General features: G+C 50.1%; 47 protein-coding genes and 1 riboswitch (1 of these 48 running past the window's edge). Of the genes, 24 read left to right on the top strand and 23 right to left on the bottom strand.

The genetic code is table 11. From position 1 onward, the window contains the following. On the bottom strand, positions 1-770 hold the 5' portion of the coding sequence (locus tag HMPREF3016_RS10125; protein ID WP_246828536.1) for a hypothetical protein. Its footprint begins 319 nt before the window's first position; 770 of the gene's 1,089 nt are visible here — the first part of the coding sequence; it begins with the start codon at positions 768-770; its stop codon lies off the left edge, out of view. A gap of 43 nt (positions 771-813) precedes the next feature. Then, complete coding sequence (locus HMPREF3016_RS10120; RefSeq protein WP_070741932.1) at positions 814-1,569, bottom strand: DUF6318 family protein; 756 nt, start codon at positions 1,567-1,569, stop codon at positions 814-816. 198 nt (positions 1,570-1,767) lie between these two features. Continuing rightward, positions 1,768-1,892, top strand: a riboswitch (TPP riboswitch). Positions 1,893-1,992: 100 nt separating this feature from the next. On the opposite strand from HMPREF3016_RS10120, the gene HMPREF3016_RS10115 reads away from it, so the two are divergent. Continuing rightward, positions 1,993-3,636, top strand: coding sequence for a bifunctional hydroxymethylpyrimidine kinase/phosphomethylpyrimidine kinase (locus tag HMPREF3016_RS10115; protein WP_048754079.1), 1,644 nt, complete (start codon positions 1,993-1,995; stop codon positions 3,634-3,636). Positions 3,637-3,747: 111 nt separating this feature from the next. Here HMPREF3016_RS10115 and HMPREF3016_RS10110 read toward each other — a convergent pair whose 3' ends face one another. The 5 genes from HMPREF3016_RS10110 to HMPREF3016_RS10090 all read right to left on the bottom strand — a co-directional run bounded on the left by HMPREF3016_RS10110 (position 3,748) and on the right by HMPREF3016_RS10090 (position 9,475). After that, positions 3,748-4,302: an NAD(P)H-dependent oxidoreductase gene (locus HMPREF3016_RS10110; protein WP_246822570.1), complete on the bottom strand. Its 555-nt coding sequence runs from the start codon at positions 4,300-4,302 to the stop codon at positions 3,748-3,750. 247 nt (positions 4,303-4,549) lie between these two features. Then, positions 4,550-5,098 (bottom strand): NAD(P)H-dependent oxidoreductase, encoded by a 549-nt coding sequence (locus HMPREF3016_RS10105; protein WP_048754078.1) that lies wholly within the window; start codon positions 5,096-5,098, stop codon positions 4,550-4,552. A 209-nt stretch (positions 5,099-5,307) separates the two neighbouring features. Beyond that, entirely contained in the window at positions 5,308-6,090 is a 783-nt protein-coding gene (locus HMPREF3016_RS10100) for a slipin family protein (RefSeq protein ID WP_070741929.1), read from the bottom strand. A gap of 158 nt (positions 6,091-6,248) precedes the next feature. Next, on the bottom strand, positions 6,249-7,058 hold the full coding sequence (locus tag HMPREF3016_RS10095; protein ID WP_048754077.1) for a transposase: 810 nt from the start codon (positions 7,056-7,058) through the stop codon (positions 6,249-6,251). A 5-nt stretch (positions 7,059-7,063) separates the two neighbouring features. Further along, entirely contained in the window at positions 7,064-9,475 is a 2,412-nt protein-coding gene (locus tag HMPREF3016_RS10090) for a nitric-oxide reductase large subunit (protein WP_048754076.1), read from the bottom strand. 460 nt (positions 9,476-9,935) lie between these two features. Between HMPREF3016_RS10090 and HMPREF3016_RS10085 the strand changes: the two genes are divergently transcribed. The 16 genes from HMPREF3016_RS10085 (at position 9,936) to HMPREF3016_RS10010 (ending at position 31,653) form a co-directional block, all read left to right on the top strand. Next, on the top strand, positions 9,936-10,616 hold the full coding sequence (locus HMPREF3016_RS10085) for a lysophospholipid acyltransferase family protein (protein ID WP_004004596.1): 681 nt from the start codon (positions 9,936-9,938) through the stop codon (positions 10,614-10,616). A 91-nt stretch (positions 10,617-10,707) separates the two neighbouring features. Next, entirely contained in the window at positions 10,708-12,681 is a 1,974-nt protein-coding gene (gene uvrC, locus HMPREF3016_RS10080; RefSeq protein WP_070448663.1) for an excinuclease ABC subunit UvrC, read from the top strand. A gap of 103 nt (positions 12,682-12,784) precedes the next feature. Next, a complete protein-coding gene (rapZ, locus tag HMPREF3016_RS10075) occupies positions 12,785-13,675 on the top strand; it encodes an RNase adapter RapZ (protein ID WP_048754074.1) in 891 nt (296 codons plus the stop codon). Beyond that, positions 13,675-14,745 (top strand): gluconeogenesis factor YvcK family protein, encoded by a 1,071-nt coding sequence (gene yvcK / locus HMPREF3016_RS10070; protein WP_070448665.1) that lies wholly within the window; start codon positions 13,675-13,677, stop codon positions 14,743-14,745. Before rapZ ends, yvcK begins: the two co-directional genes overlap by 1 nt. Before the next feature lie 136 nt (positions 14,746-14,881). Beyond that, a complete protein-coding gene (gene whiA / locus HMPREF3016_RS10065; protein WP_048752241.1) occupies positions 14,882-15,847 on the top strand; it encodes a DNA-binding protein WhiA in 966 nt (321 codons plus the stop codon). Between the two features lie 469 nt (positions 15,848-16,316). Continuing rightward, positions 16,317-17,321 carry a type I glyceraldehyde-3-phosphate dehydrogenase gene (gap, locus tag HMPREF3016_RS10060; RefSeq protein ID WP_070535121.1) on the top strand — a complete coding sequence of 335 codons (1,005 nt, stop codon included), beginning with the start codon at positions 16,317-16,319 and terminating at the stop codon, positions 17,319-17,321. A 270-nt stretch (positions 17,322-17,591) separates the two neighbouring features. Then, positions 17,592-18,815 carry a phosphoglycerate kinase gene (gene pgk / locus HMPREF3016_RS10055; protein ID WP_048754071.1) on the top strand — a complete coding sequence of 408 codons (1,224 nt, stop codon included), beginning with the start codon at positions 17,592-17,594 and terminating at the stop codon, positions 18,813-18,815. A gap of 117 nt (positions 18,816-18,932) precedes the next feature. Continuing rightward, positions 18,933-20,390 carry a hypothetical protein gene (locus HMPREF3016_RS10050; RefSeq protein WP_070741926.1) on the top strand — a complete coding sequence of 486 codons (1,458 nt, stop codon included), beginning with the start codon at positions 18,933-18,935 and terminating at the stop codon, positions 20,388-20,390. Between the two features lie 141 nt (positions 20,391-20,531). Then, positions 20,532-21,308: a triose-phosphate isomerase gene (gene tpiA, locus HMPREF3016_RS10045; RefSeq protein WP_070741923.1), complete on the top strand. Its 777-nt coding sequence runs from the start codon at positions 20,532-20,534 to the stop codon at positions 21,306-21,308. Between the two features lie 83 nt (positions 21,309-21,391). After that, the gene (locus HMPREF3016_RS10040) at positions 21,392-21,784 is read left to right on the top strand and encodes a DUF6176 family protein (protein WP_204371158.1); all 393 of its coding nucleotides are present in this window, start codon (positions 21,392-21,394) and stop codon (positions 21,782-21,784) included. A 289-nt stretch (positions 21,785-22,073) separates the two neighbouring features. Then, positions 22,074-23,699, top strand: coding sequence for a BCCT family transporter (locus HMPREF3016_RS10035; protein WP_070535111.1), 1,626 nt, complete (start codon positions 22,074-22,076; stop codon positions 23,697-23,699). 144 nt (positions 23,700-23,843) lie between these two features. Beyond that, positions 23,844-24,254 (top strand): hypothetical protein, encoded by a 411-nt coding sequence (locus HMPREF3016_RS10030; RefSeq protein WP_070741921.1) that lies wholly within the window; start codon positions 23,844-23,846, stop codon positions 24,252-24,254. Positions 24,255-24,376: 122 nt separating this feature from the next. Beyond that, a complete protein-coding gene (gene secG / locus HMPREF3016_RS10025) occupies positions 24,377-24,634 on the top strand; it encodes a preprotein translocase subunit SecG (protein WP_172461380.1) in 258 nt (85 codons plus the stop codon). Positions 24,635-24,881: 247 nt separating this feature from the next. Next, positions 24,882-26,261: an SWIM zinc finger family protein gene (locus tag HMPREF3016_RS10020; protein ID WP_070627788.1), complete on the top strand. Its 1,380-nt coding sequence runs from the start codon at positions 24,882-24,884 to the stop codon at positions 26,259-26,261. Between the two features lie 66 nt (positions 26,262-26,327). Next, a complete protein-coding gene (locus HMPREF3016_RS10015; RefSeq protein WP_070741918.1) occupies positions 26,328-28,982 on the top strand; it encodes a DUF6493 family protein in 2,655 nt (884 codons plus the stop codon). A gap of 22 nt (positions 28,983-29,004) precedes the next feature. Further along, positions 29,005-31,653 carry a DUF6493 family protein gene (locus HMPREF3016_RS10010; protein WP_070741916.1) on the top strand — a complete coding sequence of 883 codons (2,649 nt, stop codon included), beginning with the start codon at positions 29,005-29,007 and terminating at the stop codon, positions 31,651-31,653. A 54-nt stretch (positions 31,654-31,707) separates the two neighbouring features. Here the strand turns inward: HMPREF3016_RS10010 and HMPREF3016_RS10005 are convergent, their stop codons facing one another. The 9 genes from HMPREF3016_RS10005 to HMPREF3016_RS09965 all read right to left on the bottom strand — a co-directional run bounded on the left by HMPREF3016_RS10005 (position 31,708) and on the right by HMPREF3016_RS09965 (position 43,288). After that, complete coding sequence (locus tag HMPREF3016_RS10005; protein WP_048754064.1) at positions 31,708-32,673, bottom strand: 6-phosphogluconolactonase; 966 nt, start codon at positions 32,671-32,673, stop codon at positions 31,708-31,710. After that, complete coding sequence (locus HMPREF3016_RS10000) at positions 32,666-33,652, bottom strand: glucose-6-phosphate dehydrogenase assembly protein OpcA (protein ID WP_048754063.1); 987 nt, start codon at positions 33,650-33,652, stop codon at positions 32,666-32,668. Before HMPREF3016_RS10000 ends, HMPREF3016_RS10005 begins: the two co-directional genes overlap by 8 nt. Beyond that, the gene (gene zwf, locus HMPREF3016_RS09995) at positions 33,649-35,196 is read right to left on the bottom strand and encodes a glucose-6-phosphate dehydrogenase (RefSeq protein WP_048752215.1); all 1,548 of its coding nucleotides are present in this window, start codon (positions 35,194-35,196) and stop codon (positions 33,649-33,651) included. The genes HMPREF3016_RS10000 and zwf overlap by 4 nt, the downstream gene beginning before the upstream one ends. A gap of 212 nt (positions 35,197-35,408) precedes the next feature. Further along, positions 35,409-36,515, bottom strand: a complete 1,107-nt coding sequence (tal, locus tag HMPREF3016_RS09990; protein ID WP_013399030.1) for a transaldolase — start codon at positions 36,513-36,515, stop codon at positions 35,409-35,411. 109 nt (positions 36,516-36,624) lie between these two features. Further along, a complete protein-coding gene (tkt, locus tag HMPREF3016_RS09985; RefSeq protein WP_070741913.1) occupies positions 36,625-38,736 on the bottom strand; it encodes a transketolase in 2,112 nt (703 codons plus the stop codon). 354 nt (positions 38,737-39,090) lie between these two features. Next, positions 39,091-40,002, bottom strand: a complete 912-nt coding sequence (locus HMPREF3016_RS09980; RefSeq protein WP_070742073.1) for a heme o synthase — start codon at positions 40,000-40,002, stop codon at positions 39,091-39,093. A 300-nt stretch (positions 40,003-40,302) separates the two neighbouring features. After that, positions 40,303-41,349, bottom strand: coding sequence for a COX15/CtaA family protein (locus tag HMPREF3016_RS09975; RefSeq protein ID WP_048752210.1), 1,047 nt, complete (start codon positions 41,347-41,349; stop codon positions 40,303-40,305). Between the two features lie 95 nt (positions 41,350-41,444). Beyond that, positions 41,445-42,227 (bottom strand): ABC transporter permease, encoded by a 783-nt coding sequence (locus tag HMPREF3016_RS09970; protein ID WP_048752298.1) that lies wholly within the window; start codon positions 42,225-42,227, stop codon positions 41,445-41,447. 44 nt (positions 42,228-42,271) lie between these two features. Next, positions 42,272-43,288, bottom strand: a complete 1,017-nt coding sequence (locus HMPREF3016_RS09965) for an ABC transporter ATP-binding protein (RefSeq protein ID WP_371441548.1) — start codon at positions 43,286-43,288, stop codon at positions 42,272-42,274. A gap of 326 nt (positions 43,289-43,614) precedes the next feature. On the opposite strand from HMPREF3016_RS09965, the gene HMPREF3016_RS09960 reads away from it, so the two are divergent. The 5 genes from HMPREF3016_RS09960 to HMPREF3016_RS09940 all read left to right on the top strand — a co-directional run bounded on the left by HMPREF3016_RS09960 (position 43,615) and on the right by HMPREF3016_RS09940 (position 48,407). Beyond that, positions 43,615-44,439 carry a helix-turn-helix transcriptional regulator gene (locus tag HMPREF3016_RS09960; RefSeq protein WP_070741907.1) on the top strand — a complete coding sequence of 275 codons (825 nt, stop codon included), beginning with the start codon at positions 43,615-43,617 and terminating at the stop codon, positions 44,437-44,439. Positions 44,440-44,532: 93 nt separating this feature from the next. Next, the gene (gene sufB, locus HMPREF3016_RS09955) at positions 44,533-45,990 is read left to right on the top strand and encodes a Fe-S cluster assembly protein SufB (RefSeq protein WP_048752205.1); all 1,458 of its coding nucleotides are present in this window, start codon (positions 44,533-44,535) and stop codon (positions 45,988-45,990) included. Further along, complete coding sequence (gene sufD, locus HMPREF3016_RS09950) at positions 45,990-47,264, top strand: Fe-S cluster assembly protein SufD (RefSeq protein WP_048752203.1); 1,275 nt, start codon at positions 45,990-45,992, stop codon at positions 47,262-47,264. Before sufB ends, sufD begins: the two co-directional genes overlap by 1 nt. An 18-nt stretch (positions 47,265-47,282) precedes the next feature. Continuing rightward, on the top strand, positions 47,283-48,041 hold the full coding sequence (sufC, locus tag HMPREF3016_RS09945) for a Fe-S cluster assembly ATPase SufC (protein ID WP_004004627.1): 759 nt from the start codon (positions 47,283-47,285) through the stop codon (positions 48,039-48,041). A 36-nt stretch (positions 48,042-48,077) separates the two neighbouring features. Beyond that, on the top strand, positions 48,078-48,407 hold the full coding sequence (locus tag HMPREF3016_RS09940) for a metal-sulfur cluster assembly factor (protein WP_048752201.1): 330 nt from the start codon (positions 48,078-48,080) through the stop codon (positions 48,405-48,407). Positions 48,408-48,510: 103 nt separating this feature from the next. On the opposite strand, the gene HMPREF3016_RS09935 is transcribed toward HMPREF3016_RS09940, so the two are convergent. After that, positions 48,511-48,978 carry an HD domain-containing protein gene (locus HMPREF3016_RS09935; protein ID WP_115333565.1) on the bottom strand — a complete coding sequence of 156 codons (468 nt, stop codon included), beginning with the start codon at positions 48,976-48,978 and terminating at the stop codon, positions 48,511-48,513. 108 nt (positions 48,979-49,086) lie between these two features. Then, entirely contained in the window at positions 49,087-49,620 is a 534-nt protein-coding gene (locus HMPREF3016_RS11380) for a GNAT family N-acetyltransferase (protein WP_246828535.1), read from the bottom strand. A 774-nt stretch (positions 49,621-50,394) separates the two neighbouring features. Between HMPREF3016_RS11380 and HMPREF3016_RS09925 the strand changes: the two genes are divergently transcribed. Next, on the top strand, positions 50,395-51,207 hold the full coding sequence (locus HMPREF3016_RS09925; protein ID WP_048752198.1) for a DUF4253 domain-containing protein: 813 nt from the start codon (positions 50,395-50,397) through the stop codon (positions 51,205-51,207). Positions 51,208-51,257: 50 nt separating this feature from the next. Here HMPREF3016_RS09925 and HMPREF3016_RS09920 read toward each other — a convergent pair whose 3' ends face one another. From HMPREF3016_RS09920 to HMPREF3016_RS09910, 3 genes are read right to left on the bottom strand one after another with little or no spacing between them, the layout of a single operon-like run. After that, the gene (locus HMPREF3016_RS09920) at positions 51,258-51,905 is read right to left on the bottom strand and encodes a CbiQ family ECF transporter T component (protein ID WP_083315912.1); all 648 of its coding nucleotides are present in this window, start codon (positions 51,903-51,905) and stop codon (positions 51,258-51,260) included. Continuing rightward, a complete protein-coding gene (locus tag HMPREF3016_RS09915; protein ID WP_070741905.1) occupies positions 51,902-52,732 on the bottom strand; it encodes an energy-coupling factor ABC transporter ATP-binding protein in 831 nt (276 codons plus the stop codon). Before HMPREF3016_RS09915 ends, HMPREF3016_RS09920 begins: the two co-directional genes overlap by 4 nt. A 6-nt stretch (positions 52,733-52,738) precedes the next feature. Beyond that, positions 52,739-53,332 carry a biotin transporter BioY gene (locus HMPREF3016_RS09910; RefSeq protein WP_070741902.1) on the bottom strand — a complete coding sequence of 198 codons (594 nt, stop codon included), beginning with the start codon at positions 53,330-53,332 and terminating at the stop codon, positions 52,739-52,741. Positions 53,333-53,599: 267 nt separating this feature from the next. On the opposite strand from HMPREF3016_RS09910, the gene abc-f reads away from it, so the two are divergent. Beyond that, positions 53,600-55,198 (top strand): ribosomal protection-like ABC-F family protein, encoded by a 1,599-nt coding sequence (abc-f, locus tag HMPREF3016_RS09905; protein ID WP_070741899.1) that lies wholly within the window; start codon positions 53,600-53,602, stop codon positions 55,196-55,198. Between the two features lie 592 nt (positions 55,199-55,790). Here abc-f and HMPREF3016_RS10865 read toward each other — a convergent pair. Together HMPREF3016_RS10865 and HMPREF3016_RS09900 are read right to left on the bottom strand one after the other, a co-directional pair. Next, positions 55,791-56,504 carry a metal-dependent hydrolase gene (locus HMPREF3016_RS10865; RefSeq protein ID WP_239661859.1) on the bottom strand — a complete coding sequence of 238 codons (714 nt, stop codon included), beginning with the start codon at positions 56,502-56,504 and terminating at the stop codon, positions 55,791-55,793. Positions 56,505-56,638: 134 nt separating this feature from the next. After that, the gene (locus HMPREF3016_RS09900) at positions 56,639-57,607 is read right to left on the bottom strand and encodes an SURF1 family cytochrome oxidase biogenesis protein (RefSeq protein WP_013399045.1); all 969 of its coding nucleotides are present in this window, start codon (positions 57,605-57,607) and stop codon (positions 56,639-56,641) included. Between the last annotated feature and the right edge of the window lie 64 nt (positions 57,608-57,671).

The raw sequence follows: 57,671 nt of genomic DNA, 5'->3' as shown, positions 1-57,671 counted from the left end.
GATTCTTTGAAAGCATAGCTGGTGTCGGTGGGTTTAAAGTTACGTTTGCTCTTGTCCCAGACAGAGCCTTGCGCGGTTCCTGAATCCCGCGTTGTGTACACAGGGTCGCCAGCACCGTACTCATAGGTATAGGCAACGGGAACAGCTTCTATCGTGACTTCTTCATCGAGGATAGTAGTATCACGTGCTTCGGTTTTAACACCGGTCACATAGAAGTTTGTGTTGATCCCGGTATTGACGTGGGGCTCATGCCCGTCGAAATGTAATGCGGGTTTTGTAGTGGTAAGTTCGGCGAGTTGCTCCCGAACTTGGCGCTCTATCTTTTGGGTGCGAACTTGGGCGTTATCGGCAGTAGGTTCGTTTTCAGGTGTGTTTTGGTCTGCAGGATCGTTGGGAACGCACGCTATACCGCCGTTTCCTGACTGAACGACACCGTATTGTTTATAGTTGCCTGAATCGTCAATGGGTAGGGGAACACGGGCTACTTTACCGGGTTTCCCTTGGTAGAGACAGGGCGCATCTTTAGAAGCATTGCCATTGTAGACATCGAAGGTATTTCCTACACTACTCACGGTTGCGGGAGCGTTAGAGCCTGTATCAGCGATACCTTGCTTCGCGTCAGTATCTCGATACCCATTACTTTGTTGCGGTACCGTATGAGGTTCGTTAGGCTGTTGTGAATTGCTGGAAGACGAGGTGCCCTTAACCGTGAGTTTACCTCCGTGGATATTGCCTGAATAGTCGTTTGCAGCAGAAGAAGAGTATGACACTGTACAGAAGAAAATTACTGTTATAGCGCAAAAAACGCGTTTCTTATTTGAGCTCAACTTTTTCCATCCCAGCAAATGCCCAGTGACCAGTTGATTTGAAAACGATACCGAACTCGATAGTGTTCTTATTTTGTTCGGACAAGGGATAGGTATGGGTCTTATAGTCTTCGTTATCTAAGTAGACGACGTCGTTAGCGATAATATTTCCGATGATGAGGTAAACGTGATCGCTTGGCGATATCAGAGTGGACGGGTCAAAGGTGAGTTTTCTAGTACCACCAACTGCCCATCCTCCCTTTTGGTAGAGCCTATAGATATAGTTGGCAATCTCTTCCTCTTCTTTATAACCTTCAGACGTATAGTCAGCATACGGTTGTACGTCTCCAGTCTGTATAGCGTAATTCCGCAGGTCGTTCCAATACTGAATAAAGTGAAAAAGCGCCTCCGGTGTCTCAATCCCAATATCTTCGGGCTTTTTGGGCTTGGGGACATTCTGCGCGGGTCCTTTTTCGTCTGCAGGACGGTACTCACCTTTGGGCGCTTCAGAGCCACCAGAATAACCCTTAGTGAAGGTCGGATGCGCCTGGGCCTCAGGTGAGGTAGATTCGGTACCATGTGGGCTGGAGCTACCGTCTGTGGTGTTGGATGTTTCGGCACGAGCAGGTGCCGTATCATGTGTTTGCTCTCCGCAAGCGGTCAGGAACTCAGTAACGCAGATCCCCGATGCGAAGGCTATCAAGGCACGACGGTTGAGGATTCTTTGAGGTGCACTGTTGTGCCTAAGGGCAGGAATGCTCATCAGTGAACTTTCGTGGTTGGGTGAATATACAGCAGGCCGCGGGGGAGCGCGACCCTTTTCAACAGTACTGTTACATGTCAAGAATAAGAAATATTACTTTATAAGAGTTTGAAAATTACTAAAACTTAGAGATATGTGCACGGCAATGACACATAAAGTCCGTGAACCTATTGAGCCCAACAGCATATGCTACAGTGAAAACGCGATATGGGGTGCTCCATTTTGTAACGGATACACAACACGACGCTGTTGTCTGGAGCTGAGATATACCCATTGAACCTGCTCTAGTTAGAACTAGCGAAGGGATATCGAACCGTGGCAGAGCAGCCTTAACCTTTTTTCTGAAACACCCGATTCATCATTATCTAGATAGCGTGGTGCGTTTGCAGCGATGTCACGCCCATCCCAAGGAGACTTATAGCTATGACGCTATTAAACACATCTACGCCTCGTGTGCTTTCCATTGCCGGAACCGACCCTACAGGCGGTGCTGGAATCCAGGCTGATCTCAAGTCTATTGCTGCAAGCGGTGGTTACGGTATGTGCGCCACAACCGCGCTTGTCGCACAGAATACACAAGGGGTTCGCAGCATTTTTGCTCCACCTACCGAGTTTTTACAGGAACAGCTTGCGGCAGTTTTTGACGATGTGACTGTGGATGCCGTTAAAATTGGTATGCTCGGCGATGTTGAAACTATCACTACCGTCAAGACCTGGCTTGCAGAACATCCGGTACCAGTGGTGGTACTTGATCCGGTGATGGTTGCCTCCAGCGGCGATCGCCTGATTAGTCAAGACGCCGAGCAGGCACTGCGCGAATTGGTGGCGCAGGCAAATGTTATCACTCCGAATATTGCCGAACTCGCGGTGCTCTGTGAGAGCAACCCTGCCCAGACTTTGAAGGAGGCGCATCACCAGGCGGCTCAGCTCGCGGGGAGCACTGGCACGACCGTGATTGTTAAGGGCGGTCACCTGACGGGGGAGGACGCTGGAAACTCGGCTGTTTTCCCTAATGGAACTCATACACATGTGGCTACCACTCGCGTCCAGACAAAGAATACCCACGGTACCGGGTGCTCACTCTCATCAAGTCTTGCTACCCGCCTTGGACTTGCTCTTGTGAATGGCAATAATGAGCTGAGTGTACGAGTACTCACGAACGCGCTGGCTTGGAGCACCCGGTGGCTCAACGAGGCTATTATCGCGGGTGAGGAACTGCACGTGGGCAGCGGGCAGGGTCACGGACCGGTCGATCATCAGGCACGTGCTCGCCGTTTGGAACATGCAGCCGATACGAAACCGTGGGAGCACTTATACGCTGATAAAAATCTTACGGGCGAGAGCCCCAAGAATTTGGTGAAACCTGCGCAGCGGAAATCCCCAGAGTCGAAGGTAGCCCCGGCGGGTCCGTGGACTGCCGCCCTGTGGCAAGCTACCGGTGATATTTGGTGTGACATTCTCGATTTGCCCTTTATTCGCGGGCTGGGCGACGGCACGCTTGACGAGGATTTATTCGGCTTCTATTTAGACCAAGATGCGCAGTACCTTGCCCAGTATTCTCGCGCCTTAGCTACTCTTTCGGCACGTGCCACCTCACCGCAAGGTCAGGTGCATTGGGCTGCGGGTGCCCAGGCGGCAATTGTTGAGGAATCGCTTTTGCACGATGAATGGTTGGCGGCGCATCCCGCTATTCCTGCGGAGCAGGGGGGTATTCGGCGTGGTGCACCTTCGGCAGTGACAATGGGGTACACGAACTTTTTACGTGCTACTGCTGCTGGCGAGGATTATGTGGTGGGCGCAGCTGCGGCGCTTCCATGCTACTGGCTGTACCTTGAGATCGGTTACCGGCTCTTGGAGAAAACCCACGAGGAACATCCGTACAATGCCTGGATTTCGGTGTATGGCAGCGAAGAGTTTGCTGCAGATGTGCGCCGCTGCGTGGCGGTTGTTGAGGAAGCATTTGAGCAGGCTTCCCCCAGTCAGCGTGTTGCCGCCGCGCAGGCATATATGAGCGCATGCCTATATGAACGTGACTTTTTCGACCAGGCTCATAGAGCGTTGCGGTAAACTCACACCGTCCGGCCCCACGCGAAAAAGTAAAAAAGGCTCTTTATCCATATAAAGCGTATTTTTCACCGCTTGATTCGGATAAAGAGCCTTTTTAGCACGTAGAAGGGACTATGCCCCCAGAGCCTCCAGACGCTCAATCAGGCGCTTGCCGTGATCCTCACCGATGGCGCGAGCAACAGCGGGGTTATCGGGGTCGCCGGTTGTGCCGTAGCTGTATAGTGGCTCCTCAAGAGGCATACCGGTAAACGCTGCGGTGTTCTCAAACTCGGTCAACGTGGCAGATACGTCGCGTGGCAGCATGGTGCGGTAGACATCTTCAATAGCGCCAGCGGTTGCGGAGATCAGAAGCTTCTTACCCTGCAAAGCGGTGCCGTTTTCTCCATACGCGAAGCCGTACTCGAAAACGTCGTCAATCCACTGCTTCAGCAGAGAAGAAATTGAATACCACATCACCGGGAACTGCAGAACGATGACGTCTGCTTCCACAAGTGCCTTCTGCTCAGCAGGTACGTCAAACTTACCGTTTACACGCAGCTTGTCGAGCTCACGAATCTTGACGTTATCGCCGAACCGTGCCCGCACGGCATCAAGAATAGCCTTGTTAGCGTTAGAAGTCGTAAGGTCAGGGTGCCCCGAAATAATCAGGATATTAGACATAGTCATCCAATCTAGTAAACATCAGAATCATGAGCTTGTGAGTGCTGATTCAAGTATAAGCTCAAGTTTGCCACCTTCGTATATTAGCACGCTATTCTCTATGTCTGCCTGTGAACATTATGCCGAATCTAATACATACTGCTAACAAGCTTTTAGTTTTCCAGAAGGTGTACGATGCACAACATTACCCATAAAATGCATGATAAATACCTAATGCGATGGAGCCGAAAAAGAAAATAGCAACCGCAATATACTAAGCCCGCAAGGATTCTAACCTAGCGATGAGCTTGGTGCCATGATTCTCACCAATAGCCCGTACCGCTGCGGTATTCCCCGGATCGCTTGATGCGCCATAGCTGAAAATAGGTTCTTCTAACTCCATACCCGTGAAAGCGGCAGTATTCCCAAAATCGGCGTATGTGGTTGTGAGCTCATACGGCAAAGCATCACGGTACATATTCTCGGGAGCTCCCGCAGTCGCAGAAATCAAGAGCTTCTTACCGCGCAGCGCCGTGCCTTGCGAACCGTATACGAAGCCGTACTCGAAAACGTCATCAATCCACTGTTTCAGCAAGCCCGGCACCGAATACCAGTACACAGGGAACTGAAGCACCACGATATCTGCTTCCGCGAGTGCCTTCTGCTCGGCTGAGACATCGAATTTACCATTCACGTACAGTTTGTCGAGTTCACGCATGTTTATCGCATCGCCAAAATGGTTTTTTACGGCATCAAGAACCGTCTTATTTGCGGTGGACTCTGGCAGGTTCGGGTGACCTGAAATAACAAGAATCTTTGACATGATAAATCCAATCTGTGTGCGATAAACAGGAAAGTTAGGAATCCAATATATCGACCCTCAAGTAGAGCTGCTAGGTTCCTTGCTTATTTTCACGATTTCTACGCCCTGAGGTGAATAGGTTAAAGAAATATCCGGAACAAGCTATATTCCCCGAGTCTGTAGGAAAGAACTGTTCCGGATAATTCTGTGATATTTATCGAAGGCTGCTGTTACTTTTCTTCGTGAGAAGCACCCTTCAAAGCCCCCATAAGCGGTCCCACAATATCCAGCGGAAGCGGGAAAACAACCGTCGAATTCTGATCAGCGCCCAACTCCAAGAGAGTCTGCAAATACCGCAACTGTAACGAAGCTGGTGAACCACTGAGAATGTCAGAAGCCTCCTTAAGTTGAGATGAAGCCTCAAGCTCACCACGTGCCGAAATGATCTTGGCGCGGCGTTCACGCTCAGCCTCAGCCTCACGAGCCATTGCGCGCTGCATGGCCTCAGGAATCTCAATATCCTTGATCTCAACCAGCTCGACTTTAATACCCCACGGGCGGGTGCGTGAATCAATAATGCTCTGCAAATCCGCATTCAAATCATCACGATGCGCCAGCAAAGTATCAAGATCCACACGCCCCAGCAGTGAACGTAGTGTAGTCTGAGCGATCTGAGAAGTAGCGATCGGGTAGTTTTCGACCTCAAGTACGGCGTCTTTTGCACTAATCACACGGAAAAGTACTACCGCGTTCACGCGCGCAGGAACGTTATCTTTTGTGATAACTTCCTGCGGGGGAATGGTCAGCGTAATCACACGCATGTCCACGCGCTGCAGAGAATCGATGAGCGGAACCACCAGGTTAATGCCAGGTTTCAGCTCGGAACGTAGATGACCGAAGCGGAAAGAAATACCGCGCTGATATTCAGGGATGACCCGAAGGGTACGAATAATCAGAAAAGCGACGATTACAAGAATCGGAATAACAATCGAAAGAATGGTAAGAGAATCCATCATGTCCTCTAAAGATACGTTGGTAACGGTCAGTGGGAATGACCTGTGTAGATGCGTGCTGAGAAAAAATCTAGATGCGGTGACAATACGCACCCCGATCTCTAGGTTACCAATTCATCAACGACGGTACCTTAGAAACCGGGGCGCGCATCCTCACACTAACGAGAGACTTCTTCGAGATTCTGCTCCTGAATAACCTCTGCGGTAGTTTTATGCAGACGTGGGGTAGAAGTCCCCTCGCCGCTCCACGCCGGACGATCAGGATCAATCTGCGAAGAACGCACAGGCAAAGTTGCAGTAGAGATTATCTGCTTACGAGCATCATCGGTGCGGCGCTTACGCTCATTGCCAATACCGCCCCACTTAGCGGCAAACCTATCCATCTTAACCGCCACCGATTCATCCGCAGTAGACCCAGGAATATGTTTAGGATCTGCCACAAAGTTCTCAGGCGATTTGATGAGCTTGATGGCTAGGGGATAGGTGAGTGACAAGCAAGCCACAATAACGGCGGCTTCCACCAGCAGCTCCAAGGGAGCATGCCAGGCCAGAGCCGTAGCACCCACGATAATAGGACCGAAAAGCGCAACCGTCACGGCAAGACCGCGATGGAACTTACCCGACTCCGAGTAAGGCCACTCATCAACTTCACGCGTAAGTTCACGCCCATTAGACGAGACGGTGCAAGTGTCCTTAATAGGACAGGTATTGCACACGCTCGGCTTGGCGCGGTAGCGCATCACACGATTATCCGTATCAAACGCTACCGGCCATAGCCACTGATCCTCGGGGCAGAGCCACGCATCGTTACTCTCGTGGTAGGTGAACCCGAAAGTCCGGGATGCCACGAAACGTTGGCTTGTGCGCTTAGCAAGAATATCGAAGCCCCACCCGACGGCGACTAGCCCCAGCGCATAAACGCTGGATAGCCACACCATCAGGGATACTCCGGCAATTTGCTCAGGCATGATAGTCAGCCTCGACGATCGCTACGGTACGGACTGGTCTGTTCGGGAAGCTCGTCAGCAGCCTTAGCACCCGCAAACTCGGCAATACGCTCGTCATCCACCAACTCGTATAGCGGCGGCTCGGGGAGCTCCAGAACAGTTTCTTTGTTCTTCTGTGAGAAGTACGAAGTTATACCCAACCATGCGAGTTTGATCAGCGGGATGATACCAGCCAAGAAGATCACGTCGCCCGGTAAGCGCAGCCAATCCATAATCACAGTTGAACCATCGTGAATAAACGCGAAGGAACGGGCCTCGTAGTAGCCTTCACCCACGGACTTATACAACTGAGCGACACCCAGCGGCAGAAGCGAAATGAAGACCATCCAGATCAGCCCGATGTTCAAGGCCCAGAATGAGAACTTTAGCCCCTTCTCAGGCCATTTATTCTCAGGAATCAGGTAACGCAACGCAAACACCGCGAAGGCCAGTGCCAACATACCGTACACACCCATCATAGAGCCGTGCGCGTGGTTTGCGGTGAGTGCGGTGCCGATTTCGTAGTACGAAACAACCGGCAGGTTGATCAGGAATCCGAAGACACCTGCACCCAAGAAGTTCCAGAAGCCTACAGCAATAAGGAACATCACAGCCCAACGATGCGGGAACGGCTTGGTGCGATTGGAGTACTGGCGAGCCCCCAACTGCATGAAGCCCCACGCCTCAACAGTCAGGAAGGTCAACGGAATAACCTCTGCTGCCGAGAAGAACGCACCGAATGCCATCTGTTCCGAAGGAGTACCAGCGAAGTAGGTGTGGTGCATAGTACCAACCACACCACCGGCGGAGTAGAGCACTGCATCCATCATGATAATGGAGATAGCGATGCGCTCGCGCACCACACCCAAGAGTACGAAGACGTAGGCGACCATCACAGTGGTGAAGAGTTCGAGGAAGTCTTCAACCCACAGGTGTACCACCCAGAAGCGCCAGAACTCGGCGACTGAGAAATGGGTGCGCTGACCAGCGAGCATACCTACGGCGTAGAACATCGGAATTGCTAGACCTGAGAAGAGGAACAACCAAGGCATGGAGGTTTTCTTCCCGCTCTTGAGGCGTGAGCTAAGGGTACGCCAAACAATGACAATCCAGATGAACATACCAGCGGTGAGCAGAATCTGGAAGAAACGCGGCAGATCAAGGTACTCCCACTGCTGCGCAAAGATAGTGTTCTCGGGTATCCAGCCCTTTTGCGAGAACCATTCGTTGAGAAGCGAACCGAGCACCACAATAACCACGGCCACGAAGAGGACGACGGTGAGTAGACCTTGCTTCTTCGGCTCTTTGCGGGTAATAAGCGGGGCAATGAAGATACCACCAGCTAGGAACGCTGCAGCCGTCCAGAAGAGGGAGAGCTGTACGTGCCACGTTCGAGACACGGTGTAGGGCAGTAGCTCACCCATATTGATACCGAAGAACCCGTCTATTTCAACGCGATAGTGCTCGGTGAGAGCGCCCACCAAGGCTTGCAGGAGGAATAGAACAATAATCGTGATGAAGAAGAGTCCAGCTGCCTTCTGGGAGGGGGTGAGCTTAACTTCATCCGGCTGGCGGAAGTCAAGGACTGGGGCTTCTTCGCCATGCCAACCGATGGTGCGCGACCAACGACCATATATGGCAAACAACAAGCCGGTACCGCCAATGAGGGCGATGAGCGATAGAGCCGACCAAACCATGAGGTCTGCAGTAGGTTTATTATCAACGTTTGGTTCTGCGGGCCAGTTATTGGTGTAGGTGTAATCCTGGTTAGGACGCTCGGCGGCCGACGCCCATGCCGTCCACCCAAAGAATGCCGTCAAATCGTGCAGTTCTTCGTCGCTCTTAATAGCGTTAGGGAAAAGACCTAAGGAAGTATCACCACGGGTAAGGGTGTCCTTGTAGTGGTCTGTCATCAAGCTGAAACCCTTGGTCTGTCCTTCGGTCCAGGTAAGGGTTTTGCTGGATTCGTCGTATTTATTCTCGTGACGCCACTCGTTTTTAACGATTTCGCGCGGTTCTTGCTTGCCTTCTGAGCGGTATTTATCAACGGCGGCATCGGTGGTCTTGCGCAGGTACTCTGCGGTGAAATCCGGACCGATGTACGCACCGTGACCCAGAACGGAGCCGTACTGCTGCAAACCGCGGCTCTGATAGAGCTCCTGACCATGCTGAATCTGCTCAGCAGTTGCGATAACTTTACCGTCATTGCCGACGATCTTATCTGGGAGCGGCATAGAGAGCGCGTAGGTGCGCATCGCCAAGACGGCCATGATGGTAAAGCCCAAGAGCATCACAAACGCTACAGCCTGTACCCAGCCTTTTCCAGCGTAGGCACCGACTGCATCCGTGCGGCGGGTGATCTTGGCGATCTCCCCGCGCGTTACGGTTTTCTTAGCCATTTTGATGTGTCTCCAGTGTGCGTGGATTGATTTTTGTTAGTGCTCGCGGTAAGCATCTCCCATAATTAGGAAGCTCACAGAGGCACTTAGTTTTATTCTTGCATTACGAATACGAATTTAGAAAGTTTACAGACACGGTGTCATCATTATGAAAGAAATTACACAGGCAAAGTAAGAATAGTTCTCATATTGTGTATCGTTTGATATAATTTGATATATTAGCTGTGTATTTAGGTGAGCCTTATCTAAGAAATAAGCAAGGGTTTTGTGCTCTAATTCTGGTGGGGTACCGTAAGAATATGCATCTGCTTGAAATAATAAGAAAGTAAAGAAAACACTCCATAGGTTTTCATAATATCTTTGCTGATCCCGAGAAAGTTACTACAAGCGTCAAGCCTATAAAATCCGTATGGAATAATAAAGAACGGAGAAAACCACCAGAACCATAAGGAGTCCGGACATGCTGGCGTACAAGGCAGGGCAAAAAGTAGTAACGGGGCTACTGCGCACTGTATTCAGGGCACGGGTGACCGGGCTTGAGCATTTCCCAAAGAAGGGGCCCGTAATTGTGGCATCTAACCATCTATCCTTCCTCGACTCCATTATTATCTCCGCTATGATGCCCCGCCGAGTAGCATTCCTCGCGAAGGCGGAGTACGTAAATACACCGGGTATTCGAGGCAAGGCCATGAAGGCTTTTTTTGAGGCCGTAGACATTATCCCCGTGAACCGCTCCGACCGTTCGGAATCCCTTAAAGCACTCGATCTAGCTCTTGAAAAACTTGAAGAGGGTAAAGTCTTCGGTATCTACCCTGAAGGTACACGATCTCGTGACGGGTTTTTATACCGCGGCAAAATTGGTGTAGCCTGGCTAGCCCATATGACTGGAGCACCAGTAGTTCCTGTGGGTCTTATCGGAACCGAACGTCTGCAGAAGCCCGGCTCAAATATGATTTACCCTCACCGGTTTACCATCCGCGTGGGGGAACCCATGCATTTTGAGAAGACCGGCGAGAAAATGACCGGTAAACAGCGCCGTCAGACCACCGACCACATCATGGATGCTATCGCTCAGCTCTCGGGCCAAGCCCGGAAGGACGAATACAACGTTTCGCCCTCCGCCGAGCGTGACGCAGGGTAGCGCTTGCCAGTCTAAAAACGAGTACACTTAACCGCGCATCCTGATTATGGATGCGCGGTTATCTTGTAGTCTTACACCGTGAGGAGCGTTCGTGGCAGATCCCCAGAGCTATCGCCCAGCCTCCGGCGATATCCCAACGCACCCCGGTGTATACCGTTTTCGTGATTCCCACGGCAGAGTTATATACGTGGGTAAAGCAAAAAACCTGCGCAACCGACTGAGCAGCTATTTCGTAGCCCCAGAACGGCTGAGCCCGAAAACCTACGCTATGGTGCATACTGCCGCCAGCGTGGAATGGACGGTGGTTGGCAGCGAGCTGGAATCTCTACAGCTTGAATACACCTGGATCAAAGAATACAAACCCCGCTTTAACATAGCGTTCCGCGACGATAAATCTTATCCCTACCTTGCAGTCACAATGCGTGATAAATTCCCGCGAGCGCAGATCATGCGCGGTGATCGTAAAAAAGGTGTGCGGTACTTTGGTCCTTACTCACAAGTGTGGGCTATTCGTGAAACTTTAGATGCGCTTCTGCGCGTATTCCCGGTGCGTACCTGCTCGGAGGGAATCTTTAAACGTGCCGAAGCATCGGGACGCCCGTGTCTTTTAGGGTATATCGATAAATGCGCAGCCCCGTGTGTAGGGCGTGTGAGCCCCGAAGAACACCGTGAACTAGCAGATGGGCTATGCCGTTTCATGGCAGGGGGCGCCGAAAAATTTATTACCCAGCTTACCCGACGCATGAAAGAAGCTGCAGCCGATATGGACTTCGAACGTGCGGCTGTATTACGTGACGATATTACCGCGCTAACAAAGGCATTTGAACGTAACGCCGTGGTTTTATCGGACTCTGTTGATGCTGATCTTTTCGCCTTTGCTCAGGACGAGTTAGAGGCATCAGTGCAGGTGTTCTTCGTGCGCGGTGGGCGTATTCGAGGCCAACGTGGCTGGATCGTTGAGAAGGTTAATGACGGTGGCGAAACTGAGCTAATAGAGCAGCTTCTCGTTCAGGTTTATAGTGAAATGGCAGCAAATATTGCTAGCGCTGCAGCTTTTGACGAAGATTCCGGGTTAGACGCTACACAACATGAGATCCCCCGACAGATTTTAGTTCCTACTATGCCGGAGAATACCCAGCAGCTTCAGGAATGGCTCTCAGGTGTGCGTGGTGCCAAAGTCGATATTGCAGTACCGCAGCGCGGCGATAAAGCGGCACTGATGAAAACGGTCGCCGAGAACGCCCAACATTCCCTGACCTTGCACAAGAGCCGTCGTGCTGGGGATATTACCACCCGTTCAGCGTCGCTCGTGGAACTCCAAGAAGTCTTAGAACTACCGGACCCGCTCATGCGCATAGAATGCTACGACATTTCCCATGTGCAAGGTACTAACGTGGTGGCCTCCATGGTGGTTTTTGAAGACGGAATGCCCACCAAAAGTGCCTACCGCAAATTCTCGATCACAGGGGATGCTGCTCGTGACGACACCGCCAGTATGTATGACGTCATCACCAGGCGATTTAAACGCTATCTCGCCGAGCAGCAGCAACGTGCGGAAGCACCTTTGTCCTCGGGAGAAGTCGCGGCGGATAGCTCGGCACAAGAACCAGCTAAATTTGCGTATCCGCCTAATCTGGTCTTAGTTGATGGCGGTCCACCTCAAGTTGCAGCCGCCCAGTCCGCCTTGAGTGACCTCGGTATTGAGGATATCTACGTGGTAGGTATCGCAAAGCGCCTCGAAGAGCTGTGGTTACCCGACGATGATTTCCCAGTGATTCTGCCCCGTACCTCTGAAGCGCTATACCTTGTGCAGCGTATTCGCGATGAGGCACACCGTTTTGCTATTACGTTCCACCGCGCAAAACGAGGTAAAGCTATGGTGGCTTCTGCTTTGGATTCTGTGCCCGGATTAGGCAGTGTCAAGCGTGCAGCGCTTATTAAACATTTTGGGTCGGTTGCTAAAGTACGGAATGCCTCGATTAAAGAACTCCAACAGGTTTCAGGCGTGGGGCCTGCGCTCGCACAAAAAGTGCATGACCACCTCAACCAAAAGGAAACTGCCTGAAGTAGCACCCCGGGTATTTATGCACAGATAGCCGTCCGCCATAAGGGGTTGTCTAGTATGATGGAGAACTAGAGACAATTCGTATCAAAGGAGAAACTACATAATGAGTGGCGAATTGCTAAATAAATCGCAAAAACCCCAGATATTGGTAATTACCGGTATTTCAGGCGCAGGTCGTAGCACTGTTGCTAATGTCCTTGAGGATGAGGGCTGGTATGTGATTGATAATATTCCGCCACAAATGCTGGAATCGATCGCGGAACTCGTTACGCAGGATGGTGCCAAAGTTCCGAAGGTTGCACTGGGGATTGACGTACGAGCCCGCGCGGTTTTCGACGACTTACCAGCGGCTATTGAAACTCTTCGCAAATCCGACGTTGATTTCTCGATGCTTTTTCTAGACGCCAAAGATGAAACTATCGTGGCTCGCTATGAGGCACAGCGTCGCCCCCATCCGCTTCAAGGAGAAGGTCGCGTACTTGACGGTATACGTGCCGAACGTTCCCTCTTCGAGGGGCTTCGACTCGCCTCTGATCGCACGATTGATACCACGGGCATGAATGTGCATGAGCTTGCACGCACAGTACGCGAGATGTTTGCTGACGGACCGGATAAAAAACTCAACCTTACTGTCATGAGCTTTGGATTCAAATACGGATCACCCACAGATGCGAACTTCATGGCAGATATGCGCTTTATTCCAAACCCGCACTGGATTCCTGAATTGCGTCCGCTCACCGGACAGGATGCCCCAGTACGTGACTACGTGCTCAGTAACTCTGGGACTGAGGAATTTATCAGCAACTACCTGGAAGCTCTGCGTCCGGTTCTGGAAGGGTACCGTCGCGAAGGAAAATACTACGCCACCATTGCTATAGGATGCACCGGCGGGAAGCATCGCTCGGTCGCTGTCACGGAAGAAATCGCTCGGCGCCTGAGCGCATTTCCCGAAGTTAATGTGCACGTGTTGCATCGTGATAAGGGGCGTGAGTAATGGCACGCATCGGTCATTCACCTGACCTGCCTGTCGGCTCTGATACTCAGGGAATCCCGAAGCTGCCCGCGTTACCAACTCAGGCTTTACGGCTTCTTAAAAGTACTCACCGCGTTACCAAAGTAACAGCTTTGGGGGGCGGGCATGGACTTTACGGTTCGCTGTCCGCGCTTCGGCATGTCACAACAGATCTAACGGCTATAGTAACGGTTGCCGATGACGGGGGTTCATCGGGTCGCTTACGTAAAGAGATGGGCGTACTCCCTCCAGGAGATTTGCGTATGGCTCTCTCGGCCCTTTGCGATGATACCGATTGGGGGCGAACGTGGCGAGACGTTATGCAGCATCGTTTTAGCGCGCCTGAGGGGTATACTGACGAGTTTCCTCTTGAATATCACGCCCTTGGAAACCTGCTTATTACGACGCTCTGGCAGCTTCTTGAAGACCCCGTTGCTGGGCTTGACTGGGCGGGAGCTCTGCTCAACGCTCGTGGTCGGGTGCTTCCTATGGCATTGGATCCTATGGTTATTTATGGTACGGTGCTACGGGAACATGCTGGCGGTGGCATCGAACGGGTGCGTATTAGCGGGCAAGTTAACCTCTCAAAAGAAAAGCAAGTGCACGATATTGGGCTTACTCCCAAAGACGCGCGCCCATGTCCGGAAGCGCTAACCGCTATTGAGGAATCCGATTGGGTAATCTTAGGCCCCGGGTCGTGGCGCACCTCCGTTCTGCCGCACTTGTTGTTAGAAGCACAGCGCGATGTTATCTGCCGTACAGAAGCTATGCGCTGTGTAGTTATGAATCTTTCGGATGACGAAGAAACCGCTGGATTCACTCCAGCCGCACATTTAGCACTCTTGAAACGATACGCCCCGGATCTTCGATTGGACGCGGTTATTGCTGATGACGAAACACCCAAGTCTGTACGTAGCGAACTGGAACGAGAATCAGAATCTATGGGGGCGCGTGTGATGTGGGCACCCGTACGAGCATCAGCTGAAAACAATGTACATAATCCTCTGAAACTTGCAGCGGCGTATCACGAACTATTTTCGTTCAAGTTTTAGAGGTAAGAAGCGTGGAATTTATTTTCTATTTCTGCCACCTCAAGATACACCGTTTCTCTAAATAGAGCATGTAGCATAGCTGAGTGCATTATCAGCACATCACATCATACGAACCTCACGGTGGGAAGGAACAACAATGGCTCTTACCGCGCTCGTTAAGGATGAGCTGGCCAGATACGAAACGAGCAAAGCGTCAGTACGTAAGGCGGAGATCTCGACTATTCTGCGCTTTACTGGTGGTTTGCACATCGTTTCTGGGCGGATTGTTGTTGAGGCAGAAGTTGATTCCGAACAGACCGCGTTACGCATGCAGCAGACTATTGCTGAAATATACGGGCATGAGGCTGAGATAACGAGCGTCAGCGGTGGTGGTTTGCGCCGCGGCGGGCGTTATATAGTGCGTGTTGATGCCGGGGGAGAAGCACTTGCTCGACAAACCGGTCTTTTAGATTTGCGAGGGCGCCCGGTGCGGGGGCTGCCGCCTGCTGTTGTCAATGGCTCCATTCAGGACGCCGAAGCGGTCATGCGTGGTGCTTTTTTGGCACATGGATCGCTCACAGAGCCTGGTCGCTCATCAGCAATCGAATTTACATGCCCAGGGCCGGAAGCAGCGCTTGCTCTTGTGGGAGCGGCCCGGCGTTTGGAAATTATTGCTAAAGCGCGTGAGGTTCGCGGAGTGGATCGTGTTGTGGTCCGCGATGGCGAGACTATAGCCCGGCTTTTGGAGCGTATGGGGGCTCAGGACGCCCTCAAGGCGTGGCGTGAGCAACGTACTCGTAAGGAAGTTCGGGCGACTGCGAACCGTCTGGCAAACTTTGATGATGCAAACCTGCGTCGTTCTGCTCAGGCAGCTGTGGCCGCGGGTGCCCGTGTAGAACGTGCTTTGGAGATCCTGGGAGACGATGTTCCAGATCATCTGCGCTATGCGGGCGAACTGCGTGCCATGAATAAGCAAGCCTCTTTGGATGAGCTGGGACGTATGGCAGATCCTCCTCTGACGAAGGACGCGATCGCTGGACGTATTCGTCGTTTGCTAGTCATGGCCGATAAACGTGCAAAAGAACTGGGGATTCCTGGAACTGAACTCCCGAAGTCTTCATAAGTAATTGTCGTGTCAAGGGAGGGTTATCTGGACTCTCTACAGATAACCCGCCCTTCTGTTGCGCAAAAAATTTTTATAGGCAAGCTAATACTACTGTGATGCGGTGGCGCGTGGGGTCGTGCGCTCTTTTCATAGAAGAGAAGGATCTAACTATAAAGTCTTTAGTATATTTTGTCTTAGTTTGACATCAGTTGCGTTTGAGTAGCTACAACCATATCCCAACATACAGAGCCGCTGAATTCAACGTAAAACAACAGAAAACAAAGGGTTTTTGGTCAATTTCGTAATGTAAATCACAAAAATACCCGATAAAAACACACCCAAACGCACATAAACTAAGGTACGATTATAACAACACCGGCGGACACGCAACCAGCGTGAGACGAAAGACTCTAGAGACTCTTGCATGAGACCCATGAACAATGGCTCTAGTCCGTCAAACTCAATGCACTGACAAGGAGATACTCCAGTGACTGTACGCGTAGCTATCAACGGTTTTGGTCGCATCGGCCGCACTTTCTTCCGCGCCGCGCGCGCTGAGGCTGAGGGCTTTGAGATCGTAGCAATCAACGATCTTACCGACCCGAAGACTCTTGCCAACTTACTCAAGTATGACTCCATTATGGGTCGCCTGGGGGTCGACGTAGAGGTCAAGGATGATGTACTGGTTGTCGACGGCAAGGAAATTAAGATCCTTGCTGAGCGCAATCCCGCAGATCTTCCTTGGAAGGACCTCGGCGTAGATGTTGTGCTTGAGTCCACCGGTTTCTTCACCGAAGGTTCAAAAGCACAGGCGCACATTGATGCCGGCGCTAAGAAGGTTATTATTTCTGCACCCGGTAAGAATATTGACGGTACCTTCGTGATGGGCGTGAACGACGAGCAGTACGATCCGCAGAACCACCACATTGTCTCCAACGCATCCTGCACCACCAACTGCCTGGCTCCTTTGGCAAAGGTTCTCAACGATTCCTTTGGTATTGAAAAGGGCTTGATGACTACTATCCACGCATACACTGCTGACCAGCGTCTGCAGGATGCTCCTCACTCCGACCTGCGCCGTGCACGTGCAGCAGCCGTCAACATGGTTCCCACCTCCACCGGTGCGGCAGCAGCAGTTGGCCTCGTGCTTCCCGAGCTCAAGGGTAAACTGGACGGTTTCGCAGTTCGCGTTCCTACCATTACCGGCTCCATTACTGACCTTACCTTCACCGCATCCCGCGAGGTTACTAAGGAAGAAGTTAATGCGGCTCTGAAGGCTGCAGCCGAGGGTCCGATGAAGGGCATCATCAAGTACAGCGAGGATCCCATCGTCTCGAAGGACATTGAGGGCGAAGGAATCTCCACTATCTTCGATGCGCCGCTAACCAAGGTTATCGGCGACCAAGTGAAGGTTATCGCTTGGTACGACAATGAGTATGGTTATGTATCCCGCTTGGTAATGTTTACCAACAAGGTCGTGGCTTCTCTCTAAGCCTATCTGCGCAAGGATAGCTACTTTACGAGCTGACGAGGAGAACCCCAATTCTACAGCATGTTTTTACCGTAGAGTTGGGGTTTTCTTGTACCACGAAGTAAAGAACAAGGCGTGTATGTCTGGGATATCGGTAGAATTTGCCTAAACCACCATCCGCGCCGAACTAGGCTAAAAATGGTCATTTCAGCAGACTTACGGCTATGTGACCACCAGAATTCTGTATTATTGAAAATACACACATCCCCACTAATGTAGGAGGAATTTCCCATGGCTAAGGCACTTGCAGAGCTGCTTGATGAAGGTGTAACGGGACGTTACGTGCTGGTTCGTTCCGATCTTAACGTTCCCCTAAAAGACGGCGTGGTAACCGATGACGGTCGTGTGCGTGCATCCCTGCCTGTTATTGAAAAATTGGCTAAAGCTGGTGCTCGCGTTATCGTAACCGCACATCTTGGGCGCCCCAAGGGTCAGGTAGATCCCCAGTATTCGATTGCCCCTGCGGCTGCGCGCCTTGCCGAGCTTGCATCCGTACCTGTAAAGGTAGCGGCAGATCTTGTGGGTGAGGACGCAAAGGCGAAGGCTGCGGACCTCAAAGACGGTGAAGTCCTTGTTCTTGAGAACGTGCGTTACGATGCTCGGGAGACTTCTAAGGACGATGCAGAGCGTGGTGCATTTGCAGACGAGCTCGTTGCTCTCACCGGTAAAAATGGCGCATATGTGGATGACGCATTCGGCGCTGTTCACCGCAAGCATGCGTCAGTTTACGATGTAGCGAAGCGTCTGCCCGCGTACCTTGGCGACCTTGTTAAGAAGGAAGTCGATGTTCTCTCAAAGGCTCTTAATAATCCCGAGCGTCCCTTCGTCGTCGTCATGGGCGGTGCGAAGGTCTCTGATAAACTTGCCGTGATTGACAACTTGATTGGCAAGGCAGATTCCATTCTTATTGGTGGTGGCATGGGATATACCTTCGCCTATGCGCAGGGTTACGAAGTCGGTAATTCCCTGCTTGAAAAAGACCAAGTTGAGACTGTAAAGCGTTACCTAGAAGAAGCTCCCAAGAAGGGAACTGAAATCGTGACCGCTGTTGATGTTGTCTGGGCTGATGACTTCTCAGCAGAGGCTAACACTGAGATTCGACCCGTCGAGGATCTCACCGGCGGTAAACTCGGCGCCGAAGCAGAAGGTCTAGATATTGGACCGAAAACTCGTGAACTCTTCGCAGAGAAGATTAAGAATGCGAAGACTATTTTCTGGAATGGTCCGGTGGGCGTCTTTGAAATTGCTCCCTTTGCCGGTGGTACGAAGGCCGTTGCAGAAGCAATTGTTGAGTCTGATGCATTCTCCATCATTGGTGGTGGTGACTCTGCATCGGCTGTGCGCAACCTTGGCTTTGCTGACGAACAGTTCGGACACATCTCTACGGGTGGCGGTGCATCGCTCGAATACATTGAGGGTAAGACCCTGCCCGGTCTGGACGCTCTAGGGGCATAACTTTTATTGCGCTTTCCCTAGGAAAACGCACCCGGCTCTCAACCTCAAAGGTCGCCGGGTGCGTTCCTATATGCTCATAGATAGATAGCCATAACCCACATCGCAAGGATGCATTCCATGGGATTTTTCTCTAAATACTTTGGTTCCCGCGAAGCTACAACAGTCACAGACTATGAACGTGAAGTGCGGCACGAAAGACAGGTATTCGCCCAAAATCTAAAAGAGTCTCGGAAGGCAGACGAGGCTAAAGTCGCATCAGCTTCAGAACATCCGGATTATTTGTATGGTGCCTCTGCCGATAATTTGTCAGATTTTTGGGAAAACTCAGCAGCTGATCGGGACCACAAACTGGCTATCACCATGCTGCAAGCACAAAAATCTAGGGATATTATTCAGACGCTAGTAACTGACCTTGAAGATCACCTAAACGAGCTCCCTAGTTATCTAGAGAAAACCGTGACGGAGCTTCATCAAAAAACCACTCAAGCGCTCCTGAGCTACTACACTTATAACGCTGCGTGGGAGATAAACCCACAAAACCCAGAACTTGCCGAATATTATTTTCCGAGTTATAACGCTGCATACGATATTGTAAAAGTTGCTTACCGGTGTCTGCAGAATAATATCTGGACTACAACTAATATCTCGGGGCAACAACACGAGATGATACGTATCTTATCTGAACGTGCACAAGATACGGCGCAGATTATTCCAGAGATTATGCCAATAGTTATAGATTCCCCGGTAGTCATGGCTCCATCAGACGCATTTCTTATTTCTGTAGAAGAACGCCAAAGCATTCTGAAGACAGGACAACGTGTTGCCCAAGACGCGATAGTACGCGCCCAGCACCTTGCCCAAAAGGCTAAGTCACAACCTGAAACGGGACTCTATAATCTAGCACTCGCGTATGAATCGGGCGCCTCAGATCTTGTACTTGCCCTTGAAAACTATGCAGACTGTGCGCGGGAAAGTCAACTGCTGCATGTGGATTTTGTTACTGCTTTTCGTCAAGTGGTAAGAATTTTGCGGGAGACTTCTGGCGATGAACAGTACGTTCATATACTCGAATATCTTGCGAGATTAGAGTCTATATCGGTAAGAGCGTTGGAAGATTACTCTCTTGCTGACGATGCTGATACTGTGCTCTACCTTCTGGATCTTGTGCATTCGGATGTTCCTGAACAGACCTTTACAGAGATTTTGGGCTGTTTGCTTGAACCGTACCGGCGCTACCTCACAATGCTGCTGACTCAGTGGGATATCTATGCTCTAGGAAATTTTGCTCCGCTTATGGTAGCGACCTATGCGATGTATACCCATGCGCGTATATGTTATGAGGAAGCATTGGCTGAGAATGGAAATACCCTACAGGCCTGGACCCTCGCCCACAGCGCTCATGAAGCGATCGTGATGGCGCATCGTTATGCGTACACTGACTACCGTGAAATGTTTCAAGATTACGATGAAGAAGAACTTGATGCTCTAATATTGCAGAACATGTCGGAAAATACTCGGGAATTCTTCATACAGGAGACAGAACAAATGGCAAACGCCTGGAAACTTGATCTGTAGCTTTTCGGAGTAGGTCTGACTAGCCTAAAAATCCAGATAAAACCTAGAGCATTTAGTGTTTTTGAGTGATCAAACCATTAAAATGGAAGATAGAAATTTCCGAATCTATACCCTGATTTTTCGGGGGATTGGAGCGAAAATATGTCGCGCAAACCGCTGATCGCCGGTAACTGGAAGATGAATCTTAACCATGCTGAAGCCGTTACGCTGGTCCAGAAGCTAGCATGGACTCTTGATGATTCGAATTTTGATTTTACAAAGACTGAAGTAGCGGTATTCCCTCCCTTTACCGATATTCGCTCCGTACAGACCCTCGTTGAAGGCGACAAACTGAGCATTGAATATGGTGGTCAGGATATTTCTGTACATGAATCCGGTGCATACACCGGAGAGATCTCTGGTGCGTTTTTGCAGAAACTTGGTGCGAAATACGTTCTCGTAGGACACTCTGAGCGTCGCACTTACCATCACGAAAGTGATGAACTATGCGCTGCTAAGGTGCAGGCTGCTTACACCTATGATTTGACCCCGGTACTGTGCGTTGGTGAAGCCCTGGAAGTTCGTGAAACTGGCACTCATGTGGACTTTACCCTTGAGCAGCTTCGCGGTTCTATTGTAGGCTTGAGCGTCAAGCAAGCAGAAACTCTTGTGGTTGCGTATGAACCTGTATGGGCAATTGGCACTGGTAAGGTCGCAACTGCCGATGATGCGCAGGAAATGTCTGCGGCTATACGTGCTGAATTTGAAAAGCTCTACTCCACAGACGTTGCTCAGAAGGTTCGTATTCTCTACGGCGGATCAGTTAAGTCTTCTTCGGCGCCCTCTATTATGGGGAAGGAAGATGTGGATGGTGTGCTGGTAGGTGGCGCTTCCCTTCAGGCTGAAGAGTTTGCAGCAATTGCGCGTTTTGACGCATAGCTAAGCAGCAATTCGTATTAAAGGCGTCTAGCATACGTGTATTCGTGCGCTAGGCGCCTACCATTTTGTGTAATGTTACGAACATGAACAGAAATATTCTCATTCCATATTTAGAAAGGCTGATATTGATGCAGGTTGAGCTCACCAGATTTCGGGTGCGAAAAGGTCAAGAAGAGCGAGCTGTAGAATGGATGCATTTTCTTCGCCAGAATATGGATGCCGTTGAGCAGACTTTAGCGCCCGAGAAAATGTATGTTGAAACGATCTTTTCGGAGGTTCGTGATGGGCATATGTACTTGTACTGGTACAGCGTACAGGGGCAGGGAGCACAACCTGTAGAAGAATCAGAGCACCGGGTGGATAAGGAGCATTTAAGGTTCTGGCGCGAGGTTATTGACCCTACATTTCCGGGAGAATATCTAACGATGGAGGTTCTGATGACACTACCAGATGTTCGTAAAGTTGCCTCAGGGTAAGAGAACGTAGCTTTGGAGCACAATAGGCGGTACCTAAAATTTTTCTGTAAAAATGTGGAAAGTTAGCGATTTTCGGTATAGATCTACGGCTAATATTATTATAATAATATCTAAAATATAACAAAATGATTAAGGATTTTGAGTTATTTTGATGCAGTTAGCTGTGCTTTATTTAAATTTAATTTAATTAAATATAATTCAAATGGTTTTTGTGTGTTTAAAATGTGTGGTTTTGTGGAGTCTTCGAGATTTGTTACACTTATGCCTAAGCGTTTTAGGAGGGTGAGATATGAAATCACGCAAGTATACGTCTGTTTTTATTGGTTCATTAATTATTTCATTAATATTAGTGGCTCTGGGTTTTGTTCCGGGTTACGAGGCAGTTTCTAAAAACTGGAGGGCGCTGATCGGAACTGACTTCGGTTGGTTTTACCTCCTGCTTGTAACTCTTATAGTATTGGTCTGCGGGTTTTTTGTTTTAAGCCCTATGGGGCAAATTAAGCTTGGAGAGCCTGACTCAAAGCCCGAGTATTCCACTGGTTCGTGGATTGCCATGCTTTTCTCGGCTGGTATGGGTATCGGTCTAGTTTTCTATGGTGCTGCCGAGCCGCTTTCACACTTTGCTAACAAAACTCCGCATGCTGCACCGGAGTCACAGCAAGCAATGGCGGATTCCTTCCAATTTACGTTCTTCCACTGGGGTATACACGCCTGGGCTGTGTACGGTATTGTGGCTATGGCTTTGGCATATTTCGGTTTCCGTAAGGAAGAGAAATATCTTCTTTCTGTCACACTTAAGCCGCTTTTCGGTAAAAAAACCGATGGCTGGCTGGGATATATTATAGATATTGTTACTGTGGTGGCAACCGTTATTGGTGTGGCAACCACGCTTGGCTTCGGTGCTATTCAGATTAATGGTGGGCTGAGCTACCTCACTGATAATGCCATTCCTAATAGCATGGAGGTACGCACTGTTATTATCGTAGTAACCACTGCTCTCTTTGTGCTCTCAGCTCTTTCGGGGCTGGGTAAAGGTATTAAAATCCTTTCAAATCTTAATATGATTCTGGCTATCGCACTTCTGGCGATTGCTATTGCGGTTGGCCCTACCGTCAAAATTTTTGACAATATGTCGGAATCCATCGGTCTATACATGCAGAACTTTTTCGAGATGAGTTTCCGAACCGCCGCATTTAATGGTGACGAACGCGCCTGGATTGATACCTGGACCATTTTCTACTGGGCATGGTGGATCTCTTGGTCGCCCTTCGTTGGCCTCTTCATCGCCCGCATCTCCAAAGGCCGTTCAATACGTGAGTTTATTACTGTAGTACTTCTGATACCTACCGTCTTAAGCTTCATCTGGTTCTCCACTTTCGGTACGATGGCTAATACGGTACAGCAGAACGGTCTAGAGAATCTGACGAAACTAGAGGATGAACAACTGCTGTTCGGCACGTTCAAACACTACCCGCTGGGTATGTTAATGTCGATCATCGCAATCATCCTGATCTTTACCTTCTTCATTACCTCCGCAGACTCAGCAACTTATGTGCTCTCAATGCTTTCTGAAGATGGGCGTCTTATCCCCACTAACGGAAAGAAAGTTGTGTGGGGTGTTATCGTCGCGGGTATTGCAACCGTGCTGCTGTATGCTGGCGGGCTAGACGCTCTGCGGAATACGCTGATTATTATTGCGTTACCCTTCGCCGTTGTGATTGCGTTAATCGTGGTGGCGCTAATAGTTGAGGTGTATCACGAGAAGGTTCAGATGGGTCTGTCGATCTCGCCTAAACGGTATCCTGAAAAGGGACAGCCCTTCAAATCTTATGAACCTTACGAGGTTGAAGACTCTGAAAACGATCAGATATCAGAAGAAAAGTCTGAAGCAAAAGTGGTTCAAAAAGAATCATAAATTTTTAGCATCGTAAAATAAAAGACCTTCCCAGGAGTCGGTTATCACTCCTGGGAAGGTCTTTTATTTGTGGAGTAGCAAACTGTAGCTACCCTATAAGCTAAGTTCCTGCATCCCGGAAACTCAACCCGTTAGACTTTAACTATGTTTGCAATTATATCCCTTGTCGTTGCAGGTCTTTTGGCGGTCATAGTGGGCCTCATTATTCGAGGCCGACGAGTCTCTGCGCCTACAGCTGAGACTCCGCAGATCGTGTATTTTGAAAATAAACGTGATAGTTTCCTGGACTGGCTGTACCATCGTACAAGTTCCCCAGAAGTGCCCGTTCAGGTAAAACTACGCGATTGGGTAGACTTGGGATTCTATGCCGAAGGCGGCAACTACTGGGGTGTAGCCCAACAATTTACGTACTATCTTGTTCAGGGCGGTTATGTTTACGCCTACGATACTGAGGGAAATCCACTTGATGCGGGGCGAGCACTGCGAGACCGTCCAGATGCATTTCAGCTTACCCCCAGCGAATATCAGCGGCGTGTCACTCAGTTTAGGCAGTAATTTAGCCCTTCGCTCTACGCGTTATTACGTGTTAGAGAATGACCACAGAGTCTCTATACCGTATAGTTATTAAAGTCTGCCATGGGACAGGCTTTATTATCGACCTATTAGGAAGGCCCGCTGTGGACATCATTATGAATGTGCTTTTGGTAGTCATCGTGATTACCAGCATTATCACCGTGCTTCTGGTGCTCTTGAACCGCGGTCAGGGTGGTGGCTTGTCCGATATGTTTGGTGGCGGTATGACCAGCTCACTGAATTCTTCAGGTATGGCTTCTAAGAACCTAATCCGTCTGACCATTACAGTTACCGTTATTTGGGTTATTGCCGTGGTGCTTTACGGCCTAGCACTACGTTTTAACGGACAGTTCGTCATATAGACTTTATATATTTCAAGAAGCCCCGGCAGGTACATCTGCCGGGGCTTCTTATATGTCCTACTGTAGTAATTATGGAGATTGTCGGTGCATAAGATGACGGAGGATCAAGTCATGACGAGTGTCTGATATAGAGACAAGTAGATAATATTTTCCCTGGGATGACGGAAAAGAGGCCAAAACTTTCGGGGTTCAGGCATAGTAGTGATAAGGCGAAAACTTAGCATATCCAACCACTGAAGGGATCGCCATGGCACAGACTCTAACCTATACATATCTAAACCCTTCTTTACTGCATGAACAAGACGGCAGTCTTGGACTTGCTTTAGCAACTAGCGGTGGCAGCACACCGGAAGGCGCGGCGGCACACCCTTACTTCTTCTCAGGATTCATGGAGCCCCCTGATGTAATCGCGGCGTCGCTATTGGTGGTTGCGCGCGTGGCCCGCACCCGCTACTACACCCCACCCGGCATGGTCGCCGCCATTTTGCGGGCTGCCGACCCGGTAGTGACCAGCACCAGCGAGGGACTCCGGTTTGAATCCTTTAGCGCCTGCTGTGGTGTCTACGCCCGACTTGACGTAGACTCCTCCGCCCTAGATGCCACCTACAGTGCTGTGGGCGTGACAAATGTGGACGTGAATCCGCCGCTTCGCACTGCTTTAGCTTCTCTCCGGGCTGGCGAACCTCTCCACATGGATGTGGGGAATGATGGGGTGCTGACCACCACCCTAGACGGTGAAGTGAAGGAAGATAAAGTGCCCCTGCCAGTACGCTGGCTCAAAGGGTTCGCCGAAACACAGATGCTCTCGTCCCTGATGAAGCCCACTCATTCTCTGGACGGGGCAGCAGCTCGCATGTTCATCCAGGGGCTGCCGCGCCGATCCGCCACGAAAAGCGTCATGTGGGCAACCCGTGCGGTGCGTTCACTGAGGCTGGCTACCCGAGCCACCGTTGGGTCGGTGTGTGTGGCCGGACCGGAGCGGCTGCGGGTGCTTGAGCCGCTCATCCGCTTCATGACCCGTCTGGAAGCATACAGCGAACCGGTCATCTCAGGTAACACCCCGGTGTCAAGCGTGTGGGTGGCCCACTTGCCAGGCGCGCGCCTGAGCATTGGGCTGAGTCCCGAAAAATCACGCGGATTCTCAGGAGAAGGTTCTGTGTTGCAGGCGCTCTCCAATCCGTCAGTTGCTGAAAATGCGGATATGCTTAGTGTGCTTCTCTCCTTTGAGCCGCGTATTGAGGTGCCCGTCATGTCTGCACGTAGCGGGCTGAACGATACTCAAGTACGCGACGCCCTCGCGTTACTGGCATCCTCCGGACAGGTCGGTTTTGATGTGCAGGCAGGGGAGTACTTCCACCGGCCGCTGCCCGTGCAGGCGGATGCTCTGCAGGCTATGCATCCGCGGCTTGTGAGTGCCCAGAAACTTATTGACTCCGGTGCGGTGCGGGATTACGGAGACGGCACCTATCGCGTACAGTCGCGGGACACGTTCTACACGGTAACCCCCGCCGAGAAAATCGAAGAATACCGGTGCACCTGCCCGTGGTGGGTGAAATACCGGGGCACCCGAGGCCCCTGTAAACATGTACTGGCGGTAAGCATTAAACGTCGCGGCGGACTGAATTAGCCTGATACCGGGTTGCATCCGCAAAGAAGCATATTTTCCGTACACACCCAAATATACAAACAGGTAATGATGGACGAGAAGAACTATTCGCAGCACACGAGCCTTGGAGAGCGTCGAGCCCGCCTGCGGGAGCTCATGAAACGTGACGACGCAACCGTTGAGGATTATCACGCGGTGATTAGCGGGGCGGCAGAGGAAGAACGCGCGTCGTTGGCAAGGACGCTATCGCCCACGAAACTTGCGAAAGCCCGAGGGGAGAAAGCAGCTTTGGCCGCATATGCAGTAGGGGCTTTAACCTCTTCGGCTCCGCGTGCGGTAAGGATCATAAGTGAACTTTTTCATCCTCTTCGAGATAAGAATTTTAATATTATTCCTGAGCCGCCTATGCCTGCTACTGAGCAGCTCTGGGAATTCTTAACTCAAGGGGTAATAGAACGATCCGATGAGTGGGTTCTGCATTTTGTTGAAGAATGTTCAGACGATTGGTCCATACGTTCCTGGACACACCTTAATAAACTTATGCGTGAACATTCGCTGACGAGCTTATCGCCAGGGTATCTTTACATGATGATGAATGCCGTCCCACACGTGAGAGAAAAGTCTGCGGAAGAGTATCAGAATATAGAGCAGTTCTTCCGTCACGATCCTGCGCTGCTGGAACGAGAATTTTGGGATGCTTTCACAGCTGAAGGAGTACTCGCACAGTCTAGGTGGGATCCCACCTTGCAGCCTGAATATCGAAGTTCGTCGTCATTTTCGGCTCTTGCTCAGGTGATGTGCGAAACTTTTCCAGATATTCGTCCCAGGCTCTTGGATGAAACGCTCAAAGGTCTCCTGCGCGACTACTCGGCCCACCATGTGCGGCATTTTTATCGGTCCCATGCTGCTCTGCAGCCAACACCTCAAGAAATTAAGGAGCGTTTTGCGCTCTACCTTTCGGTGCTGGGGACGGCGTATAGCCCAGCTATCGCCATGGCGCAAGATCTGTTGGAGCAGGCAGTTTACGAGCTTTCCGACGCGCAAGCACGTGAGTTCATTGAGGTTTCAGCAACAGTGCTGACGCGCACCGAAAAGAAAATTCTGCATGCTCAGATACGGCTTCTTTCTCTACTGCTTAAAGTCCACCCCGAATGTACTGAACAAGTAAGCCAGACAGTACAGGATGCTTTCAAGTCTATGCCCCTGGATCTTCAAGACAAGGCCCAGAAGCTCATCAACGATTCGGTGCAGGAGCCACCCATACCTCAGAACGCAGCGGGGAGCATCACGGTACCGGATATCACCCCGAAGGATCGTGAACCGCAGGGGTGCTTGACGCCTCGACCGCCTATCACTACGGATCGGGAACTAATGGAATGCCTGGCAGCAACCTTCCAAGGAGGCGATGGCACCGATATTCCGCGCATCCTGGAGTACTTGGAACATGCCGAGAGTCTGGAAATAAACGATGCAGAGCAGAAGCTTCTCTGGGAAGCTCGTGAACTTCTCATAGAAGAATCATTCGGTATTTATACCCTCTCCAGTCCCAATATCCCGTACCTTGCCATTGCGGCACTCATCAAAAGCGGGCAGATACAACACGCTGATATTGCTAAGATACCGATCATCCCCACCTGGTATACAGAACGTCTCTACCTCAGCGATGAGCACGGGGACCCGGTGATAGTAGATGAACAGACGGCTAAGAAGTATCACCCTCGTCCCTTTAACATAAAAGTTACAGGGACAGAACTTCGTCTCAATGAGCGTGGACCTCATATGCTGCTGATGGAGCAGTTGTTCGCCCTGATTTTTGCGGATCAAGACGCAGAAACCAACATAGTGGCCGCGCCTTTTGCGCCCCAGCGAGTAGCCCTTGAACGCACTACGGGTACAGTCCTCACCCAGTATTGGGAATCGCTATATCTTGCTCGGGAGTACAGCTTCCCTCTGCAATTCCCGCTGTGGGTTGGAACAGATACACCCGATGCTGCCGCGCTCTCCGTTGAAGCTGCTGCGTTTAACACCAACAGCACGCAAATCGAGTACGTGCACCGTATGGTGGAATCAAAATACTATCCTGCGTACCGCACGGTCATGGGGTGGTACGGCTGGCTGATGCAGAACAACCCAGATATTTTCAGCGCACAGACCATGCCTATTCTTGTGGCAGCTATCCATGCCCATAATGCTTATGGCGCCGATATCATCATGCGCATCCTAGGTGATATGCACCGAGCACTGGGTGCCGCCTCCTACAGCGCACTCGGGCTTGGTGCTAGCGCTAAAACTACCGAGGTGCGCGCCAATGCTGCGGAGGCGCTCGCCTCCCTGGTGGATCGGGGCATGTTCGATACTACTTTATTCGCCAAAGAACTGTGTTGGCTGTTGGGCCAGCACCACGTGATGGCTCAACGAATTGAGCAGACATTTAGGGATGCTGCGTTGATTAGCCCCTTGGCGGGCTGGCGGATTATGCAGGTACTGGAAGGCATACTGCCTGTCGTGGGCGAGGTTAACCGGGGCGGTACGCTGGTGCAGCTCTTGGTGCAATTAGCGGGGGAGTACGGTGTCAGTATCGAGATTCCTGAGGTTTTGCGGCCCAAAATGAAAGGATCGACCGTGCTGGCGAAAAGTCTGCGTGCGCTTGAAAAGCTGCAGCCTCATCCGACCGAGCTTGCGGAGCAGGCCCGAGACCAAGCCCAAGAACTGCTGGACCAACACCGCTGCGCACAACCCTAAACGCAGAAACTGAGAGCCCGTTATGACACCAAAAATACCGCAACCTAGTCTTACGGAACGTCGCGCCCGCCTGCGGGAGTTGCTGAAACGTGACGATGCCACCTTCTGGCAATACCATGAAGTTCTCACCGGTGCCACCGAGGATGAGCGCAAGAGCCTTGCACGCACACTTTCCATTAAAAAGCTCATAGACCACTACAGCCGTGAAGGAACGACCGAGCAGCGGCTTGTGTGCGTCTACACGGCGGCCGCACTGGGTGGAACCTTCAAACATGTGGGTGTTGAGCTCTTAAACCTCATCGGCCGGGGATTACCCGGTGAGGCGAACTGGAAGTTTTCAACCGCTGAATCGGAACAATACCTTAGCCAACGCACAGAAGCCATGATGCTTGGACTCAGCGAACGTGATAACACCTGGATAACCGGGTTCGTTAACGAGCGTGGCTATGGCAGGTTTGGTTACGACTTGCCCACGCTCTGGGTGCAGATACATCAGCTTCTTCACGAACGCGGACTTACCAATACCACGCGCTCCTACCTCTGGGGGTTCGTGACGGCCGTTCCTGACATGTACATTGGCTCATCCGAGAACCGGGAAGAGGTTATCTCTTTCTTCAAGAACAACCCTCAGACGCTAGAACACGAAATGTGGGCGTGTTTCACAGATGAAGGGCTTCTGCGGAAAGAGTGGTCAGGGCGTGAAAACGCGGACACGCTCGCTCTCTTCCACATGCTGCAGGAGAATTTTGACGGATTCCGTGACCGCCTGCTTACTGAATGTCTGAAGGCGATGCTCCGCGACTTTTCTGCCAAGAACACCAGTATCTTTCACCACATCTATCGGGGGATGAACCCCACCCCAGACGAGCACCTTGGTAACACCAATCTGCTCACCTCAGTGCTCACTACCGTTCCCTCAACCTCCGTGGGATTGGCTCAAGAAATGTTGATGTCATGCGTCGAAAAGCTGACCGAACCCCAGATTCATGGCTTACTTAATGTCTCTCGCACCGTGATGCTTCGCACCGAGAAGAAAATACTCCGGGCGCAGATCGCACTCCTTGGCGCTATTGCTAGAACGCACCCCGAGTATACTCAAGATGTGGACGGCTTGATGAGGGAAACCGCAGAATCTCTACCGCCTGATCTGCAGCCCGCTGCGCAAACACTCATGTCTCCTGCTGAAGCCGCGGCGGATAAAACTAGCGCACCGTCTCACGCGGAGCAAGTAATGGGCAGCGTCATGATTCCCGAGAATCTGCCGCAACTTTTAGAGCAGCACGTTTCAACCCCACAGGTGCATATTTATACTAGTGATGCTGAGTTTATGGATGGTCTTATTCCCTGTCTCCAAGGCACAGGTGACGGTTCGCAGCTCCCGCAACTCATTGATTATTTAGCGCATAATCCTCGCATTACTCTTGATACGGCCCAGCAGGACTTTCTGGCTGAACGATGCGTGAATTCCGGTATCCGCTCGGGTACTCATGCGTTAGGCAACTATCTGACGTACCGGGTAATTGCCCCGCACCGAAAACTTTTTAAAAAACTGCCGCAAGGTTTTACCGGGTACCGGCATGAACTCCATACCGACCCCCAGACTGGCGAAACCATCCAGCCCTACCAGGTTGAACACACTGGATCTCTGGGGCGTCAAAAACCCCGTATAGAGAAAACGACCACAAATTATCGTGGACCGGCGGGGCTCTGTCAAGAGCAGATTAACTGTTTAGAACATCCAGAAAACCTTGTATTTGCGCCTATACCTCACGCAGAAGAGAGCACCTGGACACGCCATGTTGAACCTCTCACTTACCGCCCGCGTCCTCACAATATGTACGACCAAGCCTATGCTGAGGCTCCCAACGGCAGCCTGATGATGTGGCTTATTGAAGATCACGAACTACCGACCGCACAGATGCCTTTCGCACAGGCGGCTCTGAACACGGCAGGCATTCCGGAAGAGTTTATGCACCGTGCTGTTCAGGCAATCGACGATTTTCACTGTACCCTTATGCAATGGTATGCGTGGCTTCTGCGGAATAACCCCAATACATTGGCAGCGCAGAGCATGCCGTTCGTCACTACAACAGGATTCCAGAAACACGTCAAGGGGCTTGACGCCCTACTGGATACCATCACCCACACACATCAGGTTCTGCAAGACCCCGCCTATTCCGTGTTGGGCTGGCTAACTGGTGCAGCAGCAGCTGAGCACAGGGCTCTCACCGCCGAATCTATTGCCGTTCTTGCGGGTCGTGGAATGCTCAATACTTCTTTACTTGCGGATGAACTGGCCTACCTGCTCCGAGGGGGATGGGTTAAACCAATACGGGCAGCCAGCTGTTTACAGGACGCTGCATCCATTAGCCCGCTGGCGGGGTGGCGAATTGTGCAGGTGCTAGAGAACATGCTGCCTATGGTAGGTGAGATAAATCGGGGCAGTGCCCTGGTGCAGCTTTTATTGCAATTAGCGGGGGAGTACGGGGTGAGTATCAAGATTCCTGAGGTTTTGCGGCCCAAAATGAAGGGTTCAACTGTGCTCGCGAAGAATCTGCGGGCGCTCGAAAGGTTAGAACCGCATCCGACCGAGCTCGCGGAGAAGGCACGGCAAGAAGCAAGTAACCTCAATACTTTCAATAGGGTGAATGAGACTAGGGACGCGAAATAAAAGTGGGAGTCATAATCCTAAGACCGTAACCCCCACTAGAAAAATTTGTGGATCCTAAGCTAGCGATTCTTCCGTCGCAAAAATCAGGGTCTGTTTCTGCCCACGAGCCCCGATAGCTGGAGTTTCTAGGAGCATATCGGCAGTAATGTTCTCAGCAGGAACCTGTGCACTCTTGAGAAGACGGGTTGTCGCATCCTGTTTATCACCGCCGGTAATCAAAAAGAAAATATGACGCGAATTATTGATAACCGGCAGTGTGACAGATACACGTTCGCTAGGTGGCTTAGGGGAATCCTTGACCATTACCGTCACAGCTTTAGCGCCGTCCACAGGATCCTCTGGTAAACCTGTGCCCAGAAGGATTTGCTGCCGATTGGGAAATAGCGAAGCGATGTGACCATCAGGCCCCATCCCTAGGAGCGTAACATCAAAAATGGGGACAGGCCATATATCCGAGCCGCCGCCGCATCCACAACCACCGCAGCCGCAGCCGCCTCCAGATTGCTGAGAAGCAGATCCCCCGTGCCCTTCCGCTAATGGAAGCTCGGATGCCCCCTCAGGCATCTCAACACGCACGGGTTCGGCAGAACCCGCAAAATTGCGCATTTCGTAGGCATAGTGCTCGGCAGCAGCTTCAACATCAATCACGACATCGGAAGGACCCATACGATGCGCGTTTTCAACCGGAAAACCAAGATCTACTAAATCTGCGAGAAGCGCCTCAATTGCTTGTCCATCGTTCCGATCCGGATCACGCTCGGGAACAAAGCGTTCATCCGAGAACCAGAAATGAACGCGCGACCAGTCAATATCCTTAACACGTGGAGACTGAGCCCATGCACGAAGAGTAGCAATGCCCATCGTGCCACCTGTAAGAGAGACATGAGCCATGGTACGTTCCGTGAGTACATGCTCAATAACATCTAAGATACGCGTAGTGGCATCAGAGGCAAGCGCCTCCCGAGAAGGATGCGCTATTAAAGTTGGAGTACTCTCACCAATATTGTTGATCTTAGGCATCGAAAACCTCGGGAAATTCAGAAGTATTAAGGAAAGGTTCAGCATCGCACTGAGCAGGATGCATTTCCAGAGTAGGAAATGCCGACTTTAAAACTTCCCCATACATAGTGTCAGGGTCAAGTCGGCGTAATTCCTCAGAAATACAATCCGCTAGAGTACGAACTGGTAGTGGAATCTGCTGATCAGGTGTATAGGGAGTTTCAATAATAGCGATATTCTTGCCGGGGCGGAACATTATCGTTTGCCCATCTTCACGCTCAATAGCTACACGGTAAAGACCCCGTTCTGCTGCGCCGATGGTTGCAAGATGAACCTCAGCCTCGAGTTTCCAGCCAAGCCAAGCGCCAAGGAGCACAACCGAAGGAGACTTCTCAGAACCCCAAACCACTACACGCTTAACAGGAGAGTAAGGCATCTGCTCCAAAAGAGCTGCCAGTTGGGTACGCCACAGCGTCAAACGTGTCCAGGCAAGATCGCTATCCCCGGCCTGATAAACCTCAGAAAGATGCGTAAGAACAGCCATCGGATCATATGCGCGTGCCGAATCTGTGATGCGGCGCTGTGCAATCCTACCAATTGAATCCTCACCCGGATTCTCAGGGACGGAATGCGGCCACCACACAACAATAGGAGAATCCGGCAAAAGCAGGCCAGAAATCAACGATTCTGTCGGCGTTGATGCACTACCCCAGCCGCGCAGAATAATAAGCTCAGAAGCGCCGGCCTCTCCACCCACATGAATCTCGGCATCCAGTTGATCGGGCGCATCACTATTATGCGCAATATGCACAATGATACGACTTGGGTGCTCATGCGAAGCACGAATAGCCGCATTAATAGCCTCTCGGGAATGACCTTTCTCTGCAAGCACTACCAGCGTAAGTACGCGGCTGCTGCTAAGACTACCATTAGATGCCAGAAGATTAGAAAGCTCCTTTGAAATAGCAGAAACATTCGTGTGTTGCAGATGCGAAATCACGGGCGCCTCCAGGCACGGTTATCACGCTCAAGCATCTTCTGAGCCGAACGTGGACCCCATGAACCGGATTCATAGGGCTCGGGTTTAATCTTGTTCTCTTCCCAATATTTCTCAAATGGATCCAAGATCTTCCACGAAAGTTCAACCTCCTCGTGGCGAGGGAACAGCGGCGGTTCACCTAAGAGCACATCCAGAATCAAACGTTCATATGCCTCAGGAGATGCTTCGGTGAAGGCGTGTCCATACCCAAAATCCATATTGACGTCGCGGATCTCCATCTGAGTACCGGGAACTTTAGCTGCAAGACGGATCGTCATACCTTCATCAGGCTGCACACGGATCACGATAGCATTCTGTCCTGCAGGAACCTCACTCTCCTTACCAAAGAGACGGTCAGAAGATTTCTTGAAGAGAAGCGCAATCTCAGTTACTCGGCGACCCAGCCGTTTACCCGCACGCAGATAGAACGGAGTTCCTGCCCAGCGGCGGTTGTCAATATTGACTTTAAGAGCTGCAAAAGTTTCTGTGCGTGAGTCCGCAGGAATATCTTTCTCATCAAAGAAACCATTTACATGTTCACCGCCTTGATAACCGGGAGCATACTGGCCGAGCGCGAAAGAATTTTCCAGATCATCAATACGTACCGCTTCCAGTACCTTAGCCTTTTCAGCGCGAAGATGCTTAGAATCAAGGCTAAGGGGTTCCTCCATGGCGGTTAGAGCCAACAGCTGAAGCAGATGGTTTTGAATCACATCGCGTGCAGCGCCCACACCATCATAATAGCCAGCACGAGAACCAATGCCGATATCCTCAGCCATCGTAATCTGCACGTGGTCCACATAATTTGCGTTCCAAACCGGTTCAAACATCTGGTTTGAGAAACGCATCGCTAGAATATTCTGAACGGTCTCTTTACCCAGATAATGGTCAATACGGAACACTGAATCCGGGGGGAATACACGTTCCACAATTCCATTAAGTTCACGCGCTGACTCTAAGTTGTGACCAAACGGCTTCTCAATAACGACACGACGCCACCCGTTCCTGGGATTATTGTTCGCGTTATCGCGTGAGGCTAAACCGTGCTCGGCAAGCTTCGACAGCACCTGTTCGAAAGCCTTCGGCGGAATAGAGAGGTAGAACGCATGGTTCCCTTGGGCGCCAAGTTCATCGAGCTCAGCAAGAGTATTTTTGAGACGTTCAAATGCGGCATCATCATCAAAATTACCGCGAACAAACCGCATACCCTTCTGAAATTGGTTCCAGACATCCTCACGGAATGGGGTACGCGCATTTTCTTCCACAGACTTACGCACATAGTTACGAAAATCATCGTTATCCCACTCGCGGCGCCCATACCCAACAAGACCAAAACTTGGGGGCAACAAACCACGATTCATTAGGTCATAGACCGCAGGGAGCAGTTTCTTGCGGGCAAGATCGCCCGTGACGCCGAAGAACACAAGTGCGGAAGGACCCGCAATACGAGTGAGACGTCGATCGCGCGAATCTCGTAGCGGATTCGACTCATGACCGGTATGCAAGATAGATTCCTTTGATTGCTGATAATGTGCACATTCACCCTGCGATACTTTATATATCCTTGGGGCACGTATCCCTGCATCTTACCGCTTTGATGGTAAAGAGAGACATCTGATGGCGAGCGCTGAAGCTAATTTTGTGCTATTTATAGCGACAGCGCTCGCCTTATGAACTTTAGAGAACGGGTATAACGAAAAAAATTATTCACTAGTCACTAACGTGACTCACTAAGTGCTTTCCGTACGGTTTCCAGAAGCTCTTCCCACGAAACGTCAAACTTTGCAAGACCCTCGGTTTCGAGCTTATCCACAACCTCTACATATGAGATACCCAGACGCTCGATATCGTCCAGAATCTTGTTGGAGTTCGTATACTCACCGGTAACAGTATCTCCCGTGATTTCACCATGGTCAGCAACAGCGTTCAGAGTTGCTTCAGGCATGGTGTTGACAGTGTGTTTAGCGACCAGACCGCTAACGTAGAGAGTATCTGGAAGCGCCGGATCTTTGACTCCAGTAGATGCCCAGAGCGGGCGCTGAACGTTGGCACCATGAGATGCCAAACGTGCCCAGCGTTCAGAAGAGAACATCTCTTCAAAAACTTCATATGCCAGCCGAGCATTTGCCAGACCGGCCTTACCCTTAAGCGCTAAGGCCTCTTCAGTACCGATTTCATTCAGACGGGTATCTACCTCGCTATCTACGCGGGATACGAAGAATGATGCGACCGAATGGATCTTAGAGAGATCCTTACCGTTTTTGAGTGCTTCTTCAAGGCCGAGCATGTAAGCGTTAATGACTTCACGATAACGTGTTAGTGAGAAGATGAGAGTCACATTAACGCTGATTCCGGCTGCAAGAGTCTTAGCAATAGGCTCCAAACCTTCGACGGTTGCGGGAATCTTGATCATGACATTCTCACGGCCTACACGCTCGTAGAGTTCTCGTGCCATTTTCTGGGTTCCCTCGGCATCGCGGGCAAGGCGGGGATCAACCTCAATAGAAACCCTGCCGTCGTAACCTTTAGAGGCAGAATATATGGGTTCGAATACGACACAAGCAGCACGTACGTCGTCAGTAGTCGCTGCGAAGACAGCTTCTTCAACGTCTGCGCCGGATGCGGCAAGCTGGCGCATCTGCTCAGCGTAAGCAGCACCTTTTGAAAGTGCACCGGCAAAGATAGTAGGGTTGGTAGTGACACCCACGACGTTCTTAGCGCTGATGAGCTCTGCAAGACTGCCACTGGTAAGACGGTCGCGGGAAAGATCATCAAGCCAAATGGAGACACCAGCTTCAGAGAGCTTTCGAGTCGAATCACTCATGAAATAAAACCTTCAATCTAAATTAGTCAATATGGACGGGTGAGCATTAATGAGCTATGCAAGATGCAGCGCATCAGGACTCACCGAAAAACTTTAACTTGCCGACTGACTATTTGACCGCGGCGATAGATTCTTCAGCAGCAGTCACGACGGTTTCAGGGGTAATACCAAACTCACGGTACAAAGTCTTAGCATCGGCAGAAGCCCCAAAGTGTTCAATTGAGACAGCACGTCCTGCAGAGCCGAGCAAATCGTACCAGCTCATGCCCAAACCGGCTTCAACTGAGACGCGTGCTGCAACCGAGGAAGGCAGAACTGATTCTCGGTATTCGTTTGACTGCTCGTTGAACCATTCACGGGAAGGCATTGAAACAACTCGGGCTGCAATGCCTTTTTCTGAGAGCTTGTGGCGGGCTCCGAGGGCAATTTCAACTTCGGACCCAGTTGCGATTAGGATGACATCTGGAGTTCCCTCGGTGTCAGCCATAACATAACCTCCCCGGGCAGTTCCTTCTGCGGAAGCAAATTTTTCGCCTTCAGTGTCTGAATGAATATCCTCACGAGCCCAAACCGGTAGGTTCTGGCGAGAAAGTACTAGACCGGCAGGGCGGTCTTTCTTCTCAAGAATGGTGCGCCAAGCAACTGCAGTTTCGTTCGCATCTGCTGGGCGTACAACGTCGAATCCAGGAATTGCGCGCAGTGAGCTGAGATGTTCGATCGGCTGGTGGGTGGGCCCGTCTTCGCCAACACCAATGGAGTCGTGAGTCCAGATATACAGTGCAGGTACACCCATGAGAGCTGAAAGACGGACTGCAGGACGCTGGTAATCCGAGAATACGAAGAACGTCCCAGAGAAAGCACGGGTTGGCGAAGATAGTACGATACCGTTCACAATTGCGGCCGCCCCCTGCTCGCGAATACCGAAGTGCAACACACGACCGTAGGGGTTGCCGGTCCAATCCTCCGTACTGTGCGAAACCGGGTTGAATGATTCAGCGTTGTTGATAGTGGTGAGGTTAGAACCTGCTAGATCGGCAGATCCACCCCAAAGCTCAGGGAAAGTATCAGCAATAGCATTAATGACTTTGCCGGATGCTGCGCGGGTTGCTAGTGAAGTACCCGGCTCAAAGACAGGGAAAGCAGCCTTATAATCAACTGGCATTTCGCCTGACACCAGGCGGTTGTACAGCTTTGCCCGCTCGGGGTTAGCCTGAGCCCATGCCTCAAATTTTTCATTCCAGACCTTATGCGCAGCAGCCCCGCGTTCACGAAGTTCACGAGTATGCGCCAGAACCTCATCCTCAATGAAGAAGCTCTTTTCGGGGTCAAATCCTAGAACTTTCTTGGTTTCAACGATTTCTTCGGCCCCCAGCTTTGAGCCGTGAACGGACCCAGTATTTTGCTTGTTGGGTGCTGGGTAACCAATGATAGTACGCACCTCAATGAATGAAGGCTTATCCGTGACCGTTTTCGCGCGCTCAATAGCGTTGTAGAGTTCCTGCACATCTTCAACGTAGTTTCCGGTCTTGGCCCAGTCCACGCGCTGCACATCCCAGCCGTAGGCCCGGTAACGAGCTGGCACGTCTTCGGTGAATGCAACGTCAGTGTCTTCTTCAATAGAAATATGGTTGCGATCCCAGAGTACGATGAGATTGCCCAATTCTTGGTGCCCAGCAAGCGCACTGGCTTCTGCCGTTACGCCTTCCTGAACATCGCCTTCGGAGGCGATACAGTACACATAATGGTCAAAGGGAGAAGCACCAACCGGGGATTCGGGGTCGAAAAGACCACGCATATAACGTTGAGCATATGCAAAACCAACAGCAGAAGCGAGCCCCTGACCCAATGGACCAGTCGTAATTTCTACGCCCTTGGTGTGCTTATATTCGGGATGTCCAGGAGTGAGCGCATCCCATGTGCGAAGAGATTCTAGATCCTCCATCTCAAGACCATACCCACCCATAAATAATTGGGTGTAGAGAGTCAGCGATGTGTGACCGGGGGAGAGGATGAAACGATCGCGACCTTCCCAACGGTCATCGTTGGGGTCTTGGTTCATGACCTTTTGGAAGAGTAGATAGGCAACAGGAGCAAGGCTCATGGCGGTGCCGGGGTGACCTGACCCTACTTTCTCAACCGCATCGGCTGCCAATAAGCGAGCAGTATCAACCGCACGCTGGTCTACCTCAGTCCATTCGAACTTTTCGTTAGGGTTAGTCACGTATTGTCCCTTCGCTTAGTGGTACGTCATGCATGAAGTGCACAAACAATAGTAGTCTGTGAACGCTGACTGCAGCAGATATAACTCAAAAGATAGGGTGCGTATTCCATGAGCACTCTCAACAAGTAATCATGTACATAGCATCTATAAATCTATCGTGAAATTCTACCTTCTTAAGAATAGTTCACCATCCTAGTGTTTATAGTATGTTCGTATGATGTTTTGGCAACTTATGCCTCACGCTGAACTTACATACCTAGGATGCTCTAGCCTAAGCTCCACGTAGATAAGTTTCAAAATAGACCACCCGTATCTTGAGATAGCTGCTTTACTCGCCTCAAGATACGGATGCTCTTAGAAAATAAAAGATTCTAATATAGGTTGCCCAACAAAAGGATCGATTGCCAATGCAATGAAAAGAATCGTTAGGTATGTGATGGACCCGAAAAATACCACCATAGCGGTACGGCTTGTCGCTACCTGCTGGAGAGCTAAATAATGGAGCTTGTGGCAGTGGTAGAGGAACCATGCACCAGCGGTAGCCGCGCTAACGCCGTACAGCCAGCCCGCGCCTCCAATAGGGATCAGTAGAAGCGAACAGATAACCATAGCCCAGCCGTAGAGTACGACCTGTACAGACACTGTTTGAGCGGGAGCGATAGCACCCAGCATAGGAACACCGGCTGCTTTATAATCCTCCGCGTATTTCATAGAGAGTGGCCAATAGTGCGGAGGAGTCCAGAGGAAAATTACTGTAAAGAGAATTAAAGCTGGCCATTCAATGGTATTGCGAACAGCTGCCCATGCAATTAGAACAGGCATACACCCGGCAATCCCACCCCACACAATATTCTGAGTAGTGCGCTTCTTTAAATACATGGAGTAGAAGACTACATAGAGCAAAATAGCGGCAAGCCCTAAAAGCCCAGAGAGGGGATTTACCATAGTCCACAGATATACGACGGAGATAACAGCAAGTGCCCATGCGAAGACGAGTGCTTCTCGGTCTGTTAGCTCTCCGGTAACTAGGGGGCGTTTTTCGGTTCGCTTCATTTTTCGGTCAATATCACGATCGATATAACAGTTGAAAGCGCAGGAAGCGCCAGCCGCCATGGCTCCGCCAAGAAGCGTATTTATGACTAACCAGAAACTGGGCATGCCGTGTGCCGCAAACATCATTGTAGGGGCGGTTGTTACTAGAAGAAGCTCAATAATTTGGGGCTTTGTCAGGTGAATATACGCTTTTATTTTGCGCCCCAAGGTCATGTCCCTTGTTGCCCGCGGAGTAGGTACAGTCACCTCTGACGCCGCATGCGTGGAGGACGGAACCTCCTGAATTGTGTAACCCTTCATGATGGGCTCCTTGACGTGTGTGCGTGTGCCTAATCTGCGCGTATCAATCTGTGGGGTAGGAGGTACTCACAGATAGGCATACCTTCGGCTCAAAGACGTGCAGGCGCAGGAATGCTCCTTAATAGTGTACGCCTAACCTTAAATAGCTACCAAGGCATGCCAGCAATAAACCCATATATGACATTGTGCGCTTACCGTGGGAATAACTCAGCTCTAAGAAATTGCTAGCCGCTGTTGAGCTAGGGCACGGGCCTTCTGAGAAGATAGGGTCAGCTGCCTTTCGATCAGCGATAGTGATGCCCAGGTAAACATACCCGACCCCAGCATATGCGCCTCAACGAGTAGAGGGGGAAGCCCGGTGTTGTATTGAATATAGCCAATCGCGCCCTGATAGACCATGATTGCTGCCAGTACAAGTAAAGATGATAAGAAAGCACGTGGCATGGCGTACTTCCGTACTAAAACAAACATGATAACCAGCAGAAAAAGAAATGCCCACACTGCCCATGCATGAGCACGGGATACTGCGATAGCGTCGAACTCGTGGCGATGCGTGCGTGGATCACCCGCATGCGGGCCTGTGCCGGTGACTACGGTACCCATAAAAAGTAAGAACGAAACTAACGCCAAATCTATCCAACCAAGTAGGCGGATAACACCACTTTTTTGTGGAGGAAATTCCTTAGTAATATCTTCGCGCTCAGAGATACCTGCCCTAAAATAGCGACGCACACGGTTTACCAAGATTGCTGCTAATCCAATCATGATGGCAGAGGCGAGGTAATGGGCTGTTACCATCCAGGGATTGAGCCGCTGCCATACAGTAACGCCGCCAATAACGGCCTGTAGCGGAATACCCCACAGGAGGAGTAAAGTCAGATTGAAAAGATCGCTATACTTTGATTCGTGTGCTCGTAATCCCGTAAAAAGCTTTGGAAAGATTGCTTTGACGTGGTGCACATCAGGCAGCGCAATTCGGAGAATCGCTAAGAACGCAAGGATAGTGATTACCATGAGCACAAAAGTGAGCATACGGTTACCGAATTCAACGAGCCCATGGATACCGTCGGCAGGGGTAGTTGTCCACTGTTCTGCAGTACACCGAGGCCAGGTATCGCATCCAAGGCCTGATCCCGTAAGGCGCACAACGGCGCCAGTTACGATGAGTAAGAGATTGCTCAGAGCCGTACCCACCGCTGTGTACAAAACCCAGGGGGTGTATTGGATGGGAGATAGTTTATTTTTGAGGGTAACTAGCATAAGAAAAGCCTTTTAAACCGTGTATGCGTTAGGAATGATCGTTGATGGTGCTGGTTGATTCCAGAACTCGTCCCGAAATCCTGAACTTAAGAGCGCTAATCGGACCATTTAAATTTACGTGAAGCAATAAAACCAATCACTAGTGTCCAGACAAGTAGCACAGCATGGGGAAGGGGTAAAAATATATCCTGTAGATAATCACCGCGAATCGCTTCACCTAAAGCGCCTGAAGGCAGGCACAGAATGATAATGCGGTACAGCTCAGGGAAATTATCTATTGGAATAAGGATCCCACCAGCGCTGGCCAGAACAACCCAGGCGATATTCACGATAGCTAAAGTTGCCTCAGCCCTCACCGTCCCAGCAACGAGTAAGCCTAGGGCTGTAAATGCGGCAGCCCCAAGCAATAAAGTACTAAAAGAGCGATACATCGCAAAAATATCCGGACGCCATCCAAGACCGAACCCAACGATAGTGACCATAATAAACTGTATGGCGATAACGGTGATAACTGCCAGCACCTTGCCGATAATAAGCCCGTTGCGTCCTAGAGGGGTGGTAGACAGAAAACGAAGAACACCGTACCGGCGGTCAAAACCAGTGGCAATCCCTTGACCAGAAAGTGCAGTTGAGACAACACAGAGAGCCAGTACCCCCGGCACTGCAACATTGACGCGGGTCGTATTCAACGCATCAGCGTAAGAATCCAGAAAGCTTGTATAGCGAAGTCCAAAAAGCGCCATCACGGGGAAGGCAATATTGAGCATCAGCTGTTCACCATTTTTAAGCATGGCAAGGGTCTCATATTTACCTTGAGCTAGAATACGCTGAAAACTAGAAGCAGCGCGCGGATACGGATACTCGTTACCTTCTGTCATCTGCTGACTATCGGGGGCAGTGGGCAGCTCTGCATTTGAGGGGTTCATCGGATATCACGTCCCGAAATATCCAAGAATACGTCTTCCAAAGTCTTCGGTTCCATCGTGAGAGAGTTAGGCATAAGGTAGTGATGTGCTAGGGCTGTCGTGAAAGCGGAAAGATGTTCGGGTGTAAGGGGACCACGGAGCTCATATTCGCTTAAGCCGCCTAGTGAGTATGGCGTATGCTCTATAAGCTCTACATCCGTACGAAGATGTACAGGCAATAAGTCGTCACGCGTAGGTGAAGGTGCTTCTAACGTGAAATGAAGCCGTACAACCCCGTCTCCTGTTACAAGTTCTGGGACTGTACCTTCACGCGCCGTTTGACCATTATCAATAATATAGACATAATCCGCGAGCTTTTGCGCATCATCAATGAGATGGGTTGTTAAGATAATGGCGACTCCAGCCTCACGCTGCTCACGAATAATGTCAAAGACGACATTGCGAGACTGCGGATCAAGTCCTGCTGATGGTTCGTCTAAAAAGAGTACCGAAGGACGCCCAAGAAGGGCTGCTGCTAATGAGACACGTTGTTTTTGTCCCCCAGAAAGACGCCGAATATTGGTGCCGTTAAAAGCATCTATTCCTAAACGATCTACAAGTTCACCGACAGGATAAGGATTGGCGTACATCTGAGCAACATGTTCAAGAAGTGGTACGGGACGTACGGCATTAGGAAGCCCCCCATCCTGAAGCATGATACCGACGGAGGCCCGCATCTCTGGGGATGCCAGAAGAGGGTCTTCTGAAAGAAGCTGAATAGTGCCGGACGTAGGTTCAGTAAGCCCCTGGGCACATGCAAGAGTTGTAGTCTTACCTGCACCGTTAGCACCCAAGAGTACAACAACCTCGCCGGGATAGACTTGAAGACTTATGTCAGCAACTGCGCGATGCATACCCTGAGCGGTAAGACGTTCAGGGTGTTTCTCGCGGAAAGAACGAGAGGGCTTAAACTCTTTGACGAGATGAGAAATCTTGAGTGCAGGATCGCTGCTAGTACCGCGAGCTGCTGAAATGTCTAATGCGGTAGCTGCTTGGTGTTGATAAGCTTCAGTTTCTGCCACCTCTCTATCTTAAGCCCTCAGAGAGTAATCTCTATGTTTCCCTCTAGCGATAGCATCTTTATGACGCGAGTTAGATCACGTCAAAGTGAGGATATGAACCGCTTAGCACTCTCATGGAAATGCCCGAAGAGCAAAAATACCTAGAGGCCTAAAGGCGGTATTATCTTTCACCGGTTCTTATGGCTTACCGCAGCTAAGCAAGAGACTAAACGGTGTGGTGTGTGCAAGTAGGAAGACCTTACTAGCCAAGATTGAAGTAATTAGGACATACTTTAGTTGTGTATTCCGTGAACAAGACATCTCATCGAGGGCTTCAACAGCAGCCTTCCTCGCATAAGAAGTCAAGCTCTGGCGCACGTAAAGCGGAAGTTGAAGAACGCACCCGTGACCGGGTTCTTCGTGGTGTCCTGAACCATGGTCCCGTGTCTGCGGCAAGCTTGGGAGAGCTTTTAAGCTTGACCCCCGCCGCTGTGCGTCGGCACCTTGATGCGCTTGAACAAGCAAACATGATTGAAGTTGCTTCTCTCAAACAATATGGGGCAGGTGCGGGGCGCCCAGCTCGACGGTACGTCATCGCACCTCAAGGTCACGAACGTCTAGGAAATGACTATTTGATGATTGCGCGCAACGCTCTTGAAATGTTGCGTGACACCGTTGGGGAGAGCGCACTTGAAACTTTCGCATCCACACGGGCTGCCGAAATGGAGGCACGATACCGCCCTGTTGTGGAAGCGGCAGGGGAGGATGTTGCGGCGCGAGCCCAGGCTCTCGCTGAAGCCATGAGTCGTGATGGGTTTGTGACAACAGCGCAGATTACAGAACCACCTGCCGGTCGGCTCGCGCCGGGGAAATTGCTAGCTAGCATACAGCTCTGCCAAGGGCATTGCCCAATACGCGATCTGGCTGAAGATTTTCAGGTTTTCTGCGAACAAGAGACTGGGGTTATTTCTGATCTTCTGGGCGTTGACGTACGTAGGCTATCAACGATGGCTGGAGGGGCTCACGTATGCACAACTCACGTTCCGCTCAATCACTTAACAGAACGTGTGAATTCTGAAAAACCGGAAACATCAGAAAGCATGCGGGGTAATTCGGCACGGTAGAAATTACCCCAACCTAGAGTGTGTTATTCCAAAGACTACCGAGCCCGCATCTGCGGAGCCGGATAAATTTCAATCCATCTAAGAAAGGCCGTAATGACTGAGCAAGTTGAGCAGAGTGCCAACGACACTGTCATTTCAGAGATTCTGGAGTTGAACCCTGAACTCGAGGGCATTGGCAATTACGAGTATGGTTGGGCAGACTCTGACGAGGCGGGCCAGTCCGCTAAGCGTGGTCTGGACGAAGCCGTAGTGCGTGACATCTCTGCGAAGAAGAATGAACCCCAGTGGATGCTGGATATGCGTCTGAAGGCATTGAAGTTTTTCGAGCGTAAGCCGATGCCAACCTGGGGTGCAGATCTTTCTGACATCGATTTCGATAACATCAAATACTTCGTGCGTTCTACCGAAGGTCAGGCTGAGTCTTGGGAAGAGCTTCCTGAAGATATCCGCGTGACATATGAACGTTTGGGTATTCCGGAAGCGGAACGTAACTCATTGGTCGCTGGTGTTGCCGCTCAGTATGAGTCTGAGGTTGTGTACCACCAGATCCGTGAAGACTTGGAGTCTCAAGGCGTTATCTTTGTTGATACCGATACCGGTTTGCGCGATTATCCTGAAATATTTAAGGAATACTTCGCCTCTATTATCCCTATCGGCGATAACAAGTTCTCCGCTCTTAATACTGCGGTGTGGTCTGGCGGATCATTTGTGTATGTTCCGCCGGGGGTACATGTTGAGATCCCCCTGCAGGCATATTTCCGCATTAATACTGAGAACATGGGGCAGTTTGAGCGTACCTTGATCATCGCAGATGAAGGGTCATATGTTCACTATATTGAGGGCTGCACCGCGCCTGTATACCGCTCTGATTCGCTGCACTCAGCAGTTGTCGAGATCGTTCTTAAGAAGAACGCCCGTGTTCGCTACACTACCATTCAGAACTGGTCGAACAACGTGTACAACCTGGTGACTAAACGAGCAGTCGCGCATGAGGGTGCCACTATGGAATGGGTTGATGGTAACATCGGCTCTAAGGTTACTCAGAAGTATCCTGCAGTATATATGGTCGGTGAACACGCCAAGGGCGAGACTCTGTCAATCGCGTTTGCTGGTGAAGGGCAGCATCAGGATACTGGTTCCAAGATGGTGCATATTGCCCCGAATACTTCTTCAACGATTGTTTCGAAGTCCGTGGCTCGTAACGGCGGACGTAGCGCATACCGCGGTCTAGTGCAGGTACGTGAAGGTGCGAAGCACTCGAAATCATCCGTGGTGTGTGATGCTCTCTTGGTTGATACTGTATCGCGTTCAGATACCTACCCCTATGTCGACGTTCGTGAAGATGACGTTACGATGGGGCATGAAGCTACGGTTTCACGCGTTTCTGAAGAACAGCTCTTTTACCTCATGCAGCGTGGGCTGGCCGAGGATGAAGCAATGGCTATGATTGTGCGAGGCTTCGTTGAACCGATTGCTCGTGAGCTGCCCATGGAATACGCACTTGAACTTAACCGCCTCATCGAACTTCAGATGGAAGGATCTGTGGGCTAATGTCGACTAACGAAGAGACCCTGGGATATCACAGCCCAATTATTCCCGGTATGGATCAGGAAGGCGAGAAGCTCGCCTCTGAGCATGTCCATGATGATACTATTTTGCGCGCTACCGAGGAACACCATCAAGGCTCAAACCCTAATAACGTGCAGAAGGTTCTTGACGCTTCCCGCGCAGAACGGAAAACCTCATATAACGTTGAAGACTTTGAGCCACTTACTGGACGCGAGGAAGATTGGCGTTTTACCCCGCTGAAACGTTTGGGCGGTCTTCACCTTGACACTCTGCAGGCACAAGCCCCAGCTCCGAAGATCCAAGCACCTTCTGAAGTTATCCTTGAAGAAGTATCCCGTGAAGATGAGCGCATTGGTACAGCAGGTGTTCCTGAAGACCGTGTAGCTGCAAATGCATGGACTCATTTTAAGACAGCTACTGTGGTGACTATTCCCGCCGAAACCGAGCTTACTGAGCATATCGAAATAGATATTGACGGACAGCATTGTGATGCTGCTACTCAACATATACTGATTGAGGCTAAACCATTCTCAAAAGCGGTTGTTGTAATTCGGCATACCGGATCGGCTGTTCTGGCGCAGAACATAGAATTCCTGATACAAGATTCTGCACAGTTGAGCGTTATTACCCTTCAACAATGGAATGACGATGCGATTCATGCCTCAGCGCAGTATGCCAAGCTAGGACGCGATGCTCGTTTCAAACATGTGTGCGTTTCATTGGGCGGTGATATGGTGCGTGTTACCCCTTCAACGAAATTCACGGAACCGGGCGCTGAGACAGAGATGTACGGTCTTTATTTTGTGGATGCTGGCCAGCACATCGAGTCACGTTTGTTTGTGGATCATTCTGTGCCCAACTGCAAGTCGCGAGTGACTTATAAAGGCGCATTGCAGGGCAAAGCAGCGCACTCCGTATGGGTTGGTGACGTCCTCATTGGTAAAGATGCGGAAGGTACGGACACCTATGAGCTGAACCGTAATCTCCTCTTGGAGATTGGTCCGCGCGCTGATTCCGTACCGAACTTGGAGATCGAGACTGGACGTATCGAAGGTGCCGGTCACGCATCAACAACCGGTCAGCTAGATGATGAGCATCTATGGTACCTGCGGGCTCGTGGTATTCCGGAAGCTGAAGCACGTCGTCTAGTGGTCCGCGGATTCTTAAACGAGATTATCCAGCAGATTCGCGTACCAGAGCTTGAAACAGAACTTACTGATGCCCTTGAAGCAGAGCTTGCTCTCAGCAACAACTAAGCCTTATTAGGAGAAACAATGTCTACCCTTGAAATCAAGGATTTGCACGTCTCGGTCATTCTTGATGATGAAAAAACTAAGCCTATTCTCAAAGGCGTGAACTTAACCATTAACTCGGGCGAAATCCACGCTATTATGGGTCCAAATGGTTCCGGTAAATCTACTCTTGCCTCAACTATTGCCGGTCACCCCAAATACCAGATTGATTCCGGGCAGATACTGCTTGATGGTGACGATATTACCGAGATGAGTGTGGATGAGCGTGCTCGTGCTGGGCTGTTCCTTGCCATGCAGTACCCAGTCGAGATCCCCGGTGTCACGATGTCTAACTTCCTGCGTGCTGCTAAAACTGCTGTGGACGGTAAGGCACCTAACTTACGAACCTGGACCAAAGACGTTAAAGAAGCTATGAACCATCTGGACATTGATCCTGCGTTCGTTGCTCGTAACGTCAATGAAGGTTTCTCCGGCGGTGAGAAGAAACGTCATGAGATTCTGCAGCTGGAGCTTTTGAAGCCCAAGTTCGGTATTCTTGATGAAACTGACTCCGGCCTTGACGTTGATGCTCTTAAAGTCGTGTCTTCCGGCGTGAACCGTGCTCACGAGGAAAATAATATGGGTGTTATGCTGATTACGCACTATACCCGTATCCTGCGTTATATTAAGCCCGAGTTTGTGCATGTTTTTGTAGACGGCAAAATGGTCGATCAGGGCGGTCCTGAACTTGCAGATCGTCTAGAAGAAGAAGGTTATGTAGCATACACTGGGAAGAAATAATCTTATTCAGTACGAACTACTTGTAAGAGGTGCATCATGACTGAGACAGTGCAAGCTCGTCCCTCGCAAGAGGAAATTGAGGAAGTCCTCAAGGAAGTCATTGACCCTGAACTTGGGGTAAATATCGTTGATTTGGGTCTGCTTTATGGCATGCGCTGGGATGATAATGGAGTCCTGATCCTAGATCTAACGCTTACCACAGCTGCATGTCCGCTACAGGACGTTATTGAGGAACAGGTGGAAGCAAATCTCGATAGTGTCGTTACCGAATGGCGCGTGAACTGGGTATGGATGCCCCCGTGGGGGCCCGAACGCATTACTGAGGATGGTCGCGATATGATGCGCGCTCTCGGCTTCAACATTTAGCGTTGCCATACGTTTGTTTTGCTGTAAGGGGTGGGTACCTGGAACATTCCAGGTACCCACCCCTTGATTTATAATTCCACCTGATATTTGTAATACTACTCGTTCATATGTTTTCGGTTACACCTAAGAATCTGAGTGATTTACTGTATTTCTTCGCCAGACGTTTGCGAGTATCTTCGTCAAGGTGGGAAACACGTTCCGGGTCAGTGTTATCGGCAATGTCAGCACGTTTGACCCACAGTGCAATTTCATTAGCGCGAACTCTCGCCATAGATGACTCCAGAGGTTCATACGGACGTTTGGTGAGCGCATCAACGGCATCAATAATGCGGGCTGAAAAGTACCGAGCAAGGTAAGGGAGAGTGACTTCTGTATCCTCTACGGTATCGTGCAATAACGCCACGATCTGTGCTTCTGTGCGAAGCTCTTCAGGGGCAATTTCGCGCACTTTAAAAGCAACCCGTCGTGGATGAGATATATAAGGCCAACCGTTTTTATCGACCTGCCCAAGGTGAGCGTTGTCAGCGATACTATCTGCGAGACGAATCATTTCTTTGAAATATGAATTCATCGTTGTCTCCTTCATCAACGTGATACTTCTAATGTACTCTGTACGTCATTGTGCTGCGTTACTGCTTGTCATACATCAAGATTCTTTGCTTCTAGCTGGTGAGAGTTATCAAACCTCAAAAGACCGGTCTCCAACCCATATATAACTTCCTACTACTGTGCGCCCTACCCCTTGAGCATTGCGCAAGGACGGAACATTGTCGACATGGATTGTTCCCCATAGCATATCTTGAGGATTTACTTGAGGTAATTTGAGGAGGTTTTTAATACCGTGACGTAGAACTGCATTCCCTAGCCCTTGTCTGCGAAAAGGTACATCTAGACATAGCTCTTCGACGCTAAACCCTCTAAGTCCTTGTTCGCCTCTGCGATCTAGAGTCAAAAATCCTGCCGAGGAGTTATCCACTGTAATATGCCAGCCTGTTCCTTGACGTATAGCATCTTCAAATGATTCTTCTCCCTGAGGAGTGGCCCACTCAAAAAGATGGGGGTTCTTAACTGCAATAGATTCATATATGCGCTGCGTTTCGTAACTGGCAGCAGAAGCATCAGCAGGAGAAAGCGGGATGAGCTCTACTCGATCATAATTCTTCGGCCACAAGCGTTTGTCTAACTCACCTAGAGTCCCGGCGACAATGTGCATGTCAATAGTTGTTGCACGAGCACCGGGGACTGAACCAAGGCCACGTACAAGCTGATCTACCTTACCTGGCACAAAGAAACGTGTGCATATAGGACGGAAGCTTTCATAGTGGCGAAGCAAAGATTGGCTTAGAGCTGCGATATAGACTGTAGTACAAGGAATATTCGTAGCTATTACATCTATAAAAGGTCGATTCAGATCTTGCCCACGGTATCGAATTCCTGTAAGCGTTTGGTATGTGGCATGTGAATCTGTTATCGAAAAGAATCTATTGGCCCAGTCTTGTGTGTCTTGCGTAGGCATGTAGTTGAACTGGTTCTGTAGAAGAGGACTTATATGATCTCGATACCCCGCACCAAACTCTAGGGAGGTACGTTCCGTAAAATCTGCTGCGAAGTATTCTGCGCACTGCTGTGAAAGTTCCTCAGCCGAGTAGTACATATGGAAATTCTGAGGGACCCAAGAACGAGGGAGAAAGTCGTGGGCTTGTTCTGCGGGAAGATTTCCTAGTATAAACATAGAGATACCCTAACATATGTGATGTGAAGCATGCTTATATTCAATTTATGAAACTTATTCTGTTTTAAAAGAGATAAAAATCATAGTATATGAATGTCAAATAACAGGTAGTTTTGAAATACTTTGAGGGTATATCATGTGAATTGCTTAAGATGCTTTAGACTCGCCCCAAATCTAGCGTAGAAATCTGTTGTATAAGGCAGAAACTAACCGAAAACTCAGGTAAACTGATGGGAATCAAGCATCGGAGACACCATGGCGGAACTCTACAAGAAGTTCACCTCTTTATATCATTATCCGCACCTGCGGATAGCCCCTGGCGCTCCCAGCAGTTACATTCACCATTTGTATCTTAACCGTTTGGCGGATGGGCGGACCTATGGGTTCACCCCGGTTCTGGTCGTACTTGACGATCTTCTTCTGTCTACTATCCAGAACAATATATCGGCGCGCACGAAAAACCCGCCAGTGAATATTAGCGCTGAGTACGTTAAATCCTATGCTCAAGATATATTGACAGAACACCAAAAACGCCTTGATAAGGATTCATTAGAAATTCTTGTGCGTAAAATATTAGCTCGAGCTGACTCGACTTTATTCGAGAACTATTATGAAGGATTTTTAACGTCGCAGGTAACGGTTCCTCGCGGCATTGCACCTGCTCTACGTGCGCCTGCCCCTCTGACATTCGTATCAAGCCTGATGAATGAAGATGAGACTCTAGATAATTCAGCTGAAATTATCTTGCTTGAAATTCCTACAGCGTACCCATCAGACGTCTTTGCGTATCTGCCGTTTGGCGGGTGGGAAGACGTCCCAAGTGCGGAAGACATGTTAGCACTCGCGCAGTATTGGTATGAGCGGGATGGTGCTATTCCGGCTGTTATTGCAGCAACCTACCTTGAGTTTTATACTGCAGAGCCAATCACAACATTGCGCGACGCCGAGGTGCTTGCTTTAGAACAGGGGATAATAAGTCGAGCGCTAAAGCCCACAAGTTATGAGGATCTCTCATGTGTCGTGAAGGGGCTTTATAACAAGCCTTCGTGGTTCGTATGGTGGGAATAGTTTTGCTTAGCCGGGAATGATGTTTCTGGTGCCGTAAAAGAAAATTCCTTTTAGAGTTCTACGCCTCGTGCGGTTAAAACGTCCCCGGTTATTTGAGCGTATCCTACTGCTTGTACCACAAGAGGTACAAGCAGTCGCCAAGTGGAACGTTTGGGCAAACCGCGTGCGTGAGCAGCTTGTTGTAAAGCTCCCCAGTTATCCATAATGGCGGGAATAGATCTTATAACCAGAGCGAGCATCAGTCCTATACGTTTGGGAGATAAGCCTAGAAGTTTAAGTGGTGTGAGTAACCAGATGATTCCATCAAGTAAAAGAGGTAGCGGAGTAGTCGTGAGAAGAATCCGTGAGATTAGGACGGCGCCTAGCATGGTACACATGACGTCTACCGCAATTTGCCACGTGCCCCAAAAGACATAATAAAGCCCTAAAAGAATTATAAGCCATCGCAGCGTATAGACGATTTTTAAGAGCGTGCGGATACGCATCCCAGCTGACCAAGACAAGATAAAACAAAAGAACAGAACGTATAGTGCTACTTCCCAACCGGTTACCGCGAGCGCGAGCAGTAAACAAGCGCAGAGGAGGCTTTTGCCCCAAAGCGGTGTGCGATGCAACAGCGAATTCCCCGGAGCGTAGCTTCCAATAAGTAAGTTACCGAGGAAAGTCGCATGGTGCGACCTCTGCGCGGTTCGAATCACGTGGTTGAATCCTTCCGAGATTGCCTGGCTCGTATATTATGCAGCAGGTTTTCGTTGGGAAAGCCTTGTTCACAATATAAACGGTATTGTTGAACCGCTTCGTGCGCTTCGCCATGGTATATAAGCTCTCCATTATGGATAATGACTGCTTCATCGCATGTCTCCGCCAAGCCGAGGTCGTGGGTACTGATAATAAGCATCTGATCGAGACTATTCAGAAGGTTTATCAGCCGTGTTCGATTACGTAGATCAAGAAGAGTCGTAGGCTCATCAAGTAAGAGGATTCGTGGTTCTACCGCTAAAATCCCAGTGAGGGCTACAAGTTGTTTCTCTCCGCTGGAGAGAGAAAAAATGCTCTGATCAGCCTTGTCGTCGAGACCTTGTTGAGCAAGCAGCTTATGTGCTTGCTCTAGGCGTTGAGTTCGGTTGAGAGAGCTATGCCGACGGAGGCTAAGCTCTAGATCTTCGAGGACTGTAGGCATGATAAGCTGCGCATCTGGATTAGCGAAGAGCATACCTATAGACTGACGAGTTATCTGGGGATGTTCGGAGATATCTACTCCACATACCTTTATGATTCCCTGGGAGGACCGAGTAATACCATTAAAAAGCCCTAAAAAGGTTGACTTTCCCATGCCGTTAAGCCCAATAATCGCAGTTTTAGGTGCGGTTAAAGAGACTGATACATGGTCGATAATATTTCGAGTTTGTCCGTGAGCGTCTTCAGCTGACACGGTAACTGCATCAAGTTCAAGGGACGGGGGAGCGGACGGTATCGTTGGCGCTTCGTGCTCAATTTTGGCGCTACTTTTCTTGGAAAAAAACATCCTCAATTACCTGCGAGATTTTGAGCGCACTAACCCAGGAAATGCCCGATGCACAGCAGACGCCACGATAGACGCAACGATAGACTTAAGAAGGTCTGGAAGAGCAAATGAAGCCGCGATGACAAACGCATGGGTAAATTCCATATGTCCGTTGGTCATAAGCCCTAAGATACCTCCTGCAGAAATTACCACGAAGCCTACCATAGCGCAGAAGATGCACAGGATAGCGGTAAGCCAGGGATTGAGCTTTCTACGGATTACTGTATAAGCTAGCGTCCCAGCCAATAACGCGCCCAGAGGATAGGCTAGAAGATAGCCACCGGTTGGCGTCGCAAGCGTACCAAACCCTGAAGCACCTTTAGCAAAGATTGGTAGCCCTAGGCACCCTAACAGTACGTAGAGGAGAGTTGCTATAAAAGCTCGAAAACCACCGAGTACTAGAGCGGTGGTGTAGATAGCGAAAGGGCCAAGAGCTAAAGGAATCGGGACACCTGGGATTGGTAGCGCCAAAGGACTAAGAACCGCGATAAATGCTGTGAAGACTGCTATAAGAGCTATATTGCGCCCTGGTGATTGATCTGGGGCATAAGGGTTAGGCACGAGAGTTGATCCTTAAAAATATGAAGTCGTGTGTGGCTGATTATGACGTTCGGTGTCAAGATCGAGGGTAGTACCGCCCTCGACGCCGCTGGGGTCTTATATATTCTTATATACCTTCCTACCATAGAAAACGCATTATGTAATATATGTGACGTTTTACGGAGACTATCGGGTGTCAGCGTCTTCTAGCGTAACTCACGTAGAATAGATGGGTTGTTAAACTCCTCATTCACTAACTGTTTTGTTGATTCTCGGAAGGGACATGTTGTGATTTCAGTACAGAATTTAGAGCTCCGCGCGGGTGCCCGTCTGTTAATGGAAGATGTAACCTTTCGGGTAGATAATGGCGACAAGATCGGTTTAGTGGGGCGTAATGGGGCCGGGAAAACCACTATGACAAAAGTCTTGGCGGGATTAGCCCTACCAGCAGAAGGTACAGTCACCCGGTCCGGCTCTATCGGATACCTCCCTCAAGACCCCAAAGTCGATGATATGACTCAACTGGCGCGTGACCGTATTCTTTCAGCCCGCGGACTTGACGGAGTAGCCAAGAAAATGCGCCAAGCTCAAGAAGATATGGCGAGTGAAGATGAGAGCATACGTACAAAGGGTATGCGGCGCTATGATCGTCTTGAGGCTGAGTTTATTGCTGGCGGCGGCTATGCCGCAGAATCTGAAGCCGCAGTTATAACCTCCAACTTGGATCTGCCTGAACGAGTACTCGCGCAACCTCTTGAGACTCTATCTGGTGGGCAGCGTCGTCGTGTGGAGTTAGCACGTATCTTGTTTTCAGCTGCCGATACGATGCTACTTGATGAACCAACAAACCATTTGGATGCGGACTCCATTTTATGGTTGCGTGAGTTCCTGAAAAATTTTTCGGGTGGTTTGCTGGTTATTAGCCACGATGTTGAGCTTATGGAGTTGGTAGTTAACCGTGTGTTTTATCTTGATGCAAATCGTTGCGTGATTGACCAGTACAACATGGGGTGGAAGAACTATCTGAGCCAGCGTGAGCAAGATGAACATCGTCGTAAGCGTGAGCGTGCTAATGCTCAGAAGAAAGCTCAAGCACTCATGGAACAGGCTAATAAAATGCGGGCAAAGGCAACTAAAGCCGTGGCGGCTCAACAGATGATAAAGCGTGCTGAACGTATGATGCGGGGGCTGGAAGACGAACGCCAAACAGATAAAGTTGCTGCTATCCGCTTTCCTGAACCTGCCCCGTGCGGTAAGACCCCGCTGTCTGCACAGAGTCTTTCAAAATCCTACGGCTCACTTGAAATTTTTACCGATGTTGATCTGGCTATTGACCGTGGTTCTCGTGTTGTCGTATTGGGGCTGAATGGTGCTGGTAAAACTACTTTGCTACGTATTTTAGCTGGCAACACTGCTCCCGACACCGGCGAAGTTGTCTATGGGCATGGAGCTAAGATCGGGTATTTCGCGCAGGAACATGAGATTCTCGATGGTGAGCGAACTGTTTTAGAAAATATGAAATCCGCCGCGCCGGATCTTGACGATACGCGGGTACGCACTATCCTCGGTTCATTCCTTTTTTCTGGTGACGATGTGGAGAAACCAGCAGGTGTACTTTCCGGAGGAGAGAAAACTCGTCTTTCATTAGCAACTTTGGTCGCTTCGAGCGCCAATATACTTCTCTTGGATGAACCGACTAACAACCTTGATCCTGCATCTCGTAAAGAGATTCTGAACGCGCTCAAAGCCTATAAAGGCGCTATCGTTATGGTATCCCACGACGAAGGAGCTGTGGAGGCTCTAAACCCCGAACGTGTTCTTTTGCTTCCGGACGCAGTTGAAGACCTCTGGTCGAAGGAGTATCAGGATCTTATCTCACTTGCCTAGACGCAATCTGCTCTTAGGACAAGGAAAAGGTGTTTACCTAGCATCTGTATGTGATGTAACGCGTGGGAATGCTCCTAACCTTTGTGGGTATAGGTGTGTATGTAAACTGGCGCATAAGTGAAAGTGCTATGAAACTTTGAATATATCCTTAGAGCTTTCGCATATTATGTTGGCTATGTGGGATTTTCTGGCTAGAAGACACCCTCTTTACTTGATTTAATGATATATTGTGTGGGTTTTATAAAAATATAGTGTGTATCTGCCTACATTGTGGGTTTTTGGCTGGAAAACCAATACATGAGCGGGTTAGACTTGAGTTGTTCCCGCAAATGCGAGGATGCAAAAGCACAGATTTTCGACTCTGACGAGCCGGATTAGCGCAGGTAGAGAGATTCTATCTGATCGTAAAAGGAGAACAGCCTTATGCATAACACTGAGTACGAAAAGTACCCCACCTCCGGTGAAGAGAACGTCGAGGTTGACGTCTTCTGGCCCATCCAGGACGCTTAAGTCTTGGCAAGACTGAGGTAAAAAGGTTTTATCTCCCGCTCCTAACCATATGGTTAGGAGCGGGAGATTCTTTGTTTGATGCTCAAGAAATAATAAAGTTATGGAGTGGGTAAGGGCAGAAACCTAAAAGAGCTGCCGTGTACCAAACGATATAACAGGTTAGGCAGAGAATAAGGACCTTTTCCCGGATGCTTCCTGCATCACCTAAAAGTGGGAGTGCCATGTAGCCGCTTTTCTTCCAGAGGGAAGAGGCAACAAGTGGTTTAACCGTAATGGGGTATAGCGGGAGAACACCTCGGGTGGTCAGTGCGTCACCTATAACATGTAAGGTTGCGCCCACTGAAATGGCCCAGGGAAGAAGCTCTAAAGAATGAGTGGTATACGCAGCATAGCCTAGGGCGCAAGCCCCAATCCAACCTCCTGGAGCTCCTAAAATCCGCAAAGCCAGACCTCCTGAGAATGCGGCGAGAGCAAGGGACAACCACGGAATACTTTGGTAAGTGAGTGTACTGCCAAAGTATGCGATAGCCCAGAACGCGATGATCCCTAAAATTGAGTGCGTTCCCTTTCGGTGCCCTCCACTGATAAGGCCTACAATCCGGGCGATCCAACCTGATACAGGAGGTATAGAACGAGCGATAGAACCATTATGGTGATCAATATCTGGTAATACTCCTGCGCCAGCACAGGCAAGGGTTGTAACAATGAGGGTAGGAGTATTAGGGATTTGGATTACACCAAGTTCTGAGAGAACCAACCAGCCAGCGGCAGCGCTGACGGTATGAGAATAACCCATCATGTGTGACGAAACCCCTCGTATTATTTCGAAACTATATATGAGATCTTAGATCCAGTATACAGGGAAAATTCGAAAAAGGTTTCGATTTTTATGGTGGGTTACTTCCATATCCCTGCAGGAAAGCCTGGCGGTTACGGCCGTTCTAACCTGTCCAGGAAAGCGTCTTCTTCCTCTTCATCGGTCAGACGCGAGTGTTTCTTGGCAGGGCGGGGGCGTACAATAGATTTCATATGAGAAGGCATATCGTCGATCATATCCATCTTGCGAAGCACAACGGTTTCATCCTCATGCCCAATATAACTGCCATCCTCGGCATAGAACTGCCTATAATAGCGTTCTAGCTCCTGGGCTACCTGAGCATCTAATTCATCATTACGAACTTTTTGCCGTGCACTCCAGGCATAAACAGCATAAATAAGAACTGCAAAAGCATACCATTGCATAGAATAGGACAGATTAGGTCCATTATCGAGTTCAGGTTCGGATTTCTGTACAGGCCGTTGCACAGGCGTAGGTTCTTCAGAGTCCAGCAGACCGTAAGCCCCAGCGGCAACAGGTAAATGCGTACGTTCGCCGATTTCCTGAAGGTTGATAGACGCGACTTGGCCTTCGGGAGCATCCTTACCTGTAGCGCTCTCTCCTTGGTGGACTCGCGCCACAACAATAACATCATTTGCTGGTGGCGCAGGGACTTCGGTGCTGGGGCGTGAAGCATCTGAAGAACTCGCCGACATCCAACCCCTATTGATAATGACTATTTCACCAGTATCTGCACGAAAAGGGACCAATACTTCGAACCCATTTTGTCCCTGATAAGGACGGTTGCGTACCAGTAGCTGTTGATCGGTGATATACCGACCACGAAGGGATACAGGGTGCCACTGCGCCCCCGAATCAAAGTCTTGAAAAATTGTAGGATGGTCTTGGAAGCTATAGGGAGTTGCGTGATAATTCTGCACGATTAGTGAGTTGCGCCAATCTAAAGCCTCTTTTCGGCTCATCTGCCAACCAGCTAGATAAACACAGATTATCGAGAAAATAATGCACAGCACGAAAGAGCCTATCCACTTACCCGTGAAGAGAAAACGGTATGCACCCATAGCGAATTCCTCATGCCTTTCGAAGCTGATATGAGCCTATAAAAATAGATGTGTATATAGAGAC

Origin of the sequence: Rothia sp. HMSC065D02 (assembly GCF_001815285.1) — a bacterium.
Taxonomy (GTDB): domain Bacteria; phylum Actinomycetota; class Actinomycetes; order Actinomycetales; family Micrococcaceae; genus Rothia; species Rothia dentocariosa.
This window is presented reverse-complemented; position numbering and strand designations above follow the sequence as displayed.

Bases quoted from the DNA above. Each gene is read 5' to 3' on its own strand.
- HMPREF3016_RS10020 (WP_070627788.1), top strand. From the start codon at position 24,882: ATGGCACAGACTCTAACCTATACATATCTAAACCCTTCTTTACTGCAT.
- HMPREF3016_RS09900 (WP_013399045.1), bottom strand. From the start codon at position 57,607: ATGGGTGCATACCGTTTTCTCTTCACGGGTAAGTGGATAGGCTCTTTC.
- HMPREF3016_RS10040 (WP_204371158.1), top strand. From the start codon at position 21,392: ATGAACAGAAATATTCTCATTCCATATTTAGAAAGGCTGATATTGATG.
- HMPREF3016_RS10095 (WP_048754077.1), bottom strand. From the start codon at position 7,058: ATGCCTGAGCAAATTGCCGGAGTATCCCTGATGGTGTGGCTATCCAGC.
- sufD (WP_048752203.1), top strand. From the start codon at position 45,990: ATGTCGACTAACGAAGAGACCCTGGGATATCACAGCCCAATTATTCCC.
- HMPREF3016_RS11380 (WP_246828535.1), bottom strand. From the start codon at position 49,620: ATGCACATTGTCGCCGGGACTCTAGGTGAGTTAGACAAACGCTTGTGG.
- HMPREF3016_RS10030 (WP_070741921.1), top strand. From the start codon at position 23,844: ATGTTTGCAATTATATCCCTTGTCGTTGCAGGTCTTTTGGCGGTCATA.
- HMPREF3016_RS09975 (WP_048752210.1), bottom strand. From the start codon at position 41,349: ATGCTAGTTACCCTCAAAAATAAACTATCTCCCATCCAATACACCCCC.
- HMPREF3016_RS10100 (WP_070741929.1), bottom strand. From the start codon at position 6,090: ATGGATTCTCTTACCATTCTTTCGATTGTTATTCCGATTCTTGTAATC.
- HMPREF3016_RS10120 (WP_070741932.1), bottom strand. From the start codon at position 1,569: ATGAGCATTCCTGCCCTTAGGCACAACAGTGCACCTCAAAGAATCCTC.
- HMPREF3016_RS10050 (WP_070741926.1), top strand. From the start codon at position 18,933: ATGGGATTTTTCTCTAAATACTTTGGTTCCCGCGAAGCTACAACAGTC.
- HMPREF3016_RS10105 (WP_048754078.1), bottom strand. From the start codon at position 5,098: ATGTCAAAGATTCTTGTTATTTCAGGTCACCCGAACCTGCCAGAGTCC.
- HMPREF3016_RS10115 (WP_048754079.1), top strand. From the start codon at position 1,993: ATGACGCTATTAAACACATCTACGCCTCGTGTGCTTTCCATTGCCGGA.
- HMPREF3016_RS09980 (WP_070742073.1), bottom strand. From the start codon at position 40,002: ATGACCTTGGGGCGCAAAATAAAAGCGTATATTCACCTGACAAAGCCC.
- HMPREF3016_RS10015 (WP_070741918.1), top strand. From the start codon at position 26,328: ATGATGGACGAGAAGAACTATTCGCAGCACACGAGCCTTGGAGAGCGT.
- HMPREF3016_RS09915 (WP_070741905.1), bottom strand. From the start codon at position 52,732: ATGTTTTTTTCCAAGAAAAGTAGCGCCAAAATTGAGCACGAAGCGCCA.
- HMPREF3016_RS10085 (WP_004004596.1), top strand. From the start codon at position 9,936: ATGCTGGCGTACAAGGCAGGGCAAAAAGTAGTAACGGGGCTACTGCGC.
- HMPREF3016_RS09925 (WP_048752198.1), top strand. From the start codon at position 50,395: ATGGCGGAACTCTACAAGAAGTTCACCTCTTTATATCATTATCCGCAC.
- HMPREF3016_RS10035 (WP_070535111.1), top strand. From the start codon at position 22,074: ATGAAATCACGCAAGTATACGTCTGTTTTTATTGGTTCATTAATTATT.
- tpiA (WP_070741923.1), top strand. From the start codon at position 20,532: ATGTCGCGCAAACCGCTGATCGCCGGTAACTGGAAGATGAATCTTAAC.
- HMPREF3016_RS09970 (WP_048752298.1), bottom strand. From the start codon at position 42,227: ATGACAGAAGGTAACGAGTATCCGTATCCGCGCGCTGCTTCTAGTTTT.
- sufC (WP_004004627.1), top strand. From the start codon at position 47,283: ATGTCTACCCTTGAAATCAAGGATTTGCACGTCTCGGTCATTCTTGAT.
- HMPREF3016_RS10090 (WP_048754076.1), bottom strand. From the start codon at position 9,475: ATGGCTAAGAAAACCGTAACGCGCGGGGAGATCGCCAAGATCACCCGC.
- HMPREF3016_RS10010 (WP_070741916.1), top strand. From the start codon at position 29,005: ATGACACCAAAAATACCGCAACCTAGTCTTACGGAACGTCGCGCCCGC.
- HMPREF3016_RS10005 (WP_048754064.1), bottom strand. From the start codon at position 32,673: ATGCCTAAGATCAACAATATTGGTGAGAGTACTCCAACTTTAATAGCG.
- sufB (WP_048752205.1), top strand. From the start codon at position 44,533: ATGACTGAGCAAGTTGAGCAGAGTGCCAACGACACTGTCATTTCAGAG.
- pgk (WP_048754071.1), top strand. From the start codon at position 17,592: ATGGCTAAGGCACTTGCAGAGCTGCTTGATGAAGGTGTAACGGGACGT.
- HMPREF3016_RS09935 (WP_115333565.1), bottom strand. From the start codon at position 48,978: ATGAATTCATATTTCAAAGAAATGATTCGTCTCGCAGATAGTATCGCT.
- yvcK (WP_070448665.1), top strand. From the start codon at position 13,675: ATGGCACGCATCGGTCATTCACCTGACCTGCCTGTCGGCTCTGATACT.
- whiA (WP_048752241.1), top strand. From the start codon at position 14,882: ATGGCTCTTACCGCGCTCGTTAAGGATGAGCTGGCCAGATACGAAACG.
- HMPREF3016_RS10865 (WP_239661859.1), bottom strand. From the start codon at position 56,504: ATGGGTTATTCTCATACCGTCAGCGCTGCCGCTGGCTGGTTGGTTCTC.
- rapZ (WP_048754074.1), top strand. From the start codon at position 12,785: ATGAGTGGCGAATTGCTAAATAAATCGCAAAAACCCCAGATATTGGTA.
- HMPREF3016_RS10110 (WP_246822570.1), bottom strand. From the start codon at position 4,302: ATGACTATGTCTAATATCCTGATTATTTCGGGGCACCCTGACCTTACG.
- tal (WP_013399030.1), bottom strand. From the start codon at position 36,515: ATGAGTGATTCGACTCGAAAGCTCTCTGAAGCTGGTGTCTCCATTTGG.
- HMPREF3016_RS09940 (WP_048752201.1), top strand. From the start codon at position 48,078: ATGACTGAGACAGTGCAAGCTCGTCCCTCGCAAGAGGAAATTGAGGAA.